This is a genomic window from Streptomyces sp. NPDC006450 (assembly GCF_040612195.1).
Lineage (GTDB): Bacteria > Actinomycetota > Actinomycetes > Streptomycetales > Streptomycetaceae > Streptomyces.
The window spans coordinates 1-54,907 of sequence record NZ_JBEXPT010000027.1; the positions used below are offsets into that span (position 1 = coordinate 1).

At 71.4% G+C, this 54,907-nt stretch carries 54 protein-coding genes and 1 tRNA gene (1 of these 55 cut by a window edge); 23 read left to right on the forward strand and 32 right to left on the reverse strand.

Features of this window, described 5'->3' with window-relative positions; all coding sequences use genetic code 11:
* From ABZY57_RS11855 to ABZY57_RS11885, 7 genes are all read left to right on the forward strand, one after another.
* Positions 1–367, forward strand: a 367-nt coding sequence (locus ABZY57_RS11855) for a hypothetical protein (RefSeq protein ID WP_356510751.1), incomplete at its 5' end; no start/stop codon positions are given.
* Positions 364–999, forward strand: coding sequence for a Tat pathway signal sequence domain protein (locus tag ABZY57_RS11860; RefSeq protein ID WP_356510753.1), 636 nt, complete (start codon positions 364–366; stop codon positions 997–999). The genes ABZY57_RS11855 and ABZY57_RS11860, both read left to right, overlap by 4 nt.
* Positions 1,000–1,299: 300 nt before the next feature.
* Entirely contained in the window at positions 1,300–2,526 is a 1,227-nt protein-coding gene (locus tag ABZY57_RS11865; protein ID WP_356510755.1) for a branched-chain amino acid ABC transporter substrate-binding protein, read from the forward strand.
* A 143-nt stretch (positions 2,527–2,669) separates the two neighbouring features.
* A complete protein-coding gene (locus tag ABZY57_RS11870) occupies positions 2,670–3,599 on the forward strand; it encodes a branched-chain amino acid ABC transporter permease (protein WP_356510757.1) in 930 nt (309 codons plus the stop codon).
* A gap of 5 nt (positions 3,600–3,604) precedes the next feature.
* Positions 3,605–5,428 carry a branched-chain amino acid ABC transporter permease gene (locus ABZY57_RS11875; RefSeq protein ID WP_356510759.1) on the forward strand — a complete coding sequence of 608 codons (1,824 nt, stop codon included), beginning with the start codon at positions 3,605–3,607 and terminating at the stop codon, positions 5,426–5,428.
* A gap of 4 nt (positions 5,429–5,432) precedes the next feature.
* Positions 5,433–6,347, forward strand: coding sequence for an ABC transporter ATP-binding protein (locus tag ABZY57_RS11880; protein ID WP_356510761.1), 915 nt, complete (start codon positions 5,433–5,435; stop codon positions 6,345–6,347).
* Entirely contained in the window at positions 6,344–7,060 is a 717-nt protein-coding gene (locus tag ABZY57_RS11885; RefSeq protein WP_243338252.1) for an ABC transporter ATP-binding protein, read from the forward strand. The genes ABZY57_RS11880 and ABZY57_RS11885 overlap by 4 nt, the downstream gene beginning before the upstream one ends.
* A gap of 82 nt (positions 7,061–7,142) precedes the next feature.
* On the opposite strand, the gene ABZY57_RS11890 is transcribed toward ABZY57_RS11885, so the two are convergent.
* Entirely contained in the window at positions 7,143–7,802 is a 660-nt protein-coding gene (locus ABZY57_RS11890) for a response regulator (RefSeq protein WP_250744985.1), read from the reverse strand.
* Positions 7,803–7,900: 98 nt separating this feature from the next.
* On the opposite strand from ABZY57_RS11890, the gene ABZY57_RS11895 reads away from it, so the two are divergent.
* A tRNA-Leu gene (locus tag ABZY57_RS11895) sits at positions 7,901–7,975 on the forward strand.
* Positions 7,976–8,083: 108 nt separating this feature from the next.
* Positions 8,084–8,827 carry a transcriptional regulator gene (locus tag ABZY57_RS11900; protein ID WP_356510764.1) on the forward strand — a complete coding sequence of 248 codons (744 nt, stop codon included), beginning with the start codon at positions 8,084–8,086 and terminating at the stop codon, positions 8,825–8,827.
* Here the strand turns inward: ABZY57_RS11900 and ABZY57_RS11905 are convergent.
* Together ABZY57_RS11905 and ABZY57_RS11910 are read right to left on the reverse strand one after the other, a co-directional pair.
* Complete coding sequence (locus ABZY57_RS11905) at positions 8,824–9,282, reverse strand: MarR family transcriptional regulator (RefSeq protein WP_356510766.1); 459 nt, start codon at positions 9,280–9,282, stop codon at positions 8,824–8,826. The two genes, ABZY57_RS11900 and ABZY57_RS11905, sit on opposite strands and share 4 nt — an antisense overlap.
* A gap of 57 nt (positions 9,283–9,339) precedes the next feature.
* Positions 9,340–9,945: a TetR/AcrR family transcriptional regulator gene (locus ABZY57_RS11910; RefSeq protein WP_356510768.1), complete on the reverse strand. Its 606-nt coding sequence runs from the start codon at positions 9,943–9,945 to the stop codon at positions 9,340–9,342.
* Between the two features lie 86 nt (positions 9,946–10,031).
* Here ABZY57_RS11910 and ABZY57_RS11915 point away from each other — a divergent pair, with 86 nt between their 5' ends.
* A complete protein-coding gene (locus ABZY57_RS11915; protein ID WP_356510770.1) occupies positions 10,032–10,604 on the forward strand; it encodes an alpha/beta fold hydrolase in 573 nt (190 codons plus the stop codon).
* Between the two features lie 16 nt (positions 10,605–10,620).
* Here ABZY57_RS11915 and pyk read toward each other — a convergent pair whose 3' ends face one another.
* Positions 10,621–12,048 carry a pyruvate kinase gene (gene pyk / locus ABZY57_RS11920; RefSeq protein ID WP_356510772.1) on the reverse strand — a complete coding sequence of 476 codons (1,428 nt, stop codon included), beginning with the start codon at positions 12,046–12,048 and terminating at the stop codon, positions 10,621–10,623.
* A 146-nt stretch (positions 12,049–12,194) separates the two neighbouring features.
* Complete coding sequence (locus ABZY57_RS11925; RefSeq protein ID WP_356510774.1) at positions 12,195–12,896, reverse strand: SIMPL domain-containing protein; 702 nt, start codon at positions 12,894–12,896, stop codon at positions 12,195–12,197.
* A 138-nt stretch (positions 12,897–13,034) separates the two neighbouring features.
* On the opposite strand from ABZY57_RS11925, the gene ABZY57_RS11930 reads away from it, so the two are divergent.
* Positions 13,035–14,846, forward strand: a complete 1,812-nt coding sequence (locus ABZY57_RS11930) for a 5'-nucleotidase C-terminal domain-containing protein (protein WP_356510776.1) — start codon at positions 13,035–13,037, stop codon at positions 14,844–14,846.
* Positions 14,847–14,871: 25 nt separating this feature from the next.
* On the opposite strand, the gene ABZY57_RS11935 is transcribed toward ABZY57_RS11930, so the two are convergent.
* The 7 genes from ABZY57_RS11935 to ABZY57_RS11965 all read right to left on the reverse strand — a co-directional run bounded on the left by ABZY57_RS11935 (position 14,872) and on the right by ABZY57_RS11965 (position 24,687).
* A complete protein-coding gene (locus ABZY57_RS11935) occupies positions 14,872–16,281 on the reverse strand; it encodes a SidA/IucD/PvdA family monooxygenase (protein ID WP_356510778.1) in 1,410 nt (469 codons plus the stop codon).
* Positions 16,278–17,678 carry an aminotransferase class V-fold PLP-dependent enzyme gene (locus ABZY57_RS11940; protein ID WP_356510780.1) on the reverse strand — a complete coding sequence of 467 codons (1,401 nt, stop codon included), beginning with the start codon at positions 17,676–17,678 and terminating at the stop codon, positions 16,278–16,280. Before ABZY57_RS11940 ends, ABZY57_RS11935 begins: the two co-directional genes overlap by 4 nt.
* A gap of 512 nt (positions 17,679–18,190) precedes the next feature.
* A complete protein-coding gene (pepN, locus tag ABZY57_RS11945) occupies positions 18,191–20,731 on the reverse strand; it encodes an aminopeptidase N (protein ID WP_356510782.1) in 2,541 nt (846 codons plus the stop codon).
* Between the two features lie 37 nt (positions 20,732–20,768).
* A complete protein-coding gene (locus ABZY57_RS11950; protein ID WP_356510784.1) occupies positions 20,769–21,092 on the reverse strand; it encodes a chorismate mutase in 324 nt (107 codons plus the stop codon).
* Positions 21,093–21,352: 260 nt separating this feature from the next.
* Complete coding sequence (locus ABZY57_RS11955; RefSeq protein ID WP_356510786.1) at positions 21,353–22,540, reverse strand: histidine kinase; 1,188 nt, start codon at positions 22,538–22,540, stop codon at positions 21,353–21,355.
* A 436-nt stretch (positions 22,541–22,976) separates the two neighbouring features.
* Positions 22,977–23,636, reverse strand: coding sequence for a response regulator transcription factor (locus ABZY57_RS11960; protein ID WP_356510788.1), 660 nt, complete (start codon positions 23,634–23,636; stop codon positions 22,977–22,979).
* A gap of 277 nt (positions 23,637–23,913) precedes the next feature.
* Positions 23,914–24,687: a serine protease gene (locus ABZY57_RS11965; protein ID WP_356510858.1), complete on the reverse strand. Its 774-nt coding sequence runs from the start codon at positions 24,685–24,687 to the stop codon at positions 23,914–23,916.
* 151 nt (positions 24,688–24,838) lie between these two features.
* Between ABZY57_RS11965 and ABZY57_RS11970 the strand changes: the two genes are divergently transcribed.
* Positions 24,839–25,732: a zinc ribbon domain-containing protein gene (locus tag ABZY57_RS11970; RefSeq protein ID WP_356510790.1), complete on the forward strand. Its 894-nt coding sequence runs from the start codon at positions 24,839–24,841 to the stop codon at positions 25,730–25,732.
* 405 nt (positions 25,733–26,137) lie between these two features.
* Entirely contained in the window at positions 26,138–26,794 is a 657-nt protein-coding gene (locus ABZY57_RS11975; RefSeq protein WP_356510792.1) for an HAD family acid phosphatase, read from the forward strand.
* Here ABZY57_RS11975 and ABZY57_RS11980 read toward each other — a convergent pair.
* From ABZY57_RS11980 to hsaA, 5 genes are read right to left on the reverse strand one after another with little or no spacing between them, the layout of a single operon-like run.
* Complete coding sequence (locus ABZY57_RS11980) at positions 26,791–28,470, reverse strand: FAD-dependent oxidoreductase (RefSeq protein WP_356510794.1); 1,680 nt, start codon at positions 28,468–28,470, stop codon at positions 26,791–26,793. The genes ABZY57_RS11975 and ABZY57_RS11980 overlap by 4 nt on opposite strands.
* On the reverse strand, positions 28,467–28,976 hold the full coding sequence (locus ABZY57_RS11985) for a flavin reductase family protein (RefSeq protein WP_356510796.1): 510 nt from the start codon (positions 28,974–28,976) through the stop codon (positions 28,467–28,469). The genes ABZY57_RS11980 and ABZY57_RS11985 overlap by 4 nt, the downstream gene beginning before the upstream one ends.
* Entirely contained in the window at positions 28,964–29,869 is a 906-nt protein-coding gene (locus ABZY57_RS11990; protein ID WP_356510798.1) for a VOC family protein, read from the reverse strand. Before ABZY57_RS11990 ends, ABZY57_RS11985 begins: the two co-directional genes overlap by 13 nt.
* A gap of 19 nt (positions 29,870–29,888) precedes the next feature.
* Positions 29,889–30,749: a 4,5:9,10-diseco-3-hydroxy-5,9,17-trioxoandrosta-1(10),2-diene-4-oate hydrolase gene (gene hsaD, locus ABZY57_RS11995; RefSeq protein WP_356510800.1), complete on the reverse strand. Its 861-nt coding sequence runs from the start codon at positions 30,747–30,749 to the stop codon at positions 29,889–29,891.
* Positions 30,746–31,915, reverse strand: coding sequence for a 3-hydroxy-9,10-secoandrosta-1,3,5(10)-triene-9,17-dione monooxygenase oxygenase subunit (gene hsaA / locus ABZY57_RS12000; RefSeq protein ID WP_356510802.1), 1,170 nt, complete (start codon positions 31,913–31,915; stop codon positions 30,746–30,748). Before hsaA ends, hsaD begins: the two co-directional genes overlap by 4 nt.
* A gap of 278 nt (positions 31,916–32,193) precedes the next feature.
* On the opposite strand from hsaA, the gene ABZY57_RS12005 reads away from it, so the two are divergent.
* Entirely contained in the window at positions 32,194–33,075 is an 882-nt protein-coding gene (locus ABZY57_RS12005; protein WP_356510804.1) for an IclR family transcriptional regulator, read from the forward strand.
* A 107-nt stretch (positions 33,076–33,182) separates the two neighbouring features.
* Here ABZY57_RS12005 and ABZY57_RS12010 read toward each other — a convergent pair whose 3' ends face one another.
* The 6 genes from ABZY57_RS12010 to ABZY57_RS12035 form a co-directional block, all read right to left on the reverse strand.
* Positions 33,183–34,286: a ferredoxin--NADP reductase gene (locus ABZY57_RS12010; protein WP_356510806.1), complete on the reverse strand. Its 1,104-nt coding sequence runs from the start codon at positions 34,284–34,286 to the stop codon at positions 33,183–33,185.
* Positions 34,279–34,509: a hypothetical protein gene (locus ABZY57_RS12015; protein ID WP_356510808.1), complete on the reverse strand. Its 231-nt coding sequence runs from the start codon at positions 34,507–34,509 to the stop codon at positions 34,279–34,281. Before ABZY57_RS12015 ends, ABZY57_RS12010 begins: the two co-directional genes overlap by 8 nt.
* Positions 34,509–35,657: a Rieske 2Fe-2S domain-containing protein gene (locus ABZY57_RS12020; protein ID WP_356510810.1), complete on the reverse strand. Its 1,149-nt coding sequence runs from the start codon at positions 35,655–35,657 to the stop codon at positions 34,509–34,511. Before ABZY57_RS12020 ends, ABZY57_RS12015 begins: the two co-directional genes overlap by 1 nt.
* Positions 35,658–35,751: 94 nt before the next feature.
* A complete protein-coding gene (dmpG, locus tag ABZY57_RS12025) occupies positions 35,752–36,801 on the reverse strand; it encodes a 4-hydroxy-2-oxovalerate aldolase (RefSeq protein WP_356510812.1) in 1,050 nt (349 codons plus the stop codon).
* On the reverse strand, positions 36,798–37,742 hold the full coding sequence (locus ABZY57_RS12030; RefSeq protein WP_356510860.1) for an acetaldehyde dehydrogenase (acetylating): 945 nt from the start codon (positions 37,740–37,742) through the stop codon (positions 36,798–36,800). The genes dmpG and ABZY57_RS12030 overlap by 4 nt, the downstream gene beginning before the upstream one ends.
* A 10-nt stretch (positions 37,743–37,752) precedes the next feature.
* Positions 37,753–38,535 carry a 2-keto-4-pentenoate hydratase gene (locus tag ABZY57_RS12035; RefSeq protein ID WP_356510814.1) on the reverse strand — a complete coding sequence of 261 codons (783 nt, stop codon included), beginning with the start codon at positions 38,533–38,535 and terminating at the stop codon, positions 37,753–37,755.
* A gap of 209 nt (positions 38,536–38,744) precedes the next feature.
* Between ABZY57_RS12035 and ABZY57_RS12040 the strand changes: the two genes are divergently transcribed.
* Positions 38,745–39,200, forward strand: coding sequence for a hypothetical protein (locus tag ABZY57_RS12040; protein WP_356510816.1), 456 nt, complete (start codon positions 38,745–38,747; stop codon positions 39,198–39,200).
* A gap of 51 nt (positions 39,201–39,251) precedes the next feature.
* On the opposite strand, the gene ABZY57_RS12045 is transcribed toward ABZY57_RS12040, so the two are convergent.
* Together ABZY57_RS12045 and ABZY57_RS12050 are read right to left on the reverse strand one after the other, a co-directional pair.
* The gene (locus ABZY57_RS12045; RefSeq protein ID WP_356510818.1) at positions 39,252–40,160 is read right to left on the reverse strand and encodes an SDR family oxidoreductase; all 909 of its coding nucleotides are present in this window, start codon (positions 40,158–40,160) and stop codon (positions 39,252–39,254) included.
* Position 40,161: 1 nt separating this feature from the next.
* Positions 40,162–40,926, reverse strand: a complete 765-nt coding sequence (locus tag ABZY57_RS12050) for an SDR family oxidoreductase (RefSeq protein ID WP_356510820.1) — start codon at positions 40,924–40,926, stop codon at positions 40,162–40,164.
* Between the two features lie 56 nt (positions 40,927–40,982).
* Between ABZY57_RS12050 and ABZY57_RS12055 the strand changes: the two genes are divergently transcribed.
* From ABZY57_RS12055 to ABZY57_RS12075, 5 genes are read left to right on the forward strand one after another with little or no spacing between them, the layout of a single operon-like run.
* Positions 40,983–41,753 (forward strand): enoyl-CoA hydratase family protein, encoded by a 771-nt coding sequence (locus ABZY57_RS12055; RefSeq protein WP_356510822.1) that lies wholly within the window; start codon positions 40,983–40,985, stop codon positions 41,751–41,753.
* The gene (locus ABZY57_RS12060; protein WP_356510824.1) at positions 41,750–42,601 is read left to right on the forward strand and encodes a CoA-transferase; all 852 of its coding nucleotides are present in this window, start codon (positions 41,750–41,752) and stop codon (positions 42,599–42,601) included. The genes ABZY57_RS12055 and ABZY57_RS12060 overlap by 4 nt, the downstream gene beginning before the upstream one ends.
* A complete protein-coding gene (locus tag ABZY57_RS12065; protein WP_356510825.1) occupies positions 42,598–43,362 on the forward strand; it encodes a CoA-transferase in 765 nt (254 codons plus the stop codon). Before ABZY57_RS12060 ends, ABZY57_RS12065 begins: the two co-directional genes overlap by 4 nt.
* 3 nt (positions 43,363–43,365) lie before the next feature.
* The gene (locus ABZY57_RS12070) at positions 43,366–44,472 is read left to right on the forward strand and encodes a nitronate monooxygenase (protein WP_356510827.1); all 1,107 of its coding nucleotides are present in this window, start codon (positions 43,366–43,368) and stop codon (positions 44,470–44,472) included.
* Positions 44,473–44,503: 31 nt separating this feature from the next.
* Positions 44,504–45,436, forward strand: coding sequence for a tyrosine-protein phosphatase (locus ABZY57_RS12075; protein WP_356510829.1), 933 nt, complete (start codon positions 44,504–44,506; stop codon positions 45,434–45,436).
* Between the two features lie 125 nt (positions 45,437–45,561).
* Here the strand turns inward: ABZY57_RS12075 and ABZY57_RS12080 are convergent, their stop codons facing one another.
* The 4 genes from ABZY57_RS12080 to ABZY57_RS12095 form a co-directional block, all read right to left on the reverse strand.
* Positions 45,562–47,253 (reverse strand): DEAD/DEAH box helicase, encoded by a 1,692-nt coding sequence (locus ABZY57_RS12080; protein ID WP_356510831.1) that lies wholly within the window; start codon positions 47,251–47,253, stop codon positions 45,562–45,564.
* Positions 47,254–47,357: 104 nt separating this feature from the next.
* Complete coding sequence (locus tag ABZY57_RS12085; RefSeq protein ID WP_112447913.1) at positions 47,358–47,561, reverse strand: cold-shock protein; 204 nt, start codon at positions 47,559–47,561, stop codon at positions 47,358–47,360.
* A gap of 127 nt (positions 47,562–47,688) precedes the next feature.
* Positions 47,689–48,894: a histidine kinase gene (locus tag ABZY57_RS12090; protein WP_356510834.1), complete on the reverse strand. Its 1,206-nt coding sequence runs from the start codon at positions 48,892–48,894 to the stop codon at positions 47,689–47,691.
* 140 nt (positions 48,895–49,034) lie between these two features.
* Positions 49,035–50,189, reverse strand: a complete 1,155-nt coding sequence (locus ABZY57_RS12095) for a peptidoglycan DD-metalloendopeptidase family protein (protein ID WP_356510836.1) — start codon at positions 50,187–50,189, stop codon at positions 49,035–49,037.
* Positions 50,190–50,426: 237 nt separating this feature from the next.
* On the opposite strand from ABZY57_RS12095, the gene ABZY57_RS12100 reads away from it, so the two are divergent.
* From ABZY57_RS12100 to ABZY57_RS12110, 3 genes are read left to right on the forward strand one after another with little or no spacing between them, the layout of a single operon-like run.
* On the forward strand, positions 50,427–51,080 hold the full coding sequence (locus ABZY57_RS12100; protein ID WP_356510838.1) for a response regulator transcription factor: 654 nt from the start codon (positions 50,427–50,429) through the stop codon (positions 51,078–51,080).
* A gap of 53 nt (positions 51,081–51,133) precedes the next feature.
* On the forward strand, positions 51,134–51,928 hold the full coding sequence (locus ABZY57_RS12105; protein ID WP_356510840.1) for a class I SAM-dependent methyltransferase: 795 nt from the start codon (positions 51,134–51,136) through the stop codon (positions 51,926–51,928).
* A 56-nt stretch (positions 51,929–51,984) separates the two neighbouring features.
* Positions 51,985–52,368, forward strand: coding sequence for a YrdB family protein (locus ABZY57_RS12110; protein WP_356510842.1), 384 nt, complete (start codon positions 51,985–51,987; stop codon positions 52,366–52,368).
* Here the strand turns inward: ABZY57_RS12110 and ABZY57_RS12115 are convergent.
* The 3 genes in view from ABZY57_RS12115 to ABZY57_RS12125 are tightly spaced (each overlapping or abutting the next) and all read right to left on the reverse strand, a layout consistent with a single transcriptional unit that may run on beyond the window.
* Positions 52,350–53,333 carry an acyl-CoA dehydrogenase family protein gene (locus ABZY57_RS12115; RefSeq protein WP_356510844.1) on the reverse strand — a complete coding sequence of 328 codons (984 nt, stop codon included), beginning with the start codon at positions 53,331–53,333 and terminating at the stop codon, positions 52,350–52,352. The genes ABZY57_RS12110 and ABZY57_RS12115 overlap by 19 nt on opposite strands.
* Positions 53,333–54,478, reverse strand: coding sequence for an acyl-CoA dehydrogenase family protein (locus ABZY57_RS12120; RefSeq protein ID WP_356510846.1), 1,146 nt, complete (start codon positions 54,476–54,478; stop codon positions 53,333–53,335). The genes ABZY57_RS12115 and ABZY57_RS12120 overlap by 1 nt, the downstream gene beginning before the upstream one ends.
* Positions 54,478–54,907, reverse strand: partial view of an enoyl-CoA hydratase gene (locus ABZY57_RS12125; RefSeq protein WP_356510848.1) — the 3' end only. The gene runs 431 nt beyond the window's last position; only the last 430 of its 861 coding nucleotides appear in the window; its start codon lies beyond the right edge, outside the window; it ends in the stop codon at positions 54,478–54,480. Before ABZY57_RS12125 ends, ABZY57_RS12120 begins: the two co-directional genes overlap by 1 nt.

Sequence of the window (54,907 nt, forward strand, 5' to 3'; positions counted from 1 at the left end):
CGCGGCGGCCACCACTGCGCTGCTGGCCGCCGCACCGCTCGGCTGCGCCGGCGACGGCCCGAGGACCCCACCCCCGGCCACCGCCGCGCCACCCGCACCCCAGGAGCTCTGCACCCGCCTGATCACCCACTGGGCGGGCGTGATCCTCGACGCCGGAGACGGCAAGGACGCCGTCCACCTCGACTACCAGTCCATGGGCCTGTCCGGCGGCCAGAACGACATCCTGCGCGCCGTCCTCGCCGACGCCCGCGCCGAGCGGGACGCCAGGGGCCCGGCCGCCGCCCGCGAACTCACCGCCCGCGAGGCGGAACGCCGCTGCGCCGAGCGCTACCGCTCCGGCGCCCCGACCGGCGGGCCCTGGCAGTGAGCGGAGGCATCGGCCCGATCGAGCCGGGTGAGGGCACGGAGGCGAAGGAGGGCCCGCGCCCCGCTCCCCGTACGCCCCCGGCCGTCCGCAGGGCCCGCGAGGCCTACGAGGGCCACCGGCGGGCCGTCCTGGCCCTCGGGGCCCTGACCTGCGTGTCCGCCGTGATCGCCGGAGGCGCCGCGCTGTACGCGGCCCGGCCGCGCCCCGCCCCGTACACCCCGCCCGCACCCTCTCAGGTGTTCTCCCTCGCCTACCTCGGTCCGGCCGGGCAGGCCCCCTCCGGCACGGCCTTCGTGTTCACCGTCCGTGTGCGCGCCGCCTCCGGTCCGGCCATCACGCTGGAGCGGCTGACGCAGCCTTCGCGGGCCCTGACGGTGGAGGTCCAGCCACTACTTCCGGCCACGCTCGCCCCGGGGGAGGCTCGTGACCTCGCGGTACGGATTCGGGTCACAGACTGCGTGCATGTGGCACGGAATTCCGGACTTCCATTCCTCGAAGTAACCCTAAGTAATGGGTTTGAAAAAGAGGACCACAGCTACATCCCCGGTGACCGTTATGCGAAGGATCTCTCCAGCGCCCTGACCAGGGCCTGTCCCGAAGATCGAGACACAGGCGCCCCTCCCTCGTCATGACCAAAAGGGCCCAGAGTCCTGGCGTGACAGTACTCAAACCAGCCAACGGTCCTCACCCGTCTCACCATACGGACAAGACGAACCGGCCGGATTTCCCCCTTTCCACCCGCAGAGATCCGCTATGTATTACGCCGTGGCATAACAAGAGAGTCACATCATTGGCCTCAGCCCTCCATAACGGCCCAAGACCCGCTTAGAGTCACGGCCAGTCACCGCGACCAGCCGGATTCCTTTCAGTTCGGTACCCGCGTTCGACACGGTGCGTCCCACGGGGGACGCAGTGCCAGGAAAGGACTGATCGTGCGTCAGCGTTCTCTCATAGCCGTGACCGCCGCGCTCGCCGCGGGCGCCCTCACCCTCACCGCCTGCGGATCGCGCGGAGAAAAGACCAACGACGCCGCCAGTGGCGACACCACGGTCGTCATCGGCGTCGACGCCCCGCTGACCGGCGACCTCTCCGCCCTCGGCCTCGGCATCAAGAACTCCGCCGACCTCGCCGCCAAGCAGGCCAACGAGAAGAAGTACGTCAAGGGCGTCACCTTCAAGATCCAGGCCCTCGACGACCAGGCCCAGGCCTCCTCCGGCCAGCAGAACGCCACCAAGCTCGTCGCCGACAAGGACGTCCTCGGTGTCGTCGGCCCCCTGAACTCCTCCGTCTCGGAGTCCATGCAGAAGGTCTTCGACGACGCCAAGCTCGCCCAGATCTCCCCGGCCAACACCAGCCCGTCCCTCTCCCAGGGACCGAAGTGGGCCACCGGCGAGAAGGTCCGCACCTACAAGAGCTACTTCCGCACCGCCACCACGGACGCCATCCAGGGCCCGTTCGCGGCGCAGTACCTCTTCAACAAGGCGGGCAAGAAGAAGGTCTTCCTGATCGACGACAAGAAGACCTACGGCGCCGGCCTCGCCGGCACCTTCAAGGGCGAGTTCACCAAGCTCGGCGGCCAGGTCGTCGGCGAAGGCCACATCGACCCGGAGAGCAAGGACTTCTCCGCGATCGTGACCGAGGTCAAGAGCTCCGGCGCCGACGTCGTCTACTACGGCGGCGAGTACCCCGCGGCCGGCCCGCTCAGCAAGCAGATCAAGGCCTCCGGCACCAAGATCCCGCTCGTCGGCGGTGACGGCATCTACGACAAGAAGTACGTCGAGCTCGCCGGCGCCGAGTCCGCGGGCGACCTCGCCACCTCGGTCGGCGCCCCGGTCGAGAGCCTGCCGTCCGCCAAGGACTTCGTCGCCAACTACACCAAGGCCGGATACAAGGAGCCCTTCGCCGCCTACGGCGGTTACTCCTACGACTCCGCCTGGGCGATCATCGAGGCCGTCAAGGCCACCGTCGACGCCAACAACGGCAAGCTCCCCGACGACGCCCGCGCCAAGGTCCTCGCCGCCGTCCAGGGCGTCTCCTTCGACGGCGTGACCGGCAAGGTCTCCTTCGACGAGTTCGGTGACGCCACCAACAAGCAGCTCACCGTCTACAAGGTCGAGGGCACCGAGTGGAAGTCCGTCGAGTCCGGCACCCTCGGCTGACCTCCACCGACCACCCGACTGACCCGTAGCCGGTAGTCCGCTCGAACGGCCGGCCACGGGAGCACCACCAACCTGCCGCGCGGGGCGCGCACAAAAGCGCCCCGCGCGGAGTCACATCCGTCGAAAGACTCGGAGGACCTGCGGTGCACGAACTGCCGCAACAGCTGGTCAACGGCCTGCTACTGGGATCCATGTACGGGCTCGTCGCCATCGGCTACACGATGGTCTATGGCATCGTCCAGCTCATCAACTTCGCGCATGGCGAGATCTTCATGACCGGCGGATTCGGAGCGCTCACCGTCTGGCTGATGCTCCCCGGGGGCACCACCATGTGGATCGCCCTCCCGCTCATGATCATCGGCGCGATCATCGTCGCCACCCTCATCGCCGTCGGTGCCGAACGCTTCGCCTACCGACCCCTGCGCAACGCTCCCAGGCTCGCCCCGCTCATCACCGCCATCGGCCTCTCCATCGCCCTCCAGCAGGCGGTATGGGCCTGGTACCCCGGAGCCGAATCCTCCCTGATCTTCCCCGAGATCCCCGGCGGACCCTTCCACCTCGGCAGCGTCACCATCCAGACCGGCGACGTCTTCCTCCTGATCGCAGCCCCCATATCCATGGCCTTCCTCGGCTTCTTCGTCAAGAAGACCCGCACCGGCCGCGGCATGCAGGCAACCGCCCAGGACCCCGACACCGCCAAGCTCATGGGCATCAACACCGACCGCATCATCACCACCGCGTTCGCGCTCGGAGCCGTCTTCGCCGCCATCGGAGCCGTCGCCTACGGCCTCAAGTACGGCGAAGTCCAGTTCAAGATGGGCTTCCTCCTCGGCCTCAAGGCCTTCACCGCAGCCGTCCTCGGCGGCATCGGCAACATCTACGGCGCCATGGTCGGCGGCCTCGTCCTCGGCCTCGCCGAAACCCTGACCACCGTCTACGTAGCCGACATCCCCGGCTTCGAACAGCTCGGCGGCCAGTCCTGGGGTAACACCTGGGCGTTCGTACTTCTCATCCTCGTGCTCCTCTTCCGGCCTCAAGGCCTGCTGGGCCAGCGCGTGGCGGACAGGGTGTGACCTCCATGACGATCATCACCGCGGACACCGCGACCACCGTGAAGACCACCGCTCCGGCCAAGGGACTCATCCCCCTCCCCGAAAAGACGGCCCGCGCCCTCGCCACCGCCGGAGGCGCCCTCACCGCCGCCTCGGCATTCCTCGCCTGGACCTGGAGCACCGACTTCCCCGGGGACCTCACCTACTACGGCTCCCCCGCCGGCCTCCAGTGGCTCGTCCTCATCGGCGGCGCCCTCACAGCCCTCTTCGGCCTCGCCTCCTACGGCACCAAGGGCCTGCGCTGGCTCACCCCCGCCGGCGCCGACGCAGCGATCAAACTCGCCGCCCTCGCCGCGTTCGCCACCACCTGGTACACCGTCGTCTCGATCGTCCTCGAACTCGGACTCCTCGTAGACCTCGAACCCGGAGCCGGCATCGCCGCCCTGGTCAGCCTCCTCGCCGTCATCGCCGCCTTCGGACTCCCCTTCGAGCGCCCCACGCTCGAAGGCCCCGACCCCGACGACACCGGCTTCGAAAAGTTCAAGCACGAAGCCGGCAACCGCTGGACGACCTTCAAGGCCGCCTTCGCCTCCGGCCCCCTCAAGCCCGCCCGCACCCTCCCGGCCTGGGCCGAGATCCTCCTGATCGCCGCCGTCCTCGGCCTCGCGCTCACCGTCTTCACCTACGGCATCACCACCCCGTACCAGGAACTCTTCGTCGGCTTCCTGATCACCGCCGGATTCGGTGCCGCAGCACTCAACAAAGCAGGCCTCTTCGCCCGCGTCACCGCCCTCACCACCCGCCACCGCAACGTCGCCCTCGTCGGCGCCTTCGCCGCCGCGGCCGCCTTCCCCCTCACCCAGACCGACGACCAGTACGCGAACCTCGGCGTCAACATCCTGATCTTCGCCACCGTCGCACTCGGCCTGAACATCGTCGTCGGCCTCACCGGCCTCCTCGACCTCGGCTACGTCGCCTTCCTCGGCGTCGGCGCCTACACCGCGGCCCTCGTCTCCGGCTCCCCCAACTCCCCCTTCGGCGTGCACTTCCCCTTCTGGGCCGCACTCCTCATCGGCGCCGCAGCCTCCATGGTCTTCGGCGTCCTCATCGGAGCACCCACCCTGCGCCTGCGCGGCGACTACCTCGCCATCGTGACGCTCGGCTTCGGTGAGATCTTCCGCATCTCCATGAACAACCTCGACGGCACCTCCGGCCCCGACATCACCAACGGGCCCAACGGCATCGCCGGCATCCCGAACGTCAACCTCTTCGGATTCGACTTCGGCGCCACACACACCATCGCCGGATTCACCATCGGCCGCTTCGCCAACTACTTCCTGCTGATGCTGCTGATCACCCTCATCGTGATCCTCGTCTTCCGCCGCAGCGCGGAATCCCGCATCGGCCGCGCCTGGGTCGCCATCCGCGAGGACGAAACCGCCGCCGAAGCCATGGGCATCAACGGCTTCCGCGTCAAACTCATCGCCTTCGCCCTCGGCGCCACCCTCGCCGGCCTCGCAGGAGCCGTCCAGGCACACGTCAGCTACACGGTCACCCCCGACCAGTACACCTTCGCCAACGCCGTGCCCCCGAACTCCGCGTTCCTGCTCGCCGCGGTCGTCCTCGGCGGCATGGGCACCATCTCCGGACCCCTCGTCGGCGGATCACTGCTCTTCCTGATCCCCAACAAGCTCCAGTTCCTCGGCGAATACCAGCTCCTCGTCTTCGGCTTCGCCCTCATCGTCCTGATGCGCCTGCGCCCCGAAGGCATCATCCCCAACCGGCGCAACCAGCTCGAACTCCACGAGGACATGGAAGCGCCCACGGTCCTCGGCAAGGCAGGGGTCTGAACCCATGACGACCACCACCACCGACACGCCCCCCGCCACCACGGCGGAGACCGTCCTCGACGCACGCGGCGTCACGATGCGCTTCGGCGGCCTCACCGCCGTCAAGAACGTCGACCTCACCGTGCGCAGCGGCGAGATCGTCGGCCTCATCGGCCCCAACGGCGCCGGCAAGACCACCTTCTTCAACTGCCTGACCGGCCTCTACATCCCCACCGAGGGTGAAGTCCGGTACAAGGACAAGGTCCTGCCCCCCAAGTCGTACAAGGTCACCGCCGCCGGCGTCGCCCGTACCTTCCAGAACATCCGTCTCTTCAACAACATGACGGTCCTGGAAAACGTCCTCGTCGGACGCCACACCCGCACCAAGGTCGGCCTCTGGGCCTCCCTCCTGCGCCTCCCCAGCTTCGGCCGGGAAGAAGCGGCGAGCCGCGAGAAGGCCATGGAACTCCTCGAGTTCATCGGCCTCGCCCACAAGGCCGAACACCTCGCCCGCAACCTCCCCTACGGTGAGCAGCGCAAGCTCGAAATCGCCCGCGCACTGGCCAGCGACCCCGGCCTCATCCTCCTGGACGAGCCCACCGCCGGCATGAACCCGCAGGAGACCCGGGCAACCGAAGAACTCATCTTCGCCATCCGGGACCAGGGCATCGCCGTCCTCGTCATCGAGCACGACATGCGCTTCATCTTCAACCTCTGCGACCGCGTCGCCTGCCTCGTCCAGGGCGAAAAGCTCATCGAAGGCACCGCCGCCGAGGTCCAGGGCGACGAGCGCGTCATCGCCGCCTACCTCGGCGAACCCTTCGAAGGCGCCCCCGGCGCCGAAGAACTCGCAGGGGTGGAAGCCGCCGAAGCACAGAGCGAGGCCGCGCACGACGAGGCGACGGACAGCACGACCAGCACGGACGGAGAAGACCGGTGACCGCACTCCTGGAGGTCGAGGACCTCCGCGTCGCCTACGGCAAGATCGAAGCCGTCAAGGGCATCTCGTTCAGCGTCGACGCCGGCCAGATCGTCACCCTCATCGGCACCAACGGCGCCGGCAAGACGACGACCCTGCGCACCCTGTCGGGCCTGATCAAACCGCGCGGCGGCCAGATCAAGTTCCAGGGCAAGTCCCTCAAGAAGATCCCCGCGCACGACATCGTCGCGCTCGGACTCGCCCACTCCCCCGAGGGGCGGCACATCTTCCCGCGCATGACCATCGAGGACAACCTCCTCCTGGGCGCCTTCCTCCGCAAGGACAAGGACGGCATCCAGAAGGACGTCCAGCGCGCCTACGACCTCTTCCCGATCCTGGGCGAGCGCCGCAAGCAGGCCGCGGGCACCCTCTCGGGCGGCGAGCAGCAGATGCTCGCCATGGGCCGCGCGCTCATGTCCCGGCCGAAGCTGCTCATGCTCGACGAGCCCTCCATGGGCCTCTCGCCGATCATGATGCAGAAGATCATGGCGACCATCGCCGAGCTCAAGTCACAGGGCACCACCATCCTGCTGGTCGAGCAGAACGCCCAGGCGGCGCTCTCCCTGGCCGACCGGGGCCACGTGATGGAAATCGGCAAGGTCGTCCTGTCGGGCCCGGGCCGCGAGCTCCTGGTCAACGAGGACGTCCGCAAGGCGTACCTCGGCGAGGACTGAGCCCCACCCCTGCCGTACGAGTGAGGCCCGCCTCCGGATCCTGGATCCGGAGGCGGGCCTCACTCTTTGCGTACCGGGGCTGCTACTCGCCCTTGCCCGCGGCGGCCTTCTTCTCCTCGGCGTCCTCGATGACGGCCTCGGCGACCTGCTGCATGGACATCCGGCGGTCCATGGAGGTCTTCTGGATCCACCGGAAGGCGGCCGGCTCGGAGAGCCCGTACTGCGTCTGCAGGATGCTCTTCGCGCGGTCCACGAGCTTGCGCGTCTCCAGACGGAGGGAAAGGTCGGCGACCTCCTTCTCCAGCGCGCGGAGCTCGGCGAAGCGCGACACGGCCATCTCGATGGCGGGGACGACGTCGCTCTTGCTGAAGGGCTTCACGAGGTACGCCATGGCACCGGCGTCCCGAGCCCGCTCGACCAGGTCGCGCTGCGAGAACGCGGTGAGCATCAGCACGGGGGCGATGGACTCTTCCGCGATCTTCTCGGCGGCGGAGATCCCGTCCAGGACGGGCATCTTCACGTCCAGGATCACCAGGTCGGGACGGTGCTCCCGGGCCAGCTCGACGGCGGTCTGCCCGTCTCCGGCCTCACCGACGACGGCGTAGCCCTCCTCTTCGAGCATCTCCTTGAGGTCGAGACGGATGAGCGCCTCGTCCTCGGCGATGACGACGCGCGTCGTCAGCGGCGGAACGTGCGACTGGTCGGCGTCGGGCGTGGGCGTCGACTCGTGCTCGGCGGTCACGGGGGCTCCTCTTTGCGGGGCATATCAAGCTCCCCCGAGCCTACCTAGCTACGGTATGGTGGTGGCACGCAGGGTTCCCGTAAACCTTCGTTTCTTAGGCCCCAGTACTCCAACTGGTCAGAGAGGCCGCTCTCAAACAGCGGACAGTGTGGGTTCGAATCCCACCTGGGGCACCTTTCCTTGATTTCCAAGGTCACGCCCGATTACTCCCTCCGCCTCTTTCGAGGGAATCCGCCGGAAACTGCACGCCGGGGCCGGGAGTTTTGCTCACTGTCGGCCATATGTACGATCTGGCAACTCGGCAGCACGCGCTAGCCCTCCTCAGTGACGGGCGAAGCCTCAATTCAGTCAGCAAGCAAACGGGGATATCCCGGGCGGCCATCCGCGCCTGGCAGGTTCGCCTCGAACCACTCCCCCGCATGAACCAGACACCATGCGCGGGCCCGCCCGACCCAGCCGCATACGCATACCTCCTCGGTCTCTATCTCGGCGACGGGTGCATCAGCGCTCACCCCCGAGGCGGGCACCACCTCCGCATCGCCTGCGCAGACGCATGGCCCGGCCTCATCGAACTGTGCCGCGCAGCCATACGGGCGGTCCGCCCGTCCGACAAGGTCTACGTCCTGCAGCGCCAAGGTTGCGTTGCCGTCACCAGCTACGGACGGCACTGGACTTGCCTGTTCCCGCAGCACGCTCCTGGCAAGAAGCACGAGCGGCGCATCGTCCTTGAAGACTGGCAACAGGTCATCATCGACGCCCACCCGTGGGAGTTCGTCCGGGGGCTGATCCACTCCGACGGGTGTCGCGTCACCAACTGGACCGTCCGCAACGGCAAGCGCTACGAGTACCCCCGGTACTTCTTCACCAACAAGTCCGACGACATCCGGAAGCTCTGCACGGACACTCTCGCCAAGGTCGGCATTCAGTGGACGATCCTCGCGCGCGGCAGTGACCCCCTCAACGTCTCCATCGCCCGAAAGGCGTCCGTCGCGCTCATGGACGAGCACATCGGGCCGAAGTACTAGCCCGGCAGGTCGCCGCTGCCGCCCAGGTTGGCGACCAGCCGGCGCAGGCCGTCGATCATCGCGGCGTAGGCGGCATCATCCAGACCCTCCCGCATCCGCGCGTGCACCTTCGCGTTGCGGTCGCGCGCCCGTACGCGGCCGGCCTCGCCCTGCTCCGTGAGGGTCAGGGTGCCGCCCGCCTCCGTGAGCCAGCCCCGCGCCGCGAGGTCGTCGTAGACCGCGTCGAAGTCGGTGTCCTGGTCGTCGTACGGGGTGAGCTTCTCCGTGAGGGCCGCGCGCTTCCAGTGGGCCGGGGAGCCGGCCACGTGGTTGAGGGTCCACCAGTGGGGCTGGGTGAGGTTCTCCTCGGCCAGCGCGGCCCTGAGGCCGCCGATCACGAGGTTGCCGGCCTCGCGGGCCCAGTAACCGATGGGCTGGGCCGCGAGCTGGTCCTGCGAGTACTCCTTGATCGTCATATCTGGAGCGTATGACCTCAAGTGAGCTTGAGGTCAAGGCGACTTGACCCCGAATCCTCAGCCGCGGCCCGCCAGGCCGTGCAGGACCGTCGTCACGTGGGCTTCCGCGTCGGCCGGGTCGAGGGGGGCGTGGGCGACGAGGAGGCGGTACCAGAAGGGGCCGAAGACCAGGTCGGTGGCGTGGTCGAGGTCCGTGCCTGCGGGGAGTTCCTCGCGCGTTACCGCCCGAGTCAAGAGAGTGGCAACGACATCGCGGCGGGTGGCGACCCAGGCGCGGAAGGGTTCGGCGAAGGCGGGGTCGAGCTGGGCTTCGGCCATGAGGCCGGTGAGGGCTTTGGCGCGGACGGGGTCGCCGCCGATGCGGTAGAGGTCGGTGACGAAGGCGGTGAGGTCGCCGGTGAGGGTGCCGGTGTCGGGTTCGGGGACGCGGGCGGCGGTTTCGTGGGCGTAGGCGTCCATGACGAGGGCGGGCTTGGATTTCCACCAGCGGTAGACGGTGCTCTTGGCGACGTTGGCGCGCTTGGCGACGCCTTCGATGGTGAGGGCGCCGTAGCCGTTCTCGACGAGGAGTGCGGCGGTGGCTTCGAGGACGGAGTGGTGGGCGTCTTCGTTGCGGAGGCGTCCGCCGGTGCGGGGCGGGTTGCTCGAAGGAGTGATTGACACGGCTTCACGATAGCCCTAGCGTTTTATCGAAACGCGGCGTAGCGTTTCGATTGAAGGATCGACCGAGGGATACGGGGGGCGGAGCCATGGGCAAGATCGTGATCGCGCACGGGTACGGGATGAGCGCCGGGGAGCACTGGTACACGGCGACGGGTGAGGAGTTCGCCGCAGAGGGGCATGAGGTGCGGATCCCGAACTTCCCCGAGCCGTTCGCTCCGGAGGCCGGCGTGTGGCTGAAGGAGCTGGCGGCGGCGACGGAGGGTGCGCCGGCCGGCGAGACCGTGTTGGTGGGTCACAGTCTGGGTGGGGTGAATGTGCTGCGGCTGTTGCAGGGGCACGACACGGAGGCCGAGGGGGCGTTCGCGGGGGTGGTGTTCGTGGCGTCGATGTCGGGCGAGGTGGGGTATGACGCGTTGGCGCCGTTCTTCTCGCCGGAGTTCGACTGGCAGCGGATCCGGAAGGCTGCGCGGGAGTTTCGTGTGCTGCATGCGGCGGATGACCCGGTGACCGGGGAGGCGACGGGTGAGCACGTGGTGCGGTTCGTGCGGGAGTTGGGTGCTGAGGCGCGGGTGACCGCGTCGGGCGGGCACTTCCCGAGTGCGGGTGGGAGCCGGTTGGTGTTGCCCGACGCGGTGCGTCTTATACGTGAGGTGCTGTAGCCGCTTGCGGGCGGTGTCAGCGGACTGCGTCGCCGATGTGGTGGATGCGGACGAGGTTGGTGGATCCGCTGACGCCGGGGGGTGAGCCGGCGGTGATGACGACGACGTCGCCGGGTACGCAGCGGCCGATGCGCAGGAGTTCTTCTTCGACTTGGTCGACCATGGCGTCGGTGGAGTCGACGTGGGGGCCGAGGAAGGTTTCGACGCCCCAGGTGAGGTTGAGCTGGGAGCGGGTGGCGGGGTCGGGGGTGAAGGCGAGGAGGGGGATGGGTGAGCGGTAGCGGGAGAGTCGGCGGACGGTGTCTCCGCTCTGGGTGAAGGCGACGAGGAATTTCGCGCCGAGGAAGTCGCCCATTTCGGCGGCGGCGCGGGCGACTGCTCCGCCTTGGGTGCGGGGCTTGTTGCGTTCGGTGAGTGGGGGGAGGCCCTTGGCGAGGATGTCTTCTTCGGCGGCTTCGACGATGCGGGCCATGGTGCGGACGGTTTCGATGGCGTATTTGCCGACGCTGGTTTCGCCGGAGAGCATGACGGCGTCGGTGCCGTCGATGACGGCGTTGGCGACGTCGGAGGCTTCGGCGCGGGTGGGTCGGGAGTTGTCGATCATCGAGTCGAGCATCTGGGTGGCGACGATAACGGGCTTGGCGTTGCGCTTGGCGAGCTTGACGGCTCGCTTCTGGACGATGGGGACTTGTTCCAGGGGCATTTCGACGCCGAGGTCTCCGCGGGCGACCATGATGCCGTCGAAGGCGGCGACGATGTCGTCGATGTTTTCGACGGCTTGGGGTTTTTCGACCTTGGCGATGACGGGGAGGCGTCGGCCTTCTTCGTCCATGATGCGGTGGACGTCTTCGATGTCGCTTCCGCTGCGGACGAAGGAGAGGGCGATGATGTCGGCGCCGATGCGCAGGGCCCAGCGGAGGTCTTCGATGTCTTTTTCGGAGAGGGCGGGTACGGAGACTGCGACGCCGGGGAGGTTGAGTCCCTTGTTGTCGGAGACCATGCCGCCTTCGATGACGCGGGTGTGGACGCGGGGGCCGTCGACGGCGGTGACTTCGAGGGTGACGCGGCCGTCGTCTACGAGGATGCGTTCGCCGGTGGTGACGTCGGCGGCGAGGCCTTTGTAGGTGGTGCCGCAGGTGTGGCGGTCGCCTTCGTGGTCGTCGACGGTGATGGTGAATTCGTCGCCGCGTTCAAGGAGTACGGGGCCTTCGCGGAAGCGGCCGAGGCGGATCTTCGGGCCTTGAAGGTCCGCGAGGATGCCGACGCTGCGGCCGGTTTCGTCGGCAGCCTTGCGGACGCGCTGGTAGCGGTCCTCGTGTTCGGCGTAGGTGCCGTGGCTGAGGTTGAAGCGGGCGATGTCCATTCCGGCTTCGACCAGGGCTTTGATCTGGTCGTATGAGTCGGTGGCGGGGCCCAGGGTACATACGATTTTCGCTCGGCGCATGAGGCGAGCGTATGCCCCTACCAGGGAGTAGGAAATTGGTTCCGAGTGTCCACTCAACAACCTTTGAGCAAAAGCTTGTTGACAATTGTTGAATGTGCATGGGGGTGCTCTGATGAGCACCCCCGGGGCGCCGTTTGTTCGGGTTTTCAGAGCCGTGGAGGGGTCATGGTGAAGCGTGCGTTCACCTGTGCGTAGACGGTCTGGCGTTGGGGTTCGAGGTCGAGGGCGGGGGGACCTGCTTCTTCGGCGGCGCTGAAGGCCATGGTGTGCATGCGGGCGCCGGCGGGCTGGAAGGGGGTGGGGGCGTTCTCGGCTCCGAGGTCGGCGAGTTCGACGAGGGCGGCGAGTTCGGCTCCGAGGGCGGCGGCGTATTCGCGGGCGCGCTGGACGGCTTCGAGTACGGCTTGGCGGCGGGCTTCGCCGTGGGCGGGTGAGGTGGGGCGCAGGGCCCACCAGGGTCCGTCGACTTGGGTGAGTTCGAGGTCGGCGAGGCGGGTGGTGAGTTCGCCGAGGGTGGTGAAGTCGTTGAGTTCGGCGGTGAGGTGGACGCGTCCGTGGTAGGCGCGGATGCGTTCGCCGCGGCCGTGGCGGGTGAGTTCGGGGGTGATGGAGAAGGCGCCGGTTTCGAGTTTTTCGACGGGGTCGCCGTAGCTTTTGACGAGGTCGAGGACGGTGTTGTTGCGGCGGGTGAGGTCTTCGAGGGCGGTGCGTCGGTCGGTGCCGCGGGCGCTGACGGTGATGCCGATGCGGGCGATCTCGGGGTCGACTTCGAGGGTGGCTTCGCCGCGGACTGCGACGCGGGGGACTTCGGGGGTTCCGTAGGGCTGGTGCGATGCGTCCTGGGTCATGGATTCACTCTCGCACTGCTGCTCGTACAGGGGTGGTCATCGGATCGAAACCTGGTGGGGGTGTTGCGGCTTGTTACTGCTGGGTCAGAATCTACGCGCGTTGCCTATCTGTGCACGCACCTCACAAGGGGAGATGGCATGGCGTTCGACCGTAGGACATTTCTGGGTACTTCGGCTGCGACGGGTGCGGCTGTGGCGTTGGCGGGGGCCACGAGCACCCCGGCCGCGGCGGCCGACGCGGTGGCCGGCGGCGCTTCGGCCGCGGGGGCGAGGACGTACGCGTTCACGGTGATGGGGACGACGGACCTGCACGGGAACGTCTTCAACTGGGACTACTTCACGGACAAGGAGTTCGACGACAAGGCGCACAACGACGTCGGTCTGGCGAAGATCTCCACGCTGGTGAACCAGGTGCGGGCGGAGAAGGGGCGGCGCAACACGCTGCTGATCGATGCCGGGGACACCATTCAGGGGACGCAGCTTTCGTACTACTACGCGAAGGTTGATCCGATCACGGCGCGGCGGGGTCCGGTTCATCCGATGGCGCAGGCGATGAACGCGATCGGTTATGACGCGGCGGCGCTGGGGAACCACGAGTTCAATTACGGCATTCCGGTGCTGCGGAAGTTCGAGGAGCAGTGCGCGTTCCCGTTGCTGGGGGCGAACGCGCTGGATGCGAAGACGCTGCGGCCGGCGTTCCCGCCGTACAGCATGCACCGGCTGCGTACTCCGCACGGGCGGGACGTGAAGGTGGCGGTGCTGGGTCTGACGAATCCGGGTATCGCGATCTGGGACAAGGCGAACGTGCAGGGGAAGATGACGTTCCCGGGTCTTGAGGAGCAGGCCGCGAAGTACGTGCCGCGGCTGCGGTCGCTGGGTGCGGATGTGGTGATCGTGTCGGCGCATTCGGGTTCGAGTGGCACGTCGAGTTACGGGGACCAGTTGCCGCACATCGAGAACGCGGCGGGTCTGGTGGCGGAGCAGGTGCCGGGGATCGACGCGATCCTGGTGGGGCACGCGCATACGGAGATTCCTGAGTACCGGGTGCGGAACAAGGTGACGGGCAAGGACGTGGTGTTGTCCGAGCCGCTGAAGTGGGGGCAGCGGCTGACGCTGTTCGACTTCGAGCTGACGTGGGCGAAGGGCTGCTGGTCGGTGTCGAAGGTGTCGGCCCGGGTGTTGAATTCGAACACGGTGGCGGAGGACCCGGAGATCGTAGGGCTGCTGTCGGACGAGCACCGCAAGGTCGTGGCGTATGTGAACCAGGTGATCGGTACCTCGACGCAGGCGATGTCCTCGGTGGACGGTCCGGTCAAGGACGTGGCGATCATCGATCTGATCAACCACGTGCAGGCGGAGACGGTGAAGGGTGCGCTCGCGGGTACGGAGTGGGCTGCGCTGCCGGTGCTGTCGCAGGCTTCGTGCTTCTCGCGGACGGCGGCGATTCCGGCCGGGCAGGTGACGATCAGGGATGCGGCGGGTCTGTATCCGTTCGAGAACACGCTGGAGGCGCGGCTGCTGACGGGTGCGCAGGTCAAGGAGTACCTGGAGTATTCGGCGAAGTACTACGTGCGGACGGCTCCCGGTGATGTGGTGGATCCGGCGAAGCTGACGAACGCGGAGGGGACGCCGGACTACAACTACGACGCCGTGTACGGGTTGACGTACGACATAGACGTTTCGGAGCCGGTGGGTTCGCGGATCTCGGGGCTGTCGTTCCAGGGGAAGCCGGTGGATCCGGCGGCGCAGTTCGTGCTGGCGGTGAACAACTACCGGGCTTCGGGTGGCGGGAACTTCCCGCACGTGCCGCAGTCGAAGCAGTTGTGGGCGAACTCGGATGAAATACGCAACACGATCATCCAGTGGGTGAAGGCGAAGGGGACGGTGGACCCGGCGCAGTTCGCGTCCGTGGACTGGCGGCTGACCCGAGCCGGGGTACCGGTGTTCTAACCGATGGTGCTCTAAACGTTTCTCCTTACGGGTGCTCGACCAGTGGGAGCAGTTCGCCGGCGGGTTGGGGCCGGGTGTGCTCCCGCTGTTCGAGGCCGAAGGTGGTGAAGGCCGTGCGGGTGGGCTGGGGGTAGGGCTCTTTGCCCGTCAGGGTGTTCAGGATGGCGGCGCTGCGCCAGGCGGCGAGGCCGAGGTCGGGGGCTCCGACGCCGTGGGTGTGGCGTTCGCCGTTCTGGACGAAGACGCTGCCGTTGACGGCGGGGTCGGTGATCATCCGGTAGCGGTCGTCGATGCGGGGGCGGCCGGAGGAGTCCTTGCGCAGGTAGGGGTCGAGTCCGGCGAGGAGGGGGGCGAGGGGGCGTTCGCGGTAGCCGGTGGCGAGGACGACGGCGTCGGTGGTGAGGCGGGAGCGGGCGCCCTGGTCCACGTGTTCGAGGTGGAGTTCGACCTTGGTGGTGGCGACGCGGCCGGCGGTGCGGACGCTGACTCCGGGGGTGAGGACGGCGTCGGGCCAGCCTCCGTCGAGGGTGCGTCGGTAGAGCTCCTCGTGGATGGCGGCGATGGTGGCGGCGTCGATGCCCTTGTGGAGTTGCCATTGGGCGGGGACGAGGCGGTCGCGGACCGGTTCGGGGAGGGAGTGGAAGTAGCGGGTGTAGTCGGGGGTGAAGTGTTCCAGGCCGAGCTTGGAGTACTCCATGGGGGCGAAGGAGGGGGTGCGGGCGAGCCAGGTGAGGCGTTCGCGGCCGGCGGGGCGGGAGCGGAGCAGGTCGAGGAAGACCTCGGCTCCGGACTGGCCCGATCCGATGACGGTGACGTGGTCGGCGCCGAGGATGCGTCGGCGGTTGTCGAGGTACTCGGAGGAGTGGATCACCGGGACGGTCGGTGCTTCGGCGAGGGGGCGCAGGGGTTCGGGGACGTAGGGGGCGGTCCCGATGCCGAGGGCGAGGTTGCGGGTGTAGGTGCGGCCGAGGGCTTCGGCTTCTCCGTCGGCGTCGACCTGGGTGAAGTCGACTTCGAAGAGGTCGCGTTCGGGGTTCCAGCGGACGGCGTCGACCTGGTGGCCGAAGTGGAGTCCGGGCAGGCGGCCAGCGACCCAGCGGCAGTAGGCGTCGTATTCGGCGCGCTGGATGTGGAAGCTCTCTGCGAAGTAGAAGGGGAAGAGGCGTTCCTTGTGCTTGAGGTAGTTGAGGAACGACCAGGGGCTGGAGGGGTCGGCGAGGGTGACGAGGTCGGCGAGGAAGGGGACTTGGAGGGTGGATCCGTCGATGAGGAGTCCGGGGTGCCAGCGGAAGTCGCGGCGCTGGTCGTAGAAGGCGGTGGCGAGTTCTGCGGCGCCTTGTTGGGGCAGGCCGTGGGCGAGGGCCGCGAGGGAGAGGTTGAAGGGGCCGATGCCGATTCCGACGAGGTCGTGGGGTGCATCGAGCTGGGCGGTCATCGGTGGGTGCTGCCTTCCAGGAGGTTCACGAGGGCGTCCAGGTCCCCCGCCGTGGTGTGGGGGTTGAGCAGGGTGGCCTTGAGCCAGAGGCGGCCGTCGGCGGTGGCCCGGCCCAGTACGGCGGTGCCGCTCTGGAGGAGGGTGCGGCGCAGGGTGGCCAGTGCGGTGTCGTCGGCGTGGGTGGGCCGGAACAGGACGGTGCTGATGGTGGGCGCCGCGTGGAGTTCGAAGGCGGGGTGTGCTTCGAGGAGCTGGGCGAGCTGGTCGGCGCGGGCGCAGGTGCGGTCGATGAGGTGGGTGAGGCCGTCTCGGCCGAGGGAGCGCAGGGTGGCGGCGATCTTGAGGGCGTCTGCGCGGCGGGTGGTGCGCAGGGAGCGGCCGAGGAGGTCGGGTAGGCCGGCTCGGGTGTCGTCGGGGGCGTTGAGGTAGTCGGCCTGGTGGGCGAGGGGGGCCAGCAGGGTGGTGTCGGGGACGGTGAGGAGTCCGGCGGCGATGGGTTGCCAGCCGAGTTTGTGCAGGTCGATGGTGATCGACCGGGCGCGGTGCAGGCCGGCGAGTTTGGGGCGGTGGCGGGGGCTGAGGTGGAGGAGGCCGCCGTAGGCGGCGTCGATGTGGAGGTCGGCGCCGTGGTGGTCGCAGAGGTCGGCGAGGGCGTCGAGGGGGTCGATGAGTCCGGCGTCGGTGGTGCCGGCGGTGGCGGTGACGAGGACGGGGCCGGTGGTGGTGGCGAGGGCCTCGGCGAGGGTGGCGGGGGTGAGGGTTCCGGTGGGGGTGGGGAGGCTTCGGGCGGGGGGCAGGCCGAGGATCCAGGCGGCGCGCGGGATGGAGTGGTGGGCGTTGGCGCCGTGCAGGACGGTGAGGTGGGGGCCGTGGCGTTCGCGGGCGAGGAGGAGGGCCAGGTGGTTGGCTTCGGTGCCGCCGGTGGTGAGGACGGCGTCGGGGTGGGGGGTGTCGTGGAACTCCGCGGCGAGCGTGCGGGTGAGGAGGGTTTCGAGGGTGGAGGCGGCGGGGGCCTGGTCCCAGGAGTCGAGGGAGGCGTTGAGGGCGCTGGCGGCGAGGTCGGCTGCGGTCGCGACGGCGAGGGGCGGGCAGTGGAGGTGGGCTGCGCACAGGGGGTCGGCGGGGTCGGCCGCGCCGGCGGTGAGGGTGTGGACGAGGGTCCGTAGTGCTTCGTGGTCGCCGTGCCCGTGGTCGGGGAACACCTCGCCGAGTGCTGCGGTGACGCGGGCGGTGACGGCCTCGGGTCCGCCGGCCGGGAGCGGTCCGCCGCGGGCCCGGGCTCCGGTGCGCAGGGCGTCGAGGACGGTGGCGAGGAGTGGTTGCAGGGCGTCGGGGCCGTGGGGTCCGCCGGCGAGCGGGGCGTTGCCGCGTCTGCCTGTGCCGGGGGGCGGTGTCATGCGGTTGTCCTCACGGGAACGGTTCGGCGGCGGGTGGCGCCGCTCTGCTGGGTCGGGGACCCGGGGGTACAACGATCCGACCCGAATGGGGTAACCGCCCGGGTTTATGTGTGGGTGATTTCAAGCCGTCGGGGTGGCCGGGAGGGCATCTTCACACCGCTGTTGGCGGGGGTGCCCGTCTCTGCGGGGTTCCGGGCCGCCCACCCGGCTGCCGGTGTTCGGTGCGCCGGCGTGTGGGGGTCGAGAGGGGCTTCAGCGCGGCGCCGCTGGTCGGCGCGCTGGGCAACGTCGACGCCACGGCGTTCTGGGCGTTGGCGCGGGCGCTGATGGCGCTGGTGGTGGGGGGCGGCGGGCCGGCGGGCAGGTGGGTGAGGGCCGGCGGGCCTGTGGGGTACGGGGTGGCGGTGCCGTCCCGGTGGCCGGACCCCAGCGCCTGTCGGGCTGGGGTCCGGAGTTCAGGGCCGGAGTTCAGGGCCGGGGTTCACGGCCGGGGTTTCGGCGGGGGCTGTGGGTCAGCGGCGGGCGCGCAGGGCGCGGGCCAGGTCGTCGAGGTGGTCGACGAGCTTGCGGTGGAGGAGCGGGGTGATGTCGGGGGCGGTCAGGGCGGCGTGGCCGGCTTCGAGGTTGGCTTCGGTGATCTCGTGTCCGGGGAGGGCCCAGCGGCCTGCGGCTTCGGCGATGGCGGGGCCGCGGCGGGCGGCGAGGGTGACGGCCTCGGGGTAGGCCCGCGGTACGTAGTCCCGTACGAGATCGGCCTGTTCGGGCTGCCAGAAGCCTTGGGCGGTGGCGGTGAAGAGGTAGTTGGACAGGGAGTCGTCGTGGAAGAGGCGCTCCCAGGCGGCGGCCTTGGCCTCGGCCGTCGGGAGGGCGGCCCGGCAGCGGGCGGCGCCTTCGCGGCCGGTGGCGCTGGGGTCGGCGGTGAGGGCTGCGTCGATGTCGGCTTCGTCTGCGGCGCCGAGGACGGAGAGGCGGGCGAGGATGCGCCAGCGCAGTTCGGGGTCGAGTGCGGGGCCGCCGGGGACGGTGCCTTCGGTGAGCCAGCCGGCGATGGTGTCGGGCTGGATGGCGCTGTCGGCGAGGGTGCGGACGGCGACGAGCCGCAGGCCGGGGTCGGAGCCGTCCTCGGTGCGCCGCAGCAGGTCGCGGGCGATGGTGGTGAGGGTGGTGAGGGCGTCGCCCCGGCGGTCGGGGGTGAGGTAGCGGTCGGCGATCTGGGTGCGGATGAAGGTGAGGACGCCCTGGACGATCGCGAGGTCGGCCTCCCCGGGTACATGGGCCGCGGCGGTCGCCAGGTAGTCGGCGGCGGGCAGTTCGCCGTCGCGGACCATGTCGCGCAGGGAGTTCCAGACGACGGCGCGGGTGAGGGGGTCGGGGATGCGGGAGATGCCGCGCAGGGCGCTTTCGAGCGAGGTGTCGTCGAGGCGGACCTTGGCGTAGGTGAGGTCTCCGTCGTTGAGGACGAGGAGGTCGGGGCGCGGGCCGCTCACGGAGAGGACCTCGTCGGAGGGGACGTCGAGGGCGAGGACCTCGCGGGGTTCGATGGCGCCGTCCGGGGCGTGGTCGTAGAGGCCGGCGGCGATGTGGTGGGGGCGGGTTCCGGTGCGGTCGACGGTGAGGGTCCAGCCTCCGTGGCTCTCTTCGAGCCGGGGGGTGAGGGTGTCGACGCCGGTGGTGCGCAGCCAGGTCGCGGCCCAGGTGTGGACGTCGCGGTCGGTGTGGGCGGCGAGGGAGTCGACGAAGTCGGCGAGGGAGGCGTTGGCGAACTTGTGGCGGGCGAAGTGGGTGTTGATGCCGGCCAGGAAGTCCTTCTCGCCGAGCCAGGCGACGAGTTGGCGCAGGGCGGAGGCGCCCTTGGCGTAGGAGATGCCGTCGAAGTTGAGGAGGGCGGAGGCGGTGTCGGGGACGGAGGCGGCGTCCGGGGCGACGGGGTGGGTGGAGGGGCGCTGGTCGGCGTCGTAGCCCCAGGGTTTGCGTTCCATGCCGAATCCGGTCCAGGTCTCGGTGAAGCGGGTGGCTTCGATGAGGGTCTGGTAGCCCATGAACTCGGCGAAGGACTCGTTCAGCCAGATGTCGTCCCACCAGCTGAGGGTGACGAGGTCGCCGAACCACATGTGGGCCATCTCGTGGGCGATGGTCACGGCGCGGCGCTGGCGTTCGGCGTCGGTGACGGCGGAGCGGAAGACGTAGTCGTCGCGGAAGGTGACTAGACCCGGGTTCTCCATGGCGCCGGCGTTGAACTCGGGTACGAAGGCCTGGTCGTAGGAGTCGAAGGGGTAGGGCTCGGTGAACTTCTCGTGGAAGCGGTCGTAGCAGGCGGTGGTGACGTCGAGGATTTCCTGCGCGTCGGCGTCGAGGTGGCGGGCGAGGGAGCGGCGGCAGTGGATGCCGAAGGGGAGCCCGGCGTGTTCGGTGCGGACGCTGTGCCAGGGGCCGGCGGCGACGGCTGCGAGATAGGTGGAGATGACGGGCGTGGGGGCGGACGCCCAGATGCCGGCCTCGGAGGCGGAGCCGTCGCCGGATCCGCCGCCGCCGTCGCCGAGGCGTTCGCCGATGCGGGTGGTGATGCCGTTGGCGAGGACGGTCCAGTGCGCGGGGGCGGTGACGGTGAACTCGAACACGGCCTTGAGGTCGGGCTGGTCGAAGGCCGGGAAGACGCGCTGGACGTCGTCCAGGAACATCTGGGTGTAGACGTACGTCTCCCCGTCCGCGGGGTCGGTGAAGCGGTGCAGGCCCTCGCCGGTGCGGGAGTAGCGCATGCGGGCGGCGATGCGGAGTTCGTGGGGGCCTTCGGTGAGGCCGGTGAGGGGGAGGCGGCCGTCGGTGAGGGCGGCCGGGTCCAGGGGGTGTCCGTCGAGGGCGGCGGAGCGCAGTTCGTCCGGTTTCAGCTCGACGAAGGTGTCGCCGGCGGCGCGTGCGGTGAACCGGATGACGGTGCGGGACTCGAAGGTCGCGTCGCCGGTGGTGAGGTCGAGGGCCACCTCGTAGTGCTGGACGTCGAGGAGCCGGGCTCGGAGCTGCGCTTCGTTGCGCGTCAGTGCGGACATGGGGCCCATGCTGCCGGATGGCGGCGCCGGCACCGGGCCCCAGGTTCTATTCTTCGTCCTCGCCCTCACCGGCGGCGATCGTCTCGTGGTGGCGGATGACCTCGGCGATGATGAAGTTGAGGAGCTTCTCGGCGAAGGCGGGATCGAGTTTGGCGTTCTCCGCGAGCTGGCGCAGCCGGGCGATCTGGCTGGCCTCGCGGCCCGGGTCGGCCGGGGGCAGCTGGTGGCGGGCCTTGAGGTGGCCGACCTGCTGCGTGCACTTGAACCGCTCGGCGAGCATGTGGACCACGGCCGCGTCGATGTTGTCGATGCTGTCCCTGAGCCGGGCCAGCTCTGCGGTGACGTTCTCGTCGATGTCCCTGGTGTTCATGGTCCACGAGAATACGTGGCGCGCACGTTCGGTTCGTCGGCCGGTCGACCACTGAGACGGCGGGGGCGCGCTGTTGCGCGCCGAAGGCGGGGGCCCCGGTGCGGACCGCACGAGCCCGGGGGTCGCCCCGCGGTCCCCGGCCCCGGCCCCGCTCCCCCGCTGCGGCGGCGGGTGGCGATCAGGGCGGCTGCGGTGGCAGCGACACGACCGGGGGAAGGTCCTGACCGTCCGGTCGGGGTACGGGCTCGCGGCGGGTGGGTCTAGAGGGGGAGGAGGGCTGTGACGAGCCAGCCGCCTTCGGGGGCGGGGCCGGCGGTGAGGGAGCCGCCGAGGGCTTCGGCGCGTTCGGCCATGCCGACGAGGCCGTAGCCGCCGCCGCGGGCGTTCTCGGAGAGTTTCGCGGGGCGGCCGCCGTCGTCGGCGATCCGTACTTCCAGGCCCGCCGGGACGGTGCGCAGGCCGATCCGGACGGCGGTGGCGGTGGCGGCGTGCTTGCCGATGTTGGTGAGCGCTTCGAGGACGATGCGGTGGGCGGTGGCGGCGACGTCGGCGGGGAGTCTGGCTTCCAGGCCCTCCTCCACGTAGAGGACTACGGGCGGTCCGGTGGCGGCGAACCGTTCCGTCAGCCCGCGGATCTCCCGGAGGCCGGCGACGGGGGCCGTGCCGGCGGAGCCGGTCCTGCCGGCGGCCCTGGCCGTCTCCGGGTCGGTGTCGTCGGCGCCCTCGCGGAGGACCTTGACCAGGCGGCGCATGGAGCCGAGCGCCTCGTCCCCGGCGGTCTCGATGCGGCCGAAGATCTCGCCGGCGCGTTCGGCGGAGACTTTGGTGTACCGGGCGGCGCGCGCCTCGACGACGATCCCCGTCACGTGGTGTGCGACGAGGTCGTGGAGCTCGCGCGCCAGTTCCAGGCGCTCGGCGCTGCGTACGGCGCGCAGTTCTCGGACGCGCTGGACGGACTGCAGGCGCAGGAGCAGGGAGTAGGCGGTGACGACGACGGCGAGCACGGAGAAGAGCAGCGTGAAGCGGCCCGGGTCCGCGTCGCGGACGGGCACCAGCATGCAGCCGAGGCCGAGGAGGGGACCGAGGACGGCGGCGGTGCGTACGGGGGCGCGGAGCAGGACCTGGCTGAGGAGGACGAGCAGGGCGATGGCCTCGCCGCCGCCCCAGACGACGAGGGGGTGGTTGCCGAAGATCAGGGAGAGGGTGACGGTCCAGGTGACGGCGGAGGCGAACCAGGCGCGGGTGAGGAGCGGGATGCCCGGCCAGGGCGCGGCGCTGAGGCAGACGAGGATGCCGGACACCCAGACGGCGGCGTGCGGGGTGCTGGGCTGGCGGGCGAGGACGACGCCTTCGAAGGTGACGAGGGCGAGGAGGGTGACGGAGAGGGTGATGCGGAGCCAGTCCGCGGCGTAGGGGTGGCGGCGGGCCCATGGCCCCAGGGGGCTCACGGGTGTGCCTCGGGAGTACGGCGCCCCGTGCGGGTGGCTCCGCCGGTGGTGCGGGGCTCCGTCGAGGGGGCTCCGCTCTTGGGCCTGGCGGCTCCACCGGGGCTTCGGCGCAGCTTGCCGGGGTGGTTCGGCGGGGCGCTGCCCGGACCCGTGGCGGCTGGTGTCGTCGGGAACGGCGTGCGCCGGCTTCCCGGGGCGCCGCCCCAGACCCCGCGCCTCGAACGCCGGCGAGGCTGGATGTGCACGGCGGCGCCGGAAGGGGACCCGCAGCCGGGGTTGGTACGGCCCGGCAGCTGGATGTGCCCGGCGGCGCCGGAAAGGCAGCCGGCGTGAGGGGAGCCGGCCACCGTGACGTGGAGGTGCTCGGCGGCGCCGGTACGACAGCCGGTGCGGGTACGGCCCGGCAGCGGCAGCGGCACGGCGGCACCAGCGCGGGTCACGCCGGGGTGCCTGCCAGGCCGCTTTCCCAGGCCCAGGCGGCGATCTCCACGCGGTTGCGGGCGTCCAGTTTGGCCTGGACGTTGGCGAGGTGGGTCTTGACCGTGGAGAGGGAGACGAAGAGCTCTCCCGCGATCTCGGCGTTGGTCAGCCCGCGCGCGAGGCAGCGTACGACTTCGCGTTCCCGGTCCGTCAGGGGCTCTGCCGGGCGGCGGGAGGCCGCTGCGGCGGCCGGGGTGCGGTGGGCCATTTCGCGCAGCAACCGTACGGTGATGGCGGGTGAGACGAGGGAGTCTCCGACGGCTGCCGCCCGCACCGCTTCAACCAGCATGGCCGGGCTCGCGTCTTTGAGGAGGAAGCCGGAGGCTCCGCCCTGGAGCGCCGCGTGGACGTACTCGTCGAGGTCGAAGGTGGTGACGATGACGATGCGGGGGGTTTCACGGCCGGAGAGCCGGCGGGTGACTTCGAGCCCGTCGAGTCCGGGCATGCGGATGTCGAGGAGCAGGACGTCGGGCCGGTGTTCGGCGACGGCCGCGAGGGCCGCTTCGCCGTCGACGACGTCGGCGACCACCTCGATGTCCGGCTGGCTTTCGAGGATCATCCGGAAGCCGGTCCTGACCATCTCCTGGTCGTCCGCGATGATCACTCTGATCGTCATGTGCCGCCTGCCCCACTGTCGCCCGTTGCCTGTGCTGTCCCGGCTTGCCCGGCCTTCCCGGCTTTCCCACCCGGTGGGATCTCTCCATGGGACCTGCGGGCGCCTCGGCCCGCAACCGCACAGCAGACCGTCGGGAGCATGCCGCAAGGCCGGAACGGCGTCGTTCCGGCCTTGCGGTACTGCGGTCGACGTTACGGACATGTGGGGCGTACCGCCTCATTCTTCCGGCCCCTGTCGGATGGGCCGGGAGGAGGAGGGCAGCAGGGCCGGGGAGGGGTCAGAGCGTGGCGGCCGCGCTCTTGATCGCGGCCGCGAAGGTGGAGACCTCCGTGTAGACGCCGGGGTAGTCGGGGCGGGCGCAGCCCTCGCCCCAGCTGACTATGCCGACCTGGATCCAGGCGTTCGTGTTGTCCCGGCGGAACATGGGGCCGCCGGAGTCGCCCTGGCAGGTGTCGACGCCGCCGGCGGCGAATCCGGCGCAGATCTCCTCGGCGGGGACGAGCGAGCTGCCGTAGGAGTCCTGGCAGGAGGCGTCGGAGACGAAGGGGACGGTGGCCTTCTGCAGGTAGCGCTGCTGGCTGCCGCCTTCCCGGGTGGCGCCCCAGCCGGCGACGGTGAAGGTGCCGTTGTCGTAGGCCTTGGTCTCGGCGATCTTGAGGGTGGGCAGGTTGATGGGCTTGGCGAGCTTGATCAGGGCCCAGTCCTTGCCCGTGCCGTTGTAGCCGGGGGCCCGGAGCACCTTGGTGGACTTGACCTTGATGGCGCTGGAGCTGTTGAGGTCGACGACTCCGGCGGTGGCGGTGATGGAGGTGTTGTTGCCGGAGCTGCCCACGCAGTGGGCGGCGGTGAGCACGATCTGCTGGGTGTAGAGGGCGCCGCCGCAGCCCATGGAGAGCCGGACCATGAAGGGGAATTCGCCCTGGGCGGCGCGGGTTCCGCCGACGACGGGCGCCGTGCCGGCGGTTGCGGTGCCGGGCTGGAGGCTGACGGCCGCGAGGGCCACCGCTCCGACGGCGAGGGCGCGCTTGAGGGTGGTGACGAGGCTGGACACAGTCGACACACTGCCTTTCGTGGGGGGTTGGGCCGTGCGCGTCACGCCATGACGGGTGGGACGACCGCATGGGTGACGGGGACATGACACACTGTTCGGGCGAGGGCCATCAAGAACGCGTTTTCGGACAACTTCCGGCCGGAGGGGCCCCATGACGCACAACGGTCGGCGCAGCAGCCCGGTCGAGCACGGATTTCCTCATCTGGAGACGGTCCGCGCAGCCGTCACCGCGCTGTTCCGGCGGCTGTCAGCCGACGGGATCCGCGCCTACGACACCCCCTTCGCCCCCCTCGACGCGGCCTTCTCCGCCTCCGAGGACCTGCACCTCGGCGCCCACCGGGTGGCCTCCACGATGGTCCGTGCCCTGCGACTGCCCGACGCGCGCCTGATCGTGGGCTTCCGGGCGATGGAGGAGGCGGCGACCGTGGAACTGACCGCCGGGCCCGAGTACTTCGTCGAGGTCAACGACCGCTTCCGCGTCCACCGCCGCGATCTGGCGGCCGCCCTCGCCCACGAGGTCACGCACGTCCTGTTGCACCGCCTGGACCTGCGCTTCCCCGCGACGGGCGACAACGAGATCCTGACCGACACCGCCGCCGCCTTCCTGGGCGTCGGCTGGCTGCTGCTCGACGCCTACCGGGAGGACGAGCTGACCCACCAGAAGCTCGGCTACCTCACCCCGGAGGAGTTCGGCTACGTCCTCGCCCGACGCGGCCGGTTCCTGGGCGGCGAGGACCTCTCCGCGTGGTTCACCAGCCCGCAGGCCTACGAGGCGTACGTGCGCGGCCGCGCCCTGGCCGACCGGGACCTGCGCCGGGCCCCCCTCGCGGCCGCGGGCCGGACGGAGCGGCTCCGGTACGCGGCATCCCGCCGGACCGGGGCCGCCCCGCCCGGGGCCGGCTACGGCTTCGAGGAGCACGCGGGCGGGCTGCGGGTGAGCTTCCCGTGCCCGGTGTGCGGCCGGCGGCTGCGGCTGCCGGCGGGCCGCGGCCCGCTGCGGGCCCGCTGCGGGCTGTGCCACACGGTGCTGGACTGCGACACCTGATCGCTCAGTCGCCGCCGCCGCAGCCCCCGGAGTCCCCGCCGCAGCTCGCTCCCCCGCCGCAGTCGACGTCACCGCCCCCACTCCCGCCGCTCCTGCGGCCGGCAGTCCCGTAGCTTTGGCCGCCATAGGTCGAGCGGTGGGCCACGATGTAGATCACGCTCCAGCTGATGATGGTCCCGGACACGACGATCAGGGCAATGACGCCTTCACTCATACGGGCGCCCTGCCCGGCCTCCGAGCGCGGAACACCCCCCTCCGCCGACGACGCGCGACGCGTCACGTCTCAGGCGTGACGGAGGTTCATCGCGCGGCCATGAAAAGTTACTTACCAGCCAGTAGACATGAGGGCCGACGATCTCCAGCCTGGTCACGTACATGCCAACACGTGATCGAGGAGCGTCCCCCATGCGCAGCACCCGTACCACTGCCGCCGCAGTGGCCGTAGCCGCAGCCGTCCTGGCCCTGGTTCCGGCCACCGCCGCCCAGGCCGCCCCCGCCAAGCCGGTCACCGCCGTCACGGCCGTCACCGCGTCGGCCCCCGGCGGCAACGCGGCGATCCTGGGCATCGACTACGCCACCTGGCAGCGCGACGTCTCCGCCGTCCTCGACGCGGCCCGCCCCGGGATCGAGCAGCGCATCGCCGCCTCGCCGGCCGGTGAGAAGCCGGCGATCGTCCTCGACATCGACAACTCGTCGCTGGAGACGGACTTCCACTGGTTCTGGACCTTCCCGACCCCCGCGATCGCCCAGGTCCGCGACCTGACCCGGTACGCGAACGACCGCGGGGTCGCCATCTTCTTCGTCACCGCCCGCCCGGGGATCGTGTACTCCCTGACCGAGCGCAACCTCAAGGCGGTCGGCTACCCGGTCTCGGGCCTCTACGTCCGCGATCTGCCCGCGCTGTTCGGCGAGGTCAGCGCGTACAAGACCGCCAAGCGGGCGGAGATCGAGGCCCGCGGCTACACGATCATCGCCAACATCGGCAACAACCAGAGCGATCTGGTCGGAGGCCACGCCGAGCGCACCGTCAAGCTGCCGGACTACGGCGGCAAGCTCTCCTAGGCGAGCTGGGCGGCGATCGCGTTGACCGCCGCCCAGCTGAAGGCCATGGCGGGGCCGATCGTCGCGCCCGGCCCGGGGTAGGTCTCCCCCATCACCGCCGCCGAGCAGTTCCCGGAGGCGTAGAGCCCCGGGATCGGCGTGGAGTCCTCGCGGAGCACCCGGCCGTCGGCGTCCGTGACGAGGCCGCCCTTGGTGCCGATGTCCCCCGGGTGCACGGGGACCGCGTAGAAGGGGCCCTTCTCGATCGGTGCCAGGTTCGGGTTGGGGAGCGTCGGGTCGCCGTAGTAGCGGTCGTAGACGCTCTCTCCCCGTCCGTGGTCCTTGTCGGTGCCCACCTCGGCGAAGGAGTTGAAACGGCTGATCGCGGCGGGCAGGCCGGGGGCGGAGATCTGCCGGGCCAGTTCCTCCACAGTGCCGGCCTTCTTCAGGAAGCCGCTCTCCAGCCACTTCTTGGGGAAGGGCTGCCCGGGGAAGAGCCCGGCGAAGATGTACCGGGCCTTGGAGCGGGCGTCCAGGATCAGCCAGGACGGCACCGTTCTGGCCTCGGGCCGGTCGGCGGCGTACATCCGGTCCGCGAACGCGTGGTACGGCAGGGCCTCGTTGGCGTAGCGCTCCCCCGCCTCGTTGACGATGACCATGCCGGGGATGCCGCGGTCGGCGACGAGGAAGAAGGGCTTCTCCCCCGGCGGGCACACCGACGGCGCGCCCCAGACCTTGTCCAGCAGGTCGGTGGCGGCCCCCAGTTCCTCACCGAGCTTCAGGGCGTCGCCGGTCTGGCCCTCCGAGGCGTGCGTCCAGACCGTGGACGTGGGCGCGGGCAGGTGCTTTTCGCGCAGTGCCTGGTCGTGCGAGAACCCGCCCGATGCCAGGACCACCCCGCCGCGGGCCGCCACGGTCACCTCGCGCCCGGCGCGCAGGACCCGTACGCCCGTCACCCGGCCGGCCGGGTCCGTGACCAGGCCGGTCAGGGGGGCCGACAGCCACAGTTCGCCGCCGAGCGCGTCCAGGGAGAGCCGCATGCGGGCGACGAGCGCCTCGCCGAGGGAGAGCAGTTTGCGGCCGGTGGCCAGGGCCCTGACCGCGCGCAGGCCCACCTTGACGGAGGTCTTCCTGCCCGCCCAGGTCCGGCTGACCATGTTCAGGAAGCGGAAGTCGTACGAGGTCATGGTCAGCCCGTACGTGGGCAGTCCGGCCCGGCGCATGGTGGCGCCGAGCTCGCCGAGCCGCTTGAAGTCGACGATGCACGGCTCGATGGAACGGCCCTGCGCCATGCCGCCCTGGGCTTCGGGGAAGTAGTCCGGGTAGCCGGGGGTGTACATGAAGCGGATCTCGGTGCGGTCGTGGAACTCCCTGACCATGCGCGGCCCGTGAGTGAGGTACGCGTCCTTGCGCGCGGCCGGGACCCGGTCGCCGACGGTGGCGTCGAGATAGGCGCGGGCCTTCTCGCGGGTGTCGGCGAGGCCGGCGCGGTCGAGGTGGAAGTTGCCGGGGACCCAGATCGCGCCGCCGGACAGGGCGGTGGAACCCCCGTAGGTGTCGGTCTTCTCCACGACGAGGACGCTCAGGCCCCGCAGTCGTGCGGTGACGGCGGCGGCGAATCCGGCGGCGCCGGAGCCGACGACCACCACGTCGTAGGCGTGCTCGGCGGCGTGCCCGGCGGCGTGCCCGTGTGTCATCCGAAGGCTCCCGTGGCGTAGTCGCTGCGGTAGTAGAGGAGGGGTGATCCGCCGTCGCGGGCGCTCAGTTCGAGGACGCGGGCGGTGACGAGGTAGTGGTCGCCCGCCTCGTGGACCTCTTCGAGGGTGCAGTCGACGGTGGCGAGGGCGCCGGTGACGCGGACGGCTCCGTGCGCGGAGCGTTCCCAGTCGACGCCGGCGAACTTGTCCTCGCCGCGGCGGCCGAGTGCCTCGCACACGGCGCGCTGCTCCTCGGCGAGGATGCTGACGCCGAAGTGCCCGCCGGCCCGCACCTTGGGCCAGCTGGAGGAGCCCTTGCCCACGCAGAGCAGGACCAGCGGCGGGTCGAGGGAGAGGGAGGCGAAGGACTGGCAGGCGAGCCCTGCCGGGCGGCCGTCGTCCGCGACGGCCGCGACGACGGTGATGCCGGAGGCGAAGGCGCCGAGCACCTCGCGGAACAGGGCCGGGTCGACCGCGCCGGGTGCGGTGGCGGTCAGCCGTTCCACTGGTGGCCCCAGAAGCTGTCGGCGGTGATCTCCTTCGCGGTCCAGGTGGCGGGGTCGACGAGCAGGCCGTCCCAGCCGTACTCGACCTGGAAGCCGCCGGGGGCCTGGGCGTAGAAGGAGACCATGTGGTCGTTGGAGTGCCGGCCGAGGGTGGAGGCGATGGGGATGCCCGCCTTGTTCATGCGGTCGAGGCAGTAGCCGACGTCGTCGAGGGTTTCCAGCTCGACCATGAAGTGGACGATGCCGGGCGGCAGCGCGCCGGGGTAGAGCCCGAGGCTGTGGTGGCGGCGGTTGGGGCTGAGGAAGTGCATCCAGTGGAAGTCCTGGCCGGGCTTGCCGGTGGGGACGGCGACCGGGGGCAGCCGCATCGAGTCGCGGAGCTGGAAGCCGAGGAGGTTCTCGTAGAAGTCGAGGGTGGCCTCGGTGTCGGCGGCGGGCAGGACGACGTGGCCGAGGCCGAGGCCCCCCTCGCGGCCGCCGGTGACGAACCGGTTGCCGTAGCGGGCGGCGAGCGGGGTGTGGTCCTGGGCCTGGCCCCAGTAGATCTCCAGGGGGTTGCCGCTGGGGTCCTCGCAGTGGATGAGGCCCTGGACGCGGCGGTCGGCGAGGGTCTCGGCGTCGCCCTGCTTGACGGGGTGACCGGCGCTCTCCAGTTCGGCGGCGGCGTCTTCCAGGGCGCGGGCGCCGGCGACCTCGAAGCCGGCGGCGAGCAGCCGGTCCTGGGCGCCGGCGACGAACTGGAAGCGGTGCGTGCGGTCGTCCATGCGGACGTTGAGGCGGGTGTCCGTGGTGCCTTCGGCCTCGGCCATGCCGAGGATGTCGAGGACGTAGGTGCGCCAGGCGGCGAGGTCGGCGGTCTCGATGCGGAGGTAGCCGAGTGCGCGGATGTCCATGGGGAACTCCTCGGTGGGATCAGTGGAGGAAGAAGTCGGTGGCGAGGCGGTTGAACTCGTCGGCGGCCTCGGCCTGCGCCCAGTGCCCGCAGTGCGGGAAGACGTGCAGGCGGGCGTCGGGGATGGTCTTCAGCGCGAGGAAGGCCCCGTCGACCGGGTTGACGCGGTCCTCGCGGCCCCAGGTCAGCAGGACGGGGCGGCTGATGCGGTGCGCTTCGCGCCAGAGCATCGCGGCCTCGGGCCACTTGGCGAAGGAGGCGCCCATGCGGGCGTTGCCGAGCCTGGCTTCGGGGTCGGTGGCCTGGGCGTAGCGCTCTTCGACGAGGGCGTCGGTGACGATCGCCGGGTCGTGGGCGAGGGTGGTGAGGAAGGTCCGCATCTGCTCGCGGGTGGGGTCGGGCGCGAGGCTGAACTCGAAGAGCCGCTTGATGCCTTCGGTGGGGTCGGCGGAGAAGAGGTTGAGCGAGATCCCGCCGGGGCCCATGAGCAGGAGCTTGTCCACGCGTTCGGGGTGGTCCAGGACGAGCCGGGTGGCGGTGCCTCCGCCGAGGGAGTTGCCGATGAAGTGGGCGCGTTCGATGCCGAGCTCGTCCATGAGGGCGAGGACGGCGTTCGCGCTGAAGCCGAAGTAGTCGCGGTCGGGTTCCGGCTTGTCGGAGCGGCCGTAGCAGGGCTGGTCGACGAGCAGGGTGCGGAAGCGCTCGGCGAAGTGGGGCAGGTTGCCGCCGAAGTTGGACCAGCCGCAGGCGCCGGGCCCGCCGCCGTGCAGCATGATCACGACGGGCGCGTCCGCAGGGCCGGCCAGGTGGTAGTGCAGGGTCAGGGCGCCCGCCTTGGCGGTGCGCGAGGTGTTCTCGTACGTGAATCCCTGCGCGCTCACAGCATCGTGTCCTGGATGTCGAGGCCGAGGGCGCCCTGTCCGAACAGCACGAGGGCGCGTTCCGGGTCGTTGGCGGCGTGGCCGCGGCCGGTGTGGATGTCGCGCCAGGCGCGCTGGACGGCGTGGGGGCCGGTGCGCATGGCGCTGCCGCCCGCGTTCTCCATGAGGAGGTCGACGGCGGCGACGCAGCGCTCGGTGGCGAGGACCTGGTCGCGGCGGGCCCGGGTGCGCAGGGGCGTGGGGAGTTCCTCGCCGCGTTCGGCGAGGGCGTAGAGCTCGGAGATGTTGCGGCGGAGCTGGAGCCAGGAGGCGTCGATGTCGCTGGCGGCGCGGGCGATGCGGACCTGCGCGAAGGGGTCCTCGGCGACCTGCTGGCCGTAGGAGACGCGGAAGCGCTCGCGGGTCGCGGCGACGTAGTCCTCGTAGGCGCCTTCGGCGATGCCGACGATGGGGGTGGAGATGGTGGTGGTGAAGACGGAGGCGTAGGGGAGCCGGTAGAGCGGCTCGGGGTTGAGGCGGTGGCCGGGTACCCGGAGGGCGGTGACGGGGCCGAAGCTGAGGGCGCGGTGTTCGGGGACGAACACGTCGTCGACGACGATGTCGTTGGAGCCGGAGCCGCGCAGGCCGACGGTGTCCCAGACCTCGTCGATGCGGTACTGGGAGCGCGGGATCAGGAAGGTCCTCATGTCGACGGGGCGGCCTTCGGCGTCGGTGACGAGTCCGCCGAGCAGGGCCCAGTCCGCGTGGTCGCAGCCGGAGGAGAAGTGCCAGCGGCCGCTGAGGGTGAATCCCCCGTCGACGGGGGTGACCTTGCCGGTGGGGGCGTAGGAGGAGCAGATCCGCGTGTCGCGGTCCTGGCCCCAGACCTCTTCCTGGGCGCGCGGGTCGTAGAGGGCGACGTGCCAGGGGTGGACGCCGACGACGGAGGCGACCCAGCCGGTGGAGCCGCAGGCCTTGGCTATGTCCTTGACTGCGGCGTAGAAGAGGGCGGGGTCGGCGGCGTACCCGCCGTGGGCCTTGGGCTGGAGCAGCCGGAAGAAGCCGGTGGCGGCGAGCTCCTTGATGCTCGCCTCGGGTACTTTGCGCAGGGTTTCGGCCTCTGCGCCGCGCTCGCGGAGGGTGGGGGCGAGGGCGCGGACCGCTGCGAGGACCTCTTCGTCGCTCATGGTGTCCCCTTCTCAGATCAAGGATCTTCAGGTGTTCGGGATCGATGGCGAGGAACGTACGCCGGGTGGTCCGGGACGCGGAACGAGCTGTTCCCGCTGAGCGGGAAGCTCGTCCGAACTCCTCCGAGCTCGTCCCCTCCGAGCTCCTCGGAACCCCTCGGAACTCCCGAAACGACTACTTGAAGTATTACTGAATGAAATAGCTCCCTCAGGGTGCTTCCCTCCGGCCGGGGGCCCGTGGCAGGGTCGCCCCAACGCCTCACGCAGGGGGTTTTCTCGTGCTCGACCCGTTCATGGAGCAGGTCGCGGAGACCGGGCTCGCACCGCTTTCGCTGCTGGAGAAGGCCGCGAAGGTGCTGGGCGCCTTCGAGGGCCCACAGCCGCGGCTGTCGCTCACCGAGGTCGTGCGCCGCTCCGGAATCCCACGTTCCTCCGCCCACCGGATCCTCGACCAGCTGGTGCAGTTGCGCTGGCTGGACCGCGAGGGCCGGGACTACCGCATGGGCATGCGCATGCTGGAGCTGGGCGCGCTCGCCTCCCATCACAACCGGCTGCGCCGGGCCGCGCTGCCGCTGCTGCACGCGCTGCACGAGCAGACGGGCCGGGTCGTGCACCTGTCGGTGCTCGACGGGGCCGAGGTGGTGTGCCTGGAGCGGATCGGCGGTTCGCAGGCCACCACGGTGCCCTCGCGGGTCGGCGGCCGGATGCCGGCGTACTGCACGGCCGCCGGCAAGGCGATCCTCGCGTTCAGCGATCCCGCAGCCGTGGAACACGTCCTCGGCCAGGGGCTGCGCCCGCGCACCGCGCGCACCCTGACCCGGCCGCTCGCGCTGCGTTCGGAGCTGGCGGCGGTGCGCGAGCGCGGGGTGGCGTACGACCGGGAGGAGAGCTTCCGGGGCATCTCCTGCGTGGCCGCGCCGCTGCGGGGTGCCGGGCGGGCCGTGGCCGCCGTGTCGGTGTCCTCCTGCCGGGGCGACCGGGAGCCGGCCCGCCTCGCGCCGGCGGTACTGGCCTGCGCGCGGTCGGTGTGGCGGGAGCTGTACGGGCCGGGCCGGCCGGGGCGGGCCGCGGCCGCGCCCGCGCGGGACCTGGAGCCGGCGGTCTCGGCGCAGGCGATGGACAACATGATGGGGTGGCTGCGGTTCAGCGAGTGGATGTAGTGGGTAGTGGTACCCCCATGCACGAGTGAACGAGTCCGGGCCCGACCCCTCGCCAGGGGGCCGGGCCCGCGGCCGTTCACCGGGCCCGGCCGGGTCGGCGGGGCCGTTCAGCCGTCGTAGCTGATGCGGACGCGGTCGCCGAGCGGCAGGGCCTGGCAGGCCAGGACGTAGCCCTCGGCCAGGTCCTCGGGGGCCAGGACGTCGTTGCGGACCATCTTGACCTCGCCCTCCAGCACCCGGCAGCAGCAGGCGCTGCACGCTCCTTCGCGGCAGGAGTAGGGAGCGGGGACGCCTGCGGCGAGCAGGACGTCGAGCAGCGGGGTCCCCACGGGCCAGTCCACGGTGTGCACGGCCCCCTCGAACTCCACCTCCGCGGTGGCGCCGCCGGCCGCGGCGGAGGCGGGGGCGGGGGCCGGCCCGGGGGCCGCGGTGAAGACGTCGCCGCTCAGGGAGAAGTAGCGCTCCCGGTGGATCGCCCGGCTCCGGCCGCCCGAGGCCCGCACCGCCGCCTCCGCCGCGTCCATCAGCGGAGCGGGCCCGCACAGGTAGGCCTCGCGGCGCGCGTACGGGGCCACGAGCGCGCCCAGGTGCGGGACGGTCGGCAGTCCCTGGAGGATCTCCAGCCAGTGCAGGACGGTGAGCCGCCCGGGGTGTTCCTCCGCCAGCCCCCACAGCTCGTCGCGGAAGATCACCGAGCCGGGGTCGCGGTTGGCGTACACCAGGGCCACGTGGCCGCCGCCCGCGATGAGCGCCGACTTCGCGAGGGAGAGCACCGGGGTGATCCCGCTGCCGCCGGCCACCAGCAGCAGGTCCCGGTCAAGGTCGGCCGGGGTGAAGGTGCCGGCGGGGGGCAGGATCTCCAGCTCGTCGCCGATGCCCACGTCCTGGCACAGCCAGCCGGAGCCGACGCCGCCGGGGACCCGTTTGACGGTGATGCGCAGCGGGTCCCCGGCGTGCGGGGAGCCTGCCAGGGAGTAGCAGCGGGCCGCGCCGCCCGCCCCGGTCGACGGGGGAAGCCGGACGGTGAGGAACTGGCCGGGGCGGTAGGGGAGTTCGGCGTCGAGTACGAGGGAGACCGCCTCGGGGGTCTCCTGGATCCGGTCGGTGACGCGGACCAGCAGCCTGCCGCCGGCTCCGCCCCGGGCGGAGCCCGGAGCCGGGCTGCTCACCTCCGCGGCGCGGGACTTCGTACGACCGTCGGTGTCAGACATCGGCCGGCACCTCCAGTCGGCCCGCCAGGACGGCGGCCTCGATGCCCGCGCGCAGGGAGTCGCAGGAGCGGACCCGGCCGCTGGGGCGGTCCGCCCCGGCCTCGGCCGCGATGCGCGGGCAGACCGCGACCGCCTCGTCGGTCCACTGGACCTGGGTGTGGGCGGGGCTGAACTTCTCGCACAGCACCTGCGTGCCGCACTCCCCGCACACGACGGGGGTCATCACGGGGTCCCGGCCGCGCGGCGGGCGAGGTTCTCGGCGACCTCGGCCTTCCAGGCGGCGGTGGCGCGGGCGGTGTCGATCTCGAACTCGAAGCGGCGGACCATCTCGTCCTTGACGTCGGCGGCGTCCACGTAGAACTGCTCGTACCAGCGGCGGAGCTGGTAGACGGGGCCGTCCTCCTCGGTGAGGAGGGGGTTGTCGATGCGGGTCTTGTTCTTCCAGATCTCGACGTCCTGCTCGAATCCGACGGCGAGGCCCTCGGAGGTGAGGCGGGCGGCCTCGGCGGCCTGTTCGTCGCTCATGCCGGGGAGCTTCTTGACGATGGTCCCGTACATGAGCATGAAGCTGTTCTCGTCGACGGGGTAATGGCAGTTGATGAGGACCGATTCGAGTTCGACGCCGCCGCCGACATCGCTCCACAGCTTGTCGATCATGTAGGAGGGGCCGTAGTACGAGGCGTCCGAGCGCAGGCCGCCGCCGGTGGAGAGGGTGCCGAGGTCCACGTCGCCGCGCGGGGTGGACTCCATGTACTGGGTGGCGACGTGGCCGTCGAAGACGTTCTTGAAGTAGTGCGGGAAGGCGTAGTGCACGTAGTAGAAGTGCGCCATGTCGACGACGTTGTCGACGATCTCGCGGCAGTTGGAGTTCTCCACGCGCAGGAAGTTCCAGCTCCAGTCGCTCCACTCGGGGTCGCCGACGCCCTCGATGACGGGGATCGTGACCTCGGGCGGCGGCGGGTTGCCCTCCGGGTCGTGCCAGACGTAGAGCTGGCCGTTGCGCTCCAGGGTGGTCCAGGCGCGGGTCCTGGCACGGGGCGGGACGCGGCGGGCGTAGGGGATGGCGGCGCAGCGGCCGTCTGCGGACCAGCGCCAGTCGTGGAAGGGGCAGGCGAGGGCGTCACCCTTGACGGTGCCGTGGGCGAGGTTGCCTCCCATGTGGGGGCAGTAGGCGTTCAGGACGCTCAGCTCGCGGGTGTCGGCCCCTTGGAACACGACGAGTCTGGTGCCGAAGGCCCGGACCTCGTGCGGGGTTCCGTCCCGGAACGTGGCGGCGAGGCCAAGGCAGTGCCAGCCGCGGGCGAACCTCGCGGGCACGGGGGCGGCTTCGATGACGCGGGTCTCTTCGTCGGCTGCGGTCGTTTCGGCCATGGGATGGCCCTCCACTTCGTTGTGGTGTGGGTGCGGTCCGGTTCGTGGTCAGGCTGGCGCGCCGTCTCCTGGGGCTCCGCCCCAGACCCGCGCCTCAGGCGCCGGCCGGGCCGGAGGTGGCGGCGAGCTCGATCGCGATGTCGATGAGCTGGTCCTCCTGGCCGCCGACGAGGCGGCGTTCGCCCGCGCGCAGGAGGATCTGCGCGCCGGAGACCCCGTAGCGCTCGGCCTGCCGGTAGGCGTGCTTGAGGAAGCTGGAGTAGACGCCTGCGTGACCCATGAGCAGGGCCATGCGGTCGAGCGTGCACTCGTCTTCCATGACGGGGCGGACCACGTCCTCGGCCGCGTCGATGATCTTCAGGACGTCGATGCCGGTACGGATTCCCATCTTGTGGCAGACGGCGGCGAAGGCCTCGACGGGCGTGTTCCCGGCGCCCGCGCCGAGGCGCCGGGTGGAACCGTCGATCTGGAGCGCGCCGGCGCGGACGGCGGCGACCGAATTGCCCACCCCCAGGCCGAGGTTCTCGTGGCCGTGGAACCCGACCTGGGCGTCGGCGCCGAGCTCGGCGACCAGCGCCGCGACCCGGTCGGTGACCTCGTCCATGACCATGGCGCCCGCGGAGTCGACCACGTACACGCACTGGCAGCCGGCGTCGGCCATGATCCGGGCCTGGCGGGCCAGGTTCTCGGGGGTGGTGGAGTGGGCCATCATCAGGAAGCCGACGGTCTCCAGCCCCATGTCGCGGGCGAGCCCGAAGTGCTGGACGGAGATGTCCGCCTCGGTGCAGTGGGTGGCGATCCGGCAGATCTGTCCGCCGCTGCCGTGGGCGGCGCGGATGTCGTCCTTCACGCCGAGCCCCGGAAGCATCAGGAAGGCGATCTTCGCGTGGCGCGCCGTATCGGCGGCGATCTTGATGAGTTCCTGCTCGGGGGTCTTGGAGAAGCCGTAGTTGAAGGAGGACCCGCCGAGTCCGTCCCCGTGCGTGACCTCGATGACGGGGACCCCGGCGCCGTCGAGCGCGGAGACGATCGACCTCACGTCCTCGCCCGTGAACTGGTGGCGTTTGGCGTGCGAGCCGTCGCGCAGGGAGGAGTCGGTGATCCGGATGTCGAGGGTGTCGCAGTACGTGGTCACGGCGGTCATTTCTGCAGCCCCTTCGCGAACTCCTCGCCGACCTTGGTGGCGGCGGCGGTCATGATGTCGAGGTTTCCGGCGTAGGGCGGCAGGTAGTCGCCGGCGCCCTCCACCTCCAGGAAGATCGCGACCCGGGCCATGCCGCCGAGCAGCGGGGAGGGGTCGTCGAACTGCGGCTCGGTGCGCAGCCGGTAGCCGGGTACGTACGAGGCCACGTCCTCGGCGACCTGCTTGACGGAGGCCGCGACGGCCTCGCGGTCGGCGTCGGCCGGAATCGCGCAGAAGACGGTGTCGCGCATGATCACCGGCGGATCGGCGGGGTTGAGGATGATGATGGCTTTGCCGCGGGCGGCGCCGCCGATCTCCTCGATGCCCCGGGAGGTGGTACGGGTGAACTCGTCGATGTTGGCGCGGGTGCCGGGGCCGGCCGAGACGGAGGCCACCGAGGCGACGATCTCCGCGTACGCGACGGGGACCACGCGGGAGACGGCGTACACCATGGGGATGGTGGCCTGGCCGCCGCAGGTGATCATGTTGACGTTGGCCCGGTCGAGGTGGGCGGTCAGGTTCGCGGGCGGGACGACGGCCGGGCCTACGGCGGCGGGGGTCAGGTCGATCGCCTTGATGCCGAGTTCGGCGTAGCGGGGGGCGTTGGCGCGGTGCACGGAGGCGGAGGTGGCCTCGAAGACCAGGTCCGGCAGCTCGTCCTGGGCCAGCAGCCGGTCCACGCCCTCGTGGGAGGCGTCGAGTCCGGCGCGCCGGGCACGGGCCAGGCCTTCGCTGCCGGGGTCCACGCCGATCATCCAGCGGGGTTCTATGTGCGGGGAGCGCAGGAGCTTGTAGAGCAGGTCGGTTCCGATGTTCCCGGAGCCGACGATGGCGGCGGTCGCTTTCGGCTTCGACTGCGACGGCGGCTGCGGCTGCGACTGCGACTGCGACTGCGTACTGATCGTGATCACCTCAGGAGAAGGAGAGGGACACCGGGCCGAGCCCGGTGAAGTCGGCGGTGTAGGTCCGCCCGGCGGCCACGTCCACGGCACGGGTGCAGGATCCCGGCAGGATCAGGTGGCCCGTGCGGAGCTGGACCCCGAAGCGCGCCACGGTGCGGGCCAGCCAGGCGACGGAGGCGGCCGGATCGCCGAGCACGGCGTCGCTGCGGCCGCTCGCCAGGGTGTCCGATCCGCTGGTCAGGGTGGCGTCGACGGCCTTCAGGTCCAGCTCGCGCGGGTCGCGGCCCTCGCCGACGACGTATCCGGCGGAGGAGGCGTTGTCGGCGATGGTGTCGGCGATGGTGATCCGCCAGTCGGCGATCCGGCTGTCGATGAGCTCCAGGGCCGGGACGACCCGCTCGGTGGCGGCCAGTACGTCGGCGACGGTGCAGCCCTCGCCGGGGAGGTCGTCGCCGAGCACGAAGCCGATCTCGACCTCGACGCGCGGCGCGCAGTACGCGGCGGCGGGGACGGGGGTGTCCTGGTACAGCTCCATGGAGTGCAGCAGGTGCCCGTAGTCGGGTTCGTCGACACCCATCATGGCCTGCATGACGGGGGACGACAGTCCGACCTTGTGCCCGGTGACGCGGTCGCCGGCGGCGAGGCGGTGGCGGATGTTGAGGAGCTGGATCTCGTAGGCGTCCTCGGTGTCGATGCCGGGGAAGCGGGCGCCGAGCGGTGCGACGGGCGTCCGCCCGTGCTCGGCGGATCGCAGCTGCTGCGCGACGTGAAGCCGGTGGCGGTCCGAGAGCATGTGCGGGTCCTTGCATGCGGGGGGGGCGGGTTCGGTGCGGCGAGGCTAGACGGCCCGCGTCCGGCGCCGGGAGGGCGTTTTCCCGGCCACCGGGAAAGGTCCGTCCGCAGGGAAATCCGGGTGCTCGGGGCAACCTTGCGAGCCGTTTCGGGGTCCTCACGGCGTCTCACACATGCGCCACCGCGCACGAAGCACCAGCAGAGAGATCCATGAACATCCGCCGCACCCTGGCGACCCTTGCCGCGACGACCGTCGCGGCCCCTGCCGTACCGATCGCGGCGCCGACCGCCGTGGCCCGGCCGGTCACGGCGACGCCCGTCGCCGCCGACCCCTTCGCCACGTGCACCTCGTGGACGCAGAGCGCGAGGACCACCTCCGAACTGGTCGGCTTCCCGACCCGGCTCGTCGCGGGGGCCTGGTCCACCTTCACGTTCCGCTCGGTCAACGTCTCCGCGAGCCCGCTCGACGGGGGGGGTCGGCGCGAGCGTGGACGTCTCGGCGTGGGAGGTAGGGAACGCCTCCGCGAGCATCAAGCTCACGACGCAGTGGTACGACCGGGCCGCAAAGAAGTCGCGGCCGGCCCGGAGGGGGACAGCCCGGAGGGGGACGGCCCGGAGGGGGACGGCCGGGAGCCGCGGCCGGCCCGGAGCCGCGGCCGGCTCTGAGCCACCGCCGACCCGGAGCCGCCGCCGGCGCGCACCGCGCACCGCGCCCCGCTACCGCGCCCCGTACACCGGCTGCGGCCGCTCCGACTCCGCGAGGAGTTCGGCCGCCGCCTCCCCCGCCTCCGACGGGGTCCACCGTGCTCCGCGGTCGGCCGTGGGGCCGGGCCGCCAGCCCTCCATGACGGTGATGCGGCCGCCCTCCGCCTCGAAGACGCGGCCCGTGACCCCGGCCGAGGCGTCGGAGCCGAGCCACACCACCAGCGGGGACACGTTCTCCGGGGCCATCGCGTCGAAGGCCCCGGCTTCCGGGGCGGCCATGGTGTCCGCGAAGGTCTGCTCCGTCATCCGGGTCCGCGCCGCGGGGGCGATCGCGTTGACCTGGACCCCGTAGCGGCCCATTTCCGCCGCCGACACCAGGGTCAGCCCGAGGATCCCGGCCTTGGCCGCGCTGTAGTTGCCCTGGCCCACGGACCCGAGCAGCCCCGCCCCCGAGGAGGTGTTGACGACCCGGGCGGCGACCTGCCGGCCCTCCTTGGCCTCCGCCCGCCAGTACGCCGCGGCGTGCTTGAGCGGCAGGAAGTGCCCCTTCAGGTGGACCCGCATCACGGCGTCCCAGTCGTCCTCGTCCAGGTTCACCAGCATCCGGTCGCGCAGGAAGCCCGCGTTGTTGACGAGGGTGTCCAGCCGCCCGAAAGTCGAGACGGCCGTCTCGACCAGTGACGCCGCACCTTGTGCCGTAGCGATGTCACCGCCGTGCGCCACCGCTTCCCCGCCCCTCGCCCGGATCTCGGCGACGACCTGCGCCGCCGGGCCCTCCGGCCCCGGCAGCCCGTCCAGGCCGACCCCGAGGTCGTTCACCACGACCCGCGCCCCCTCCTCGGCGAAGGCCAGCGCGTGGGCCCGGCCCAGCCCCCGCCCGGCGCCCGTCACGATGACCACGCGGCCTTCGGCAAGTCCCATGTCAGCTCTCCTTGTTCGCAGTTGCCGCATCCAAAAACGCCGGCCGCTCGCCGCCCCCGTGCACGAGCAGGCTCGCTCCGCTCACGTAGGCGGCCCGGTCGGAGGCCAGGAAGACGGCCGCCTCGCCCACGTCCGAGGGCTCCGCCAGCCGCCCCAGCGGTACGGTCGCGCCGACCGCCGCGATCCCGCTCTCGTCGCCGTAGTGCAGGTGCGACAGCTCGGTCCGCACCATGCCCAGGACCAGCGAGTTGACCCGTACCTCGGGGGCCCATTCCACGGCCATGGAACGGGCCAGGTTCTCCAGGCCCGCCTTCGCCGCCCCGTAGGCCGCCGTACCCGGCGAGGGCCGGGTCCCGCTGACGCTGCCGATCATGACGATCGAGCCCCGGCTCTCGCGGAGCCAGGGGTACGCGGCGACGGAGGCGGTCATCGGGGCGATCAGGTTGAGTTCGACGACGCGCGCGTGGCGCTGCGCCTCACCCTCCCCCAGCAGCCGGTACGGGGTTCCGCCGGCGTTGTTCACCAGGCAGTCCAGCCGCCCGTGGCGTGCGGCGACCGATGCGAAGACGTCCTGCACGGCGTCCGGATCGCGCAGGTCCAGGGCGGTGAAGAGCGCCGTACGGCCCGCCGCCCCGACCGGTTCCTCCGGTGGCCGGCGCGCGCAGACGACGACCTCGGCTCCCGCCGCGAGGAACGACCGCGCGATCCCGGCGCCGACGCCCCGGGTTCCGCCGGTGACGACGACAACCCTCCCGTTGAGCTCCATCGGCTGCTACCTTCCTCACCTAACAAATGTTTGGTGGAAAGGTAGCTGATCCGCTCATGGGTGTCTCCACCTCAAGCCCCGACAAGGGCATCGCACTCGTCACAGTCGACTACCCCCCGGTCAACGCGCTGCCCGTGCAGGGCTGGTACGACCTGGCCGACGCCCTGCGCGCGGCCGGCCGCGACCCGGAGGTCCGCTGCGTGGTCCTCGCCGCCGAGGGCCGCGGCTTCAACGCCGGCGTCGACATCAAGGAGATGCAGCGCGACACCGGCCACACCTCGCTCATCGGCGCCAACCGGGGCTGCTACGAGGCCTTCGCCGCCGTCTACGAGTGCGAGGTACCGGTCGTGGCGGCCGTGAACGGCTTCTGTCTCGGCGGCGGGATCGGCCTGGTCGGCAACGCCGACGCCATCGTCGCCTCCGAGGACGCGACCTTCGGACTGCCGGAACTGGACCGGGGCGCCCTCGGGGCCGCCACCCACCTGGCCCGGCTCGTCCCGCAGCACCTCATGCGGACCCTGTACTACACCTCGCGCACCGCCACGGCCGCCGAACTGCACGCGCACGGCTCGGTGTGGAAGGTGGTCCCGCGCGCCGAACTGCGGGCGGCCGCCCTGGAGCTGGCCGCCGAGATCGCGAAGAAGGACGGCTACCTCATCCGGCTCGCCAAGGCGGCCATCAACGGCATCGACCCCGTGGACGTGCGCCGCAGCTACCGCTTCGAGCAGGGCTTCACCTTCGAGGCCAACCTCAGCGGCGTGGCCGACCGGGTCCGCGACACCTTCGGCAGCAGCGGAACGAGCGAAGCAAAGGCGGAATCGGCATGACCGACAAGAGCATGACCCCCGAAGAGGCGGTCGGCCGGCTGAGCAGCGGCATGACCATCGGCATCGGCGGCTGGGGTTCGCGCCGCAAGCCCATGGCCCTGGTGCGCGCGCTGCTCCGCTCCGGGGTCACCGATCTCACCGTGATCTCGTACGGCGGCCCGGACGTCGGCCTGCTCGCCGCGGCCGGCCGGATCCGCAAGCTGGTCACCCCCTTCGTCACCCTCGACTCCATCCCGCTGGAGCCGCACTACCGGGCCGCCCGCGAGAGCGGCGCCCTCGCCCTCACCGAGCTCGACGAGGCCATGTTCATGTGGGGCCTGCACGCGGCCGCCAACCGGCTGCCCTTCCTCCCCGTCCGCGCCGGCCTCGGCTCCGACGTCATGCGCGTCAACCCCGAGCTGCGCACCGTCACCTCCCCGTACGCCGACGGGGAGGAGTTCGTGGCGGTCCCCGCCCTGCGCATGGACGCCGCGCTGGTCCACCTCAACCGGGCCGACCGGCTCGGCAACGCCCAGTACCTGGGCCCCGACCCGTACTTCGACGACCTCTTCTGCGAGGCCGCCGACGCCGCCTACGTCTCCTGCGAGCAGCTCGTCGAGACCGCCGAGCTCGCCAAGTCCGGGCCGCCGCAGTCCCTGCTCGTCAGCCGTCACTCGGTCACCGGGGTCGTGGAGACCCCGAACGGCGCGCACTTCACCTCCTGCGCCCCCGACTACGACCGCGACGAGGCCTTCCAGAAGCTGTACGCGACCACCCCCTGGCCCGAGTTCGCCGAGCGCTTCCTCTCCGGCGGCAGCGAGCACGCCTACCAGTCCGCCGTCCAGGCCTGGCACGAGGAGCAGAAGTGAGCAGTGCGACCACCACCACCGAAGGCTCCGCCACCGAGGCCGTCACCCGCGCCGAGTACTGCGTGATCGCCTGCGCGGAGGCCTGGCGGGACAACGGCGAGGTGCTGGCCAGCCCGATGGGTCTGGTGCCCTCCTTCGGAGCCCGGCTGGCGAAGCGGACCTTCTCCCCCGACCTGCTGCTGACCGACGGCGAAGCCCTGCTGGTCGGGCTCGACGGCTCGGCCGAGGGCTGGCTCCCGTACCGCCGTCACCTGACGATGGTCACCGGCGGCCGGCGGCACGTGATGATGGGCGCAAGCCAGATCGACCGGTTCGGCAACCAGAACATCTCCTGCATCGGGGACTGGGAGCAGCCGGCGCGCCAGCTCCTCGGGGTGCGCGGCGCCCCGGTGAACACCCTGAACAATCCGGTGAGCTACTGGATCCCCAAGCACTCCACCCGGGTGTTCGTCGAGCGCGTCGACATGGTCAGCGGCGTGGGCTACGACCGGGCGGCGGCGGCCGGGGTGACCCGGTTCCACCGGCTCCCCCGCGTGGTCAGCGATCTCGGCGTCTTCGACTTCACCGGCCCGGACCACACCATGCGCCTGGCCTCCCTGCACCCCGGGGTCACGGTGGAGCAGGTCCGGTCGGCGACCGGCTTCGAGCTGGCGATCGCCGACGAGGTCCCGTACACCCGGGAGCCGACGGCGCAGGAGCTGCGGCTGATCCGCGAGGTCATCGACCCCAAGGGCCTGCGCGACCGCGAAGTGCGGGTCTGACCGATGGAGACGGCATTCACCAAGCTGGTCGGGGTCGAGCATCCGATCGTGCAGACGGGCATGGGCTGGGTCGCGGGTCCGCGGCTGGTGTCGGGGGCCGCGGCCGCGGGCGCGCTCGGCATCCTGGCCTCGGCGACCATGACCATGGAGCAGCTGCGGGCGGCGGTCCACGAGGTCAAGTCCCGTACGGACGCCCCGTTCGGGGTCAATCTGCGCGCGGACGCGGGGGACGCGGCCGAGCGGGCGCAGCTGATCATCGACGAGGGCGTACGGGTGGCCTCCTTCGCGCTGGCTCCGTCCAGGGAGCTGATCGCGCGGCTCAAGGACGCGGGCGTGGTCGTGATCCCCTCGATCGGGGCCCGCCGGCACGCCGAGAAGGTCGCGGCGTGGGGCGCGGACGCGGTGATCGTGCAGGGCGGCGAGGGCGGCGGGCACACCGGTGACGTGGCCACGACCGTGCTGCTGCCGCAGGTGGTCGACGCGGTGGACATCCCGGTGATCGCGGCGGGCGGGTTCAGCGACGGCCGCGGTCTGGTGGCGGCGCTGGCCTACGGGGCCGCGGGCATCGCCATGGGCACCCGGTTCCTGCTGACCTCCGACTCGACGGTCCCGGACGCGGTGAAGGCCGAGTACCTGAAGGCGACCGTGAAGGACGTCACGGTCACCACGGCCGTGGACGGGCTCCCGCACCGGATGCTGCGCAGCGAGCTGGTCGCATCCCTGGAACGGGCCGGCCGGGCGAAGGCGCTGGCCAAGGCCGTGCGGCACGCCGCCGGATTCAAGAAGCTTTCGGGCCTGACCTGGGCGGAGATGGTCCGGGACGGCCTCGCGATGAAACACGGCAAGGACCTGTCCTGGAGCCAGGTGCTGCTCGCCGCGAACACCCCCATGCTCCTCAAGGCGTCCATGGTCGAGGGCCGTACGGACCTCGGTGTCATGGCATCGGGCCAGGTCGCGGGCGTGATCGAGGATCTTCCGTCCTGTGCGGAGCTCGTCACCCGCGTCATGGCCGAGGCCCACGCCGTGCTGGACCGGCTGCAGGGCCTCGCTCCCCCACAGCTTCCTCCCCTCCCCCCGCATCCGCTCGGCACCCTGCCACCACCAGGGTGATTCCCCTTCTCCGTGACTGGAGTTGCCCCAGATGAGCCGTGCCCGAATCCGCCTGGCGACCGCGGTGCTCGCATCCGCCCTCGCCATCGGGACCCTGCCCGCCGCCGCGTACGCCGCGCCGGCCGAAAGCCCCGCCGCCTCGCGTCACCACAGCCGCACGGAGTCGACGGAAACGATCCGCCAGATCCCCCTCCAGGGCGCGGTCAACGTCCGCGACCTCGGCGGCTACCGCACCTGGACGGGGGGCCGGGTTCGTCAGGGGCTGGTCTACCGCTCCGACGCACTGGGCAAGCTGACCGCCTCGGACATCACCACCGTCGGCGGTCTGGGCCTCACGAAGGTCCTCGATTTCCGCATCCCCATGGAGGTCCAGTACGACGGGGCCGACAAACTGCCCGCCGGCCTCACCACCACGGCCCGCCCGGTCAACGACAACGGCCTGTACGGGCTGCTGATGTCGGCGATAGGCAGCGGTGATCCCGTGAAGCAGGAACAGATGCTCGGCGGCGGCCGCGCCGAGGCGTACATGCGCGACGTCTACCGCGCGTTCGTGACCAACCCCGAGAACCGGGCGCAGTTCGCGACCACCCTCCGCGAGATCGCCGACGGGAAGCAGGGCCCGCTGCTGTACCACTGCACCTCGGGCAAGGACCGGACGGGCTGGATGAGCTACCTCCTGCTGAACGCGCTGGCCGTCCCGAAGGCCACGGCCGAGCGCGACTACCTGGCCTCGAACACCTTCCGCGCCGCGTACGACGCCCAGGTGCGGGCGGGCGTCAAGGCGTCCGGCCGGATGCAGGACCCCGATCTGCTGATCCCGCTCCAGGAGGTCCGCCAGGACTACCTGGACGCGGCGACCACGCAGATGGAGGCCGACTACGGCAGTCTCTACGGCTACCTCACCGACGGTCTCGGCCTGGACCTGCGGACCCTGGCGAAGCTTCAGGTGAAGATGGTCCGCTAGGCACCGGCAAGCACCGCTGCATCTGAAAACACCGCTGCATCCGAAAAGACCGCTGCGCCTGAAAACACCACTGCGCCGGGCGGCGTGTGCCGCCCGGCGCAGTGGTTCGTACGGGTGTGAGCCGATCAGGCGGAGCGGCGACGGCCCTGGCCGGCGCCACCCACGCGGCTGCGGGCCGAAGCCGCGGCCGCACCACCGGAGGGGGCGCCTCCGGTACGCCGGCCGCGCTCGCCGGAACCGCCCGTGGAGCCGCCCTGTGCGCCCTGGCCGCGGCGGGCCTGGCCGGAGCCGGAGGCAGGAGCCTGCCCGGCGGCGCCGCCACCGGTGCGACGGCCGCGGCCGCCCCCGGCGGCCGGAGCCGCGCCGGTGCCGGTGCCCGTACGCGGTCCGCCCGAGCGGCGGCGCGCACCGGAGCCGGAGCCCCCGCCGGCCTGGCCGGCGGAACGCTGACGCGGCGGGGTCGCCTGCGGCACCTCCATGACGACCGGGATGCCCGAGGGCTCCTTGGCGCCGGTGATGCGTGCGAGCTCTTCGTCGGAGGACTTGATCTGCGCGGTGCGCGGGGAGATCCCGGCGTCCGACATCAGGCGGGTCATGTCGCGCTTCTGGTCGGGCAGGACCAGGGTGACGACGCTGCCGGACTCGCCGGCACGGGCGGTACGGCCGCCGCGGTGCAGGTAGTCCTTGTGGTCGGTCGGCGGGTCCACGTTGACGACGAGGTCGAGGTCGTCGATGTGGATGCCCCGCGCGGCCACGTTGGTGGCGACCAGCGCGGTGACCTCGCCCGTCTTGAACCAGTCGAGGGTCCGGTTGCGCTGCGGCTGCGAGCGGCCGCCGTGCAGGCCGGAGGCGCGGACGCCGTCGGCGAGGAGCTTCTTGACCATGCGGTCGACCCCGCGCTTGGTGTCCACGAACATGATCACCCGGCCGTCGCGAGCGGCTATGCGCGTGGCCACGGCCTTCTTGTCGGTCTCGTCCATGACGTACAGGACGTGGTGCTCCATCGTGCTGACCGCACCGGCGGACGGGTCGACGGAGAAGGCGACGGGGTCGTGCAGGAACATCTTGACGAGCTTGTCGATGTTCTTGTCGAGGGTCGCCGAGAACAGCATGGTCTGGCCCTGGGGCTGGACCTGCTTGAGCAGGGAGGTGACCTGCGGCATGAAGCCCATGTCGGTCATCTGGTCGGCCTCGTCGAGGACCGTGATGGAGACCTGGGAGAGGTCGGCGTCACCGCGGTCGATGAGGTCCTTCAGGCGGCCGGGGGTGGCGACGAGCACCTCGGCGCCGCGGCGCAGGGCGCCGGACTGCCGGTTGATCGACATGCCGCCGACGACGGTCGTGATGCGCAGGTTGACGGACGTGGCGTACGGGGACATCGCGTCGGTGACCTGCTGCGCGAGCTCACGGGTCGGTACGAGGACCAGGGCGAGCGGCTGCTTCGGCTGGGCGCGGCGGCCGGCGGTGCGGGCCAGCAGGGCCAGGCCGAAGGCCAGCGTCTTGCCGGAGCCGGTACGGCCGCGGCCGAGCAGGTCACGGCCGACGAGGGAGTTCGGCAGGGTCGCGGCCTGGATCGGGAACGGCTCGGTGACGCCCTGGGCTGCGAGGGTCTTCAGCAGCGCCTCGGGCATGTCCATGTCTCCGAACGCGTCCACCGGCGGCAGGGCCGGGGTCAGCGGTTCGGGCATGGTGAATTCTTGGGGCCTGGCTACGGGGGCGGACTTCTGCCGTCCCGCGCCAGCCTTCGGACGTCCCTGGGCCGCACCTCGGCCCCGGGTGGGGCGGCGGCTGGGTCGTGCGGAGCTGGAGCTGGTCATGCGAGAAAGCCCTCCTGAAACCGGCAGGTAAATCAAATGGTTCGAAACAGCAGACAAGCCGGGGTCCGCACCTAGTCGGTGCGGACCCCGGCGTGCTGACTGCCTTAGGCGGGGAGGATGTTCTCCGCCTGGGGGCCCTTCTGGCCCTGGGTGACGTCGAAGGACACGCGCTGGCCCTCGTTGAGCTCACGGAAGCCCTGGGTGGCGATGTTCGAGTAGTGGGCGAAGACGTCCGGGCCGCCACCGTCCTGCTCGATGAAGCCGAAGCCCTTTTCCGAGTTGAACCACTTCACGGTGCCAAGTGCCATTTTTGAATCTCCTGAATAGGCGGCAAAGGGCCCCATCCGGAGATTCCGGCAAAACAATAAAAGCGCCTGTCGGAGCATTCCCGTCAGGCGCACATAAAGTTCATGGGTACCACAACTGCAACGAGCTCTAAGCTAGCACACGTCGGTCGGGGAGTGTCGCCGCGAGCATGTGACCTCCGTCCCGAGTGGGTCCGGCCCGCAGCTTCCCGCCCACCTCCGTGAGGGCCTGGCGGAGCCCCGGAATGCCCATCCCACCGGAGTCGAGGACGATCCGTTCCCCCTCCGGGGCGGTGTTGACCACATCAAGGCGAACCTCCCCGTCCTCGGTGTACAGGTTCATCCGGACGGCGGAGCCGGGGGCGTACTTCGCCGCGTTGGTGAGCCCCTCGCGGGCGATCCGCAGCAGCAGCCGCCCGTCGGCCGCCGGGAAGGGTCCCAGGCCGGGCTGGGTGCGGTGGGTGATCTCCATGCCGGTGGCCCGCATGTTCCGGGCCAGGGAGCCGAGGAAGCGGCCCACGTCCACGGGGGAGGTGTACGCACGGCTGCCCGCGGGGTCGGTCAGCATGTCCAGCACCTCCCTGACCTCGGCCATCGCGGCCCGCGCCGATTCCTCCACGGCTCCGGCGGCCTCCCGGACCCGGGGGTCGGCCTCGGCGTCCAGGCGCAGGGCCGCGGCCTGCAGCGTGAGGGCGGTGAGGCGGTGGCCGAGCCCGTCGTGGGTGCGCTGGGCCAAACGGGTGCGTTCCTGGACCACGGCGAGGTCGGCCGCCTGGTCCACGGCGGCGTGGGCCTGGCGGGCCCGCTCGCGCAGCGCGGTCATGACGTGCCGGTTGCGGCGCACGGTCTCCCCGTACAGGGCGGGCACGAGGATGGAGCCGAGGACGAAGGAGGCGGGGTCGCGCCCGGCGTACCCGAGCGGCAGGAACAGGTCGCGGGTGGCGGCGTAGACGACGGCCATCAGCAGGACCCCGCCCCAGCGGTGGGTGCGGCCGTACGCGGCCAGGGCGTAGGCGGCGAAGACGAGGGGGCCCCGGTCGTCGGAGACGACGGTGGCGGCGGTGGCGGCGAGCGCCGGGATCCACGGGTGGGAGCGGCGCCAGAGCAGGGAGAGCGCCGCGAGCCAGCCGGCGGCCAGGCTCGTGGGGTAGTCGGTGACGAGGCCGAAGCGGTGCACGTCGTGGAGGTTGAGGGTGGTGAGCAGTCCGCAGAGGAGGGCGAGCCAGATGTCGGTGCGGCGGGCGCGCACGGGGTCCGGCGCCCCGCTGCTCTCCCCGGTCAGGGTCCGCAGACCCCGCTCCAGCAGCTGTCCGGCGCGACCGGGCACGGCCTGCATGACTCCACCACCCCCCATCAGCGCACAGAAGTGCGCAGAACATGCCAAAACGTCCCCCCAGGTTGCCCTCCTTCCGCCGAAGGGGCATCCCGGGGGGACGCGTTCTCGGTGAACCGGCTCGCTGCGAACCGGTTCGTCGCCTACAGGGAGACGCCGTGGCCGTTCAGCCAGGCGACCGGGTCGATGTCGGCGCCGTAGCTGTTGCTGGAGCGGACCTCGAAGTGGAGGTGCGGGCCGGTGGAGTTGCCGGTGTTGCCGGAGCGGCCGATCTGCTCGCCGGCGGAGACGCGCCCGCCTTCGGAGGCGGTCGCCGAGGAGAGGTGGGCGGAGAGGCTGTAGCGGCCGTCGTCGTGCTTGATGACCACGGCGTTGCCGTACGCCCCCTGCCAGCCGGAGGAGACGACCGTGCCCGCGGCCGCGGCCCGGACCGGGGTGCCGGTGGACACCGCGAAGTCGATGCCGGTGTGGTAGCCGGCGGCCCAGCCGCCCGCCTGGTGGTACCGCGCGGAGACGGTGCCGCCGGAGACGGGCAGGGCGCCCTCGGCACTGCTGCGGGAGCTGCTGCGGGCGCCGCTCTTCGACGGCCCGGAGGACTCGGAGTCGCCCGAGGAGCGGGACGAGCTGGAGGACTTCGGCGCGGCCGGGGTGCTGCTGCCGGAGTCGGAGGAGGCGCCGGAGCCGGAGCCGTACGCGAGGCGCTGCCCCGGGAGGATCATGTCCGGGTCGGACCCGATCACCGAGCGGTTCTTGGAGTAGAGCGTCTGCCAGCTGACGCCCAGTTCGGAACCGATGGTGCCGAGGGTGTCCCCGCTGACGACGGTGTAGCCGTGGGCGCCCTGGGTGCGCTTCGGGGCGGCCGGGGTCGCCGGGGCCTCGACGTGCCCGTCCGCAGTCGAGGTGCCGGCGCCCCTGGCAGGAGCTTCGGGGGCCTCGGGGGCCGGTCCGCCGCGCTGGAGGCCGGCGAGCTTGCCGCAGGAGGGCCAGGCGCCCGGACCCTGGGTCGCCAGGACCTTCTCGGCAATGGCGATCTGCTGCGCCTTGGTGGCCCGGTCGGCCTGGGGGGCGTACTGCCGGCCGCCGAACTCCGCCCACGTGCTGGAGGAGAACTGCAGGCCGCCGTAGTAGCCGTTGCCGGTGTCGATGCTCCAGTCGTTGGTGGACTCGCACTGGGCGACCTTGTCCCACGTGCCGACCGACGCGGCGGACGCGGGCTGTGCCACGAGGCCCACGGCGGCGGGTGCGGCGATACCGGCGACAACGAGACCGGCGAGGGTACGGGCAGACGGGAAAGACATGCGGAGTTCCTGACTTCGGGGACATTGCGGAGGCCGGTGCACCGGGTGAAGCGGTGGTGCGTTCGGCCTCGGTCACCACCGTCCGGGAGGACGGGGGGTCCCCGAAGTCCCCGAAAGAGGACAAGCAGGGCAGCAAAAGGGGACCGGGGAGGGAGGGTTGGGCAGACCTAAGTCCCGATATGGCGGTAATGTCCGCAATGAGACGGGGATTCAGGGGCTTCAGGGGAGGTGGGTCACATGACGATCCGCGTGATGGTGGTCGACGACCAGAGCCTCATACGGTCGGGCCTGGTGACCCTGCTCGCGAGCGCGCCCGACATCGAGGTGGTCGCGGAAGCCGCCGACGGGGCCGAGGCCGTGCCGCTGGCGCGGACGCACCGGCCCGACGTGGTGCTGATGGACCTGGTCATGCCGAAGGTCGACGGCCTGGAGGCGACCTTGCAGCTGCTGCGGCTGCCGGATCCGCCGCGCGTGCTCGTCCTCACCGCCTACACGGCGGACGACCTGGTGCTGGACGCACTGCGGGCCGGCGCGGCCGGGTTCCTGCTGAAGGACCTGCGCCCCGAGGAGCTCTCCGCCGGCATCCGCACGGTCGCGGCGGGCGGCAGCGCCCTGGCTCCCGGGGTGATGCGGGTGCTGCTGGAACGGGCGGACACCCGCACCGGGGCGCCCGATCACGCGGAGCAGCTCTCCACCCTGTCCCCCGGCGAGCGGGACGTCCTCGCGCTGGTCGGCGAGGGCCGGACGAACCTGCAGATAGCGCAGGCGCTGCACCTGTCCCCGGCGAGCGTGAAGACGTACGTCTCGCGGATCCTGACGCAGCTCGACCTCTCGAACCGGACCCAGGCCGCGATCCTCGCCTACGAGGCGGGGCTGGTCCGCGCCGCGTGACCGCAGCCCGGAGAGGGCTGGCCGGTACGGGCGTGAGCGAAAACAATGGCGCCATGACGACGACTCCCCGCTCCCGGGCCCGGTCCTTCGACAGCGCCGCCGCTCTCTACGGGCGGCACCGGCCCGGCTATCCCGAGGCGCTGTACGACGCCGTCGAGGAGCTGGCCGGGCGCCGGTTCGCCGGGGCCCGGGTGGCCGACGTGGGGGCGGGGACCGGGATCGGGACGGCGCCGATGCGCGCCCGGGGCGCCGAGGTGGTGGCGGTGGAGCCCGGGGACGGGATGGCCGCCGAGTTCCGGCGCACCCGGCCGGGTATCCCGATCGTGCGCGGGGACGGGGACCGGCTGCCGTTGGCCGGGGGCTCCTTCGACTTCCTGACGTACGCCCAGGCCTGGCACTGGACGGATCCGGCGCGGTCCGTGCCCGAGGCCCGCCGGGTGCTGAGGCCCGGCGGGGCGCTCGCGATCTGGTGGAACGACCTGGACGAGTCGGCCGGCTGGGTCGCGGAGCAGGGCGAGCGGATCCGCGCCTTCTTCGCGGCCGGCGGCCCGGGCGGCGCGGTCGCCGGCGGCGCCGGCGCGGTCGGCGGGACCGCGCAGGCCCTGGGCTACCGCACGCTCCCGCGCGGCCTCGGCTCCGGTTTCACCACGCGGACCGTTCCGTGGTCCCGGTGGATCCCGCTGGAGGCGCATCTGGCGAACCTGGCGAGCCACTCCGCGTTCCTGCTGCTGGGCGCGGCCGGCACGCGGGAGTTCCTCGACGGCGAGCGGGCCCGGCTGCATCCGGCATTTCCGGACGGAGCGGTGGAAGAGCCCTACGTGGTCACCCTCAGCGTCGCCGTCATCTGAGACGGTGCGGTCGCGGCACTAGCGGATTGCGGCCCGGCCCCGTGAGGCTGACCGCCATGTCTCCCACTCCGTCGCCTTCTCGGCTGTCTCCGCCCGTCCACGCGTTCTTCCTCGTCAACGAAGGGATCGCCTTCCTGCTGGAGCTGATGATCCTGGTCGTGCTGGCCTGGTGGGGCTTCAGCCGGGACATCGGCTGGGCGGGGTCCCTCGGCCTGGCGGTGGCCGCGCCGGCCGCCGCCGCCGTGCTCTGGGGGATGTTCGCGGCGCCGAAGTCCCGGTTCACCGTTCCCCTCGCCGCTCAGCTCGCGGTCAAGGCCGTGGTGTTCGGCGCCGCCGCCCTGGCGCTGCTCGCGCTCGGGCAGCGGCAGCCGGCCCTGTGGTTCGCGGTGGCCGTGGTCGTGAACACCGCTCTCTCCGCGTACTACCGCAACCGCTCCTGAAGCACCGCCGCCCGGCACTGCGAGGGGCTCCCCCACGCGTCGCGCAGCGGGCGGGCCTTGCGCAGCCACAGGGAGAGGGCGAGTTCCTCGGTGTATCCGACGGCGCCGTGGAGCTGGAGCGCGGTCATGGCGGCCGCGTACGCCGCTTCGCCCGCGGTCAGCTTCGCCGCGGCGACCTCCCCGGGGGCCAGGGAGAGCGCGGCCGCCCACAGCAGGGGGCGGGCGAACTCCAGGCCGAGCAGGGTGTCGGCGAGCCGGTGCTTCACGGCCTGGAAGCCGCCGATCGCCGTGCCGAACTGGGTGCGCTGCTTCGCGTACTCCACCGTGCGCGCGAGGAGGGCCTCGCCGGTGCCGAGGCATTGGGCGGCGGTCAGCAGCCGTGCCCAGTCCGCGGCGTCCCGGGCCGCCGCGGTGACCGCCGGGCCGGCGGCGAGGAGTTCGCCGCCGCCGTCCGGGAGGGCCAGGCGGCGGGCGGGGTCGGTGGAGGTGCGCAGCGGTCCGGCGCCGGGGGCCAGGCGGAGCTCTCCGGCCGGGGACACCGTGAAGAGGTGGGTGGCGGCGTCGGCGTCCAGGGCGTACGGGCCTCCGCCGGGCAGGGTCAGGGTGGCCGAGGTCTCCCCGGCCACCAGCCCGGGGAGGAACCGCTTGGCCAGTGCTCCCTCGCCGAGCCGGGTCAGGAGTACGGCCGCGGCGGCCGTCTCCACCACCGGGCCGGGGACTCCGGCGCGGCCCAGCTCCACGAACCCGGTCGCCAGTTCCAGGGGCATGAGGCCCATGCCCTCGTGGGCCTCGTCGGCCGTGAGGGCGAACAGCCCGGTGGCGGCGAGCCGTGCCCACAGGGCCTTGCCCGGTGTGTGGTCGCCCGCGCCCCAGGCCCGTACCGCCGCCGGGACGTCGGAGGCGGCGAGCAGTCCGTGCAGGGTGCGGGCGAAGTCCGCCTGTTCTTCGGTCGGCAGGAAGCGCATCAGCGGCGGCCCTTCGGGAGGCCGAGCAGCCGCTCGGCGATGATGTCGCGCTGGATCTCGTTGGTCCCCGCGTAGATGGGTCCGGCGAGGGAGAAGATCCACGGCTCGGCCCATTCCCCGTCGGCGAGTTCCGCGTCGGGGCCCAGCAGGTCGAGGGCGCTCTCGTGCAGGGCGATGTCGTACTGGGACCAGAACACCTTGTTCAGGCTCGACTCGGCGCCGATCGTCTCGCCGGCGGCGAAACGGGAGGCGTTGGCCCAGGTGAACAGCTGGTAGGCGCGGGCTCCGACGACCGCGTCGGCGACCCGGTCGCGCAGTGCGGTGTCGGCCGGGTCCCCGTGGCTCTGCCACAGCTCCACGAGGCGGTCGGCGGCGGCGAGGAAGCGGCCGGGGGCGCGCAGGGTGAGCCCGCGTTCGTTGCCGGTGGTGGACATGGCGATCCGCCAGCCCTGTCCGGGTTCGCCGATGACGTCCGCGTCGGGGACGAAGACCTCGTCGAGGAAGAGTTCCGCGAAGGCGGGCTTGCCGTCGAGGCGGCCAATGGGCCGCACGGTGACCCCGGGGGCGTGCAGGTCGAACATCAGGTAGGTGAGCCCCTGGTGGGGCCTGGGGGCTTCGGGGTCGGTGCGGAAGATGCCGAAGGCGCGGTCGGCGAAGGCGGCCCGCGAGGACCAGGTCTTCTGCCCGGACAGCAGCCAGCCGCCCTCGGTGCGTACGGCGCGGGACTTCAGGGAGGCGAGGTCGGAGCCTGATTCGGGCTCGGACCAGGCCTGGGCCCAGATCGTCTCGCCGCTCGCCATGGAGGGCAGGACGCGGGCGCGCTGTTCGTCGGTGGCGTGGTCGAAGAGGGTGGGGGCGAGCAGGTTGATGCCGTTCTGCGAGACCCGGCCGGGTGCGCCGGCGGCCCAGTACTCCTCTTCGAAGACCAGCCAGTGCTCGATGTCCACGCCGCGGCCGCCGTACTCCTCGGGCCAGGACACCACCGACCAGCGGGCGGAGTGCAGGAGCGCCTCCCATGCCCGGTGGGCGGCGAAGCCCTCGCCGGTCTCCAGGGAGGGCAGGGGGGTGGCGGGCACGTGGGCGGCCAGCCAGTCGCGCGCCTCGGCCCGGAAGGCCTCCACGTCCGCCGCATGGTTCAGGTCCATCAGCTGTTCGCCTCCTTCATCGCGGCGCCCTTCATCGTGAACACGTTCATGCCGCCGAGCGAGTCCGCCGCCGTCTCGGCGTTGTGGGCGTGCGCGAGGTGGTGCAGGCCGAAGACGGAGTCCATGCCGGTGTGCAGGCCCTGGAGGTCCTCGGCCTGGTTGACCGCCCGCTTGGTGAGGGCCAGGCCGAAGGAGGGCATCTCGGCGATCCGCAGGGCGAGCCGGTCGGTGGCTCCGGCCAGTTCGGCCCGCTCGACGACCCGGTTGACCATGCCGACCTCGTAGGCCCGGCGGGCGGGCATCCGGTCGCCGGTGTAGAGGAATTCCTTGGCGATGCGCGGGGGCATGGCCCACGGGTGGGCGAAGTACTCGACGCCCGGGATGCCCATGCGGACGACGGGGTCGGCGAAGAAGGCGTCCTCGCTGGCC

Coding starts and splice junctions, on each gene's coding strand:
- ABZY57_RS11875 (WP_356510759.1), top strand. CDS start 3,605: ATGACGATCATCACCGCGGACACCGCGACCACCGTGAAGACCACCGCT.
- ABZY57_RS11880 (WP_356510761.1), top strand. CDS start 5,433: ATGACGACCACCACCACCGACACGCCCCCCGCCACCACGGCGGAGACC.
- ABZY57_RS11900 (WP_356510764.1), top strand. CDS start 8,084: ATGTACGATCTGGCAACTCGGCAGCACGCGCTAGCCCTCCTCAGTGAC.
- ABZY57_RS11905 (WP_356510766.1), bottom strand. CDS start 9,282: ATGACGATCAAGGAGTACTCGCAGGACCAGCTCGCGGCCCAGCCCATC.
- ABZY57_RS11915 (WP_356510770.1), top strand. CDS start 10,032: ATGGGCAAGATCGTGATCGCGCACGGGTACGGGATGAGCGCCGGGGAG.
- pyk (WP_356510772.1), bottom strand. CDS start 12,048: ATGCGCCGAGCGAAAATCGTATGTACCCTGGGCCCCGCCACCGACTCA.
- ABZY57_RS11925 (WP_356510774.1), bottom strand. CDS start 12,896: ATGACCCAGGACGCATCGCACCAGCCCTACGGAACCCCCGAAGTCCCC.
- ABZY57_RS11930 (WP_356510776.1), top strand. CDS start 13,035: ATGGCGTTCGACCGTAGGACATTTCTGGGTACTTCGGCTGCGACGGGT.
- ABZY57_RS11935 (WP_356510778.1), bottom strand. CDS start 16,281: ATGACCGCCCAGCTCGATGCACCCCACGACCTCGTCGGAATCGGCATC.
- ABZY57_RS11940 (WP_356510780.1), bottom strand. CDS start 17,678: ATGACACCGCCCCCCGGCACAGGCAGACGCGGCAACGCCCCGCTCGCC.
- pepN (WP_356510782.1), bottom strand. CDS start 20,731: ATGGGCCCCATGTCCGCACTGACGCGCAACGAAGCGCAGCTCCGAGCC.
- ABZY57_RS11950 (WP_356510784.1), bottom strand. CDS start 21,092: ATGAACACCAGGGACATCGACGAGAACGTCACCGCAGAGCTGGCCCGG.
- ABZY57_RS11960 (WP_356510788.1), bottom strand. CDS start 23,636: ATGACGATCAGAGTGATCATCGCGGACGACCAGGAGATGGTCAGGACC.
- ABZY57_RS11970 (WP_356510790.1), top strand. CDS start 24,839: ATGACGCACAACGGTCGGCGCAGCAGCCCGGTCGAGCACGGATTTCCT.
- ABZY57_RS11975 (WP_356510792.1), top strand. CDS start 26,138: ATGCGCAGCACCCGTACCACTGCCGCCGCAGTGGCCGTAGCCGCAGCC.
- ABZY57_RS11980 (WP_356510794.1), bottom strand. CDS start 28,470: ATGACACACGGGCACGCCGCCGGGCACGCCGCCGAGCACGCCTACGAC.
- ABZY57_RS11990 (WP_356510798.1), bottom strand. CDS start 29,869: ATGGACATCCGCGCACTCGGCTACCTCCGCATCGAGACCGCCGACCTC.
- hsaA (WP_356510802.1), bottom strand. CDS start 31,915: ATGAGCGACGAAGAGGTCCTCGCAGCGGTCCGCGCCCTCGCCCCCACC.
- ABZY57_RS12010 (WP_356510806.1), bottom strand. CDS start 34,286: ATGTCTGACACCGACGGTCGTACGAAGTCCCGCGCCGCGGAGGTGAGC.
- ABZY57_RS12015 (WP_356510808.1), bottom strand. CDS start 34,509: ATGACCCCCGTCGTGTGCGGGGAGTGCGGCACGCAGGTGCTGTGCGAG.
- ABZY57_RS12020 (WP_356510810.1), bottom strand. CDS start 35,657: ATGGCCGAAACGACCGCAGCCGACGAAGAGACCCGCGTCATCGAAGCC.
- dmpG (WP_356510812.1), bottom strand. CDS start 36,801: ATGACCGCCGTGACCACGTACTGCGACACCCTCGACATCCGGATCACC.
- ABZY57_RS12035 (WP_356510814.1), bottom strand. CDS start 38,535: ATGCTCTCGGACCGCCACCGGCTTCACGTCGCGCAGCAGCTGCGATCC.
- ABZY57_RS12040 (WP_356510816.1), top strand. CDS start 38,745: ATGAACATCCGCCGCACCCTGGCGACCCTTGCCGCGACGACCGTCGCG.
- ABZY57_RS12045 (WP_356510818.1), bottom strand. CDS start 40,160: ATGGGACTTGCCGAAGGCCGCGTGGTCATCGTGACGGGCGCCGGGCGG.
- ABZY57_RS12050 (WP_356510820.1), bottom strand. CDS start 40,926: ATGGAGCTCAACGGGAGGGTTGTCGTCGTCACCGGCGGAACCCGGGGC.
- ABZY57_RS12055 (WP_356510822.1), top strand. CDS start 40,983: ATGGGTGTCTCCACCTCAAGCCCCGACAAGGGCATCGCACTCGTCACA.
- ABZY57_RS12060 (WP_356510824.1), top strand. CDS start 41,750: ATGACCGACAAGAGCATGACCCCCGAAGAGGCGGTCGGCCGGCTGAGC.
- ABZY57_RS12070 (WP_356510827.1), top strand. CDS start 43,366: ATGGAGACGGCATTCACCAAGCTGGTCGGGGTCGAGCATCCGATCGTG.
- ABZY57_RS12075 (WP_356510829.1), top strand. CDS start 44,504: ATGAGCCGTGCCCGAATCCGCCTGGCGACCGCGGTGCTCGCATCCGCC.
- ABZY57_RS12080 (WP_356510831.1), bottom strand. CDS start 47,253: ATGACCAGCTCCAGCTCCGCACGACCCAGCCGCCGCCCCACCCGGGGC.
- ABZY57_RS12085 (WP_112447913.1), bottom strand. CDS start 47,561: ATGGCACTTGGCACCGTGAAGTGGTTCAACTCGGAAAAGGGCTTCGGC.
- ABZY57_RS12090 (WP_356510834.1), bottom strand. CDS start 48,894: ATGCAGGCCGTGCCCGGTCGCGCCGGACAGCTGCTGGAGCGGGGTCTG.
- ABZY57_RS12095 (WP_356510836.1), bottom strand. CDS start 50,189: ATGTCTTTCCCGTCTGCCCGTACCCTCGCCGGTCTCGTTGTCGCCGGT.
- ABZY57_RS12100 (WP_356510838.1), top strand. CDS start 50,427: ATGACGATCCGCGTGATGGTGGTCGACGACCAGAGCCTCATACGGTCG.
- ABZY57_RS12105 (WP_356510840.1), top strand. CDS start 51,134: ATGACGACGACTCCCCGCTCCCGGGCCCGGTCCTTCGACAGCGCCGCC.
- ABZY57_RS12110 (WP_356510842.1), top strand. CDS start 51,985: ATGTCTCCCACTCCGTCGCCTTCTCGGCTGTCTCCGCCCGTCCACGCG.
- ABZY57_RS12115 (WP_356510844.1), bottom strand. CDS start 53,333: ATGCGCTTCCTGCCGACCGAAGAACAGGCGGACTTCGCCCGCACCCTG.
- ABZY57_RS12120 (WP_356510846.1), bottom strand. CDS start 54,478: ATGGACCTGAACCATGCGGCGGACGTGGAGGCCTTCCGGGCCGAGGCG.